Source organism: Streptomyces wedmorensis, assembly GCF_000716445.1.
Taxonomy (GTDB): Bacteria; Actinomycetota; Actinomycetes; order Streptomycetales; family Streptomycetaceae; genus Streptomyces; species Streptomyces wedmorensis.
On record NZ_JNWK01000031.1, the window covers coordinates 56,866 to 111,726 of the forward strand.

General features: G+C 71.8%; 57 protein-coding genes (1 of these 57 only partly in view). 26 read left to right on the forward strand and 31 right to left on the reverse strand.

Annotated elements, in window-relative coordinates; genetic code table 11:
* Positions 1-151: 151 nt before the first annotated feature.
* Positions 152-877 carry a TetR/AcrR family transcriptional regulator gene (locus OO54_RS23595; RefSeq protein ID WP_033206238.1) on the forward strand — a complete coding sequence of 242 codons (726 nt, stop codon included), beginning with the start codon at positions 152-154 and terminating at the stop codon, positions 875-877.
* A 13-nt stretch (positions 878-890) separates the two neighbouring features.
* On the opposite strand, the gene mqnP is transcribed toward OO54_RS23595, so the two are convergent.
* Entirely contained in the window at positions 891-1,793 is a 903-nt protein-coding gene (mqnP, locus tag OO54_RS23600) for a menaquinone biosynthesis prenyltransferase MqnP (RefSeq protein ID WP_033206241.1), read from the reverse strand.
* Complete coding sequence (locus tag OO54_RS23605) at positions 1,790-3,247, reverse strand: menaquinone biosynthesis decarboxylase (RefSeq protein WP_033206243.1); 1,458 nt, start codon at positions 3,245-3,247, stop codon at positions 1,790-1,792. Before OO54_RS23605 ends, mqnP begins: the two co-directional genes overlap by 4 nt.
* Positions 3,248-3,336: 89 nt before the next feature.
* Here OO54_RS23605 and OO54_RS23610 point away from each other — a divergent pair, with 89 nt between their 5' ends.
* Together OO54_RS23610 and OO54_RS23615 are read left to right on the forward strand one after the other, a co-directional pair.
* On the forward strand, positions 3,337-3,759 hold the full coding sequence (locus OO54_RS23610; protein WP_017241001.1) for a PLD nuclease N-terminal domain-containing protein: 423 nt from the start codon (positions 3,337-3,339) through the stop codon (positions 3,757-3,759).
* The gene (locus OO54_RS23615; protein ID WP_033206245.1) at positions 3,759-4,649 is read left to right on the forward strand and encodes a LysR family transcriptional regulator; all 891 of its coding nucleotides are present in this window, start codon (positions 3,759-3,761) and stop codon (positions 4,647-4,649) included. The genes OO54_RS23610 and OO54_RS23615 overlap by 1 nt, the downstream gene beginning before the upstream one ends.
* On the opposite strand, the gene OO54_RS23620 is transcribed toward OO54_RS23615, so the two are convergent.
* On the reverse strand, positions 4,546-5,481 hold the full coding sequence (locus OO54_RS23620; RefSeq protein ID WP_033206247.1) for a DMT family transporter: 936 nt from the start codon (positions 5,479-5,481) through the stop codon (positions 4,546-4,548). The genes OO54_RS23615 and OO54_RS23620 overlap by 104 nt on opposite strands.
* A gap of 220 nt (positions 5,482-5,701) precedes the next feature.
* On the opposite strand from OO54_RS23620, the gene OO54_RS23625 reads away from it, so the two are divergent.
* Positions 5,702-6,322: a flavodoxin family protein gene (locus OO54_RS23625; RefSeq protein WP_033206249.1), complete on the forward strand. Its 621-nt coding sequence runs from the start codon at positions 5,702-5,704 to the stop codon at positions 6,320-6,322.
* On the opposite strand, the gene OO54_RS23630 is transcribed toward OO54_RS23625, so the two are convergent.
* Together OO54_RS23630 and OO54_RS23635 are read right to left on the reverse strand one after the other, a co-directional pair.
* Positions 6,292-6,651: a hypothetical protein gene (locus OO54_RS23630; RefSeq protein WP_033206250.1), complete on the reverse strand. Its 360-nt coding sequence runs from the start codon at positions 6,649-6,651 to the stop codon at positions 6,292-6,294. The two genes, OO54_RS23625 and OO54_RS23630, sit on opposite strands and share 31 nt — an antisense overlap.
* On the reverse strand, positions 6,648-6,932 hold the full coding sequence (locus tag OO54_RS23635; protein ID WP_063738322.1) for a hypothetical protein: 285 nt from the start codon (positions 6,930-6,932) through the stop codon (positions 6,648-6,650). The genes OO54_RS23630 and OO54_RS23635 overlap by 4 nt, the downstream gene beginning before the upstream one ends.
* Before the next feature lie 213 nt (positions 6,933-7,145).
* On the opposite strand from OO54_RS23635, the gene OO54_RS23640 reads away from it, so the two are divergent.
* The 3 genes from OO54_RS23640 to OO54_RS23650 are packed head-to-tail and all read left to right on the forward strand — an operon-like array spanning position 7,146 to position 8,815.
* Positions 7,146-7,430 carry a GntR family transcriptional regulator gene (locus OO54_RS23640; protein WP_017240995.1) on the forward strand — a complete coding sequence of 95 codons (285 nt, stop codon included), beginning with the start codon at positions 7,146-7,148 and terminating at the stop codon, positions 7,428-7,430.
* A gap of 31 nt (positions 7,431-7,461) precedes the next feature.
* The gene (locus OO54_RS23645) at positions 7,462-7,914 is read left to right on the forward strand and encodes a nucleoside deaminase (protein ID WP_033206252.1); all 453 of its coding nucleotides are present in this window, start codon (positions 7,462-7,464) and stop codon (positions 7,912-7,914) included.
* Positions 7,907-8,815, forward strand: a complete 909-nt coding sequence (locus tag OO54_RS23650) for an isopenicillin N synthase family dioxygenase (RefSeq protein ID WP_033206253.1) — start codon at positions 7,907-7,909, stop codon at positions 8,813-8,815. Before OO54_RS23645 ends, OO54_RS23650 begins: the two co-directional genes overlap by 8 nt.
* Before the next feature lie 19 nt (positions 8,816-8,834).
* Here the strand turns inward: OO54_RS23650 and OO54_RS23655 are convergent, their stop codons facing one another.
* Entirely contained in the window at positions 8,835-9,032 is a 198-nt protein-coding gene (locus OO54_RS23655; protein WP_033206254.1) for a hypothetical protein, read from the reverse strand.
* 111 nt (positions 9,033-9,143) lie between these two features.
* The gene (locus tag OO54_RS23660; RefSeq protein WP_033206255.1) at positions 9,144-9,479 is read right to left on the reverse strand and encodes a hypothetical protein; all 336 of its coding nucleotides are present in this window, start codon (positions 9,477-9,479) and stop codon (positions 9,144-9,146) included.
* 159 nt (positions 9,480-9,638) lie between these two features.
* Between OO54_RS23660 and OO54_RS23665 the strand changes: the two genes are divergently transcribed.
* Entirely contained in the window at positions 9,639-10,622 is a 984-nt protein-coding gene (locus tag OO54_RS23665) for a helix-turn-helix transcriptional regulator (RefSeq protein WP_033206256.1), read from the forward strand.
* Positions 10,623-10,679: 57 nt separating this feature from the next.
* On the opposite strand, the gene OO54_RS23670 is transcribed toward OO54_RS23665, so the two are convergent.
* Complete coding sequence (locus tag OO54_RS23670) at positions 10,680-11,921, reverse strand: NlpC/P60 family protein (RefSeq protein ID WP_157856507.1); 1,242 nt, start codon at positions 11,919-11,921, stop codon at positions 10,680-10,682.
* Between the two features lie 50 nt (positions 11,922-11,971).
* Positions 11,972-12,820, reverse strand: a complete 849-nt coding sequence (locus OO54_RS45925; protein WP_051787141.1) for a hypothetical protein — start codon at positions 12,818-12,820, stop codon at positions 11,972-11,974.
* A 409-nt stretch (positions 12,821-13,229) separates the two neighbouring features.
* Between OO54_RS45925 and OO54_RS23680 the strand changes: the two genes are divergently transcribed.
* Both OO54_RS23680 and OO54_RS23685 read left to right on the forward strand, forming a co-directional pair.
* On the forward strand, positions 13,230-15,293 hold the full coding sequence (locus tag OO54_RS23680; protein ID WP_033206257.1) for a hypothetical protein: 2,064 nt from the start codon (positions 13,230-13,232) through the stop codon (positions 15,291-15,293).
* Between the two features lie 4 nt (positions 15,294-15,297).
* Complete coding sequence (locus tag OO54_RS23685; protein WP_033206259.1) at positions 15,298-16,833, forward strand: type 1 periplasmic-binding domain-containing protein; 1,536 nt, start codon at positions 15,298-15,300, stop codon at positions 16,831-16,833.
* Positions 16,834-16,956: 123 nt separating this feature from the next.
* On the opposite strand, the gene OO54_RS23690 is transcribed toward OO54_RS23685, so the two are convergent.
* From OO54_RS23690 to hemL, 8 genes are all read right to left on the reverse strand, one after another.
* Positions 16,957-17,496 carry an SRPBCC domain-containing protein gene (locus OO54_RS23690; RefSeq protein ID WP_033206261.1) on the reverse strand — a complete coding sequence of 180 codons (540 nt, stop codon included), beginning with the start codon at positions 17,494-17,496 and terminating at the stop codon, positions 16,957-16,959.
* Between the two features lie 44 nt (positions 17,497-17,540).
* Entirely contained in the window at positions 17,541-18,626 is a 1,086-nt protein-coding gene (ccsB, locus tag OO54_RS23695; protein WP_033206263.1) for a c-type cytochrome biogenesis protein CcsB, read from the reverse strand.
* A complete protein-coding gene (gene resB, locus OO54_RS23700; protein ID WP_033206264.1) occupies positions 18,623-20,323 on the reverse strand; it encodes a cytochrome c biogenesis protein ResB in 1,701 nt (566 codons plus the stop codon). Before resB ends, ccsB begins: the two co-directional genes overlap by 4 nt.
* 5 nt (positions 20,324-20,328) lie before the next feature.
* Positions 20,329-21,066 (reverse strand): cytochrome c biogenesis CcdA family protein, encoded by a 738-nt coding sequence (locus tag OO54_RS23705; RefSeq protein ID WP_017240983.1) that lies wholly within the window; start codon positions 21,064-21,066, stop codon positions 20,329-20,331.
* Between the two features lie 4 nt (positions 21,067-21,070).
* Positions 21,071-21,685 (reverse strand): TlpA family protein disulfide reductase, encoded by a 615-nt coding sequence (locus OO54_RS23710; RefSeq protein ID WP_033206266.1) that lies wholly within the window; start codon positions 21,683-21,685, stop codon positions 21,071-21,073.
* A gap of 77 nt (positions 21,686-21,762) precedes the next feature.
* Positions 21,763-23,037: a polysaccharide deacetylase family protein gene (locus OO54_RS23715; protein ID WP_033206268.1), complete on the reverse strand. Its 1,275-nt coding sequence runs from the start codon at positions 23,035-23,037 to the stop codon at positions 21,763-21,765.
* Positions 23,038-23,305: 268 nt separating this feature from the next.
* On the reverse strand, positions 23,306-24,010 hold the full coding sequence (locus tag OO54_RS23720; RefSeq protein WP_033206270.1) for a histidine phosphatase family protein: 705 nt from the start codon (positions 24,008-24,010) through the stop codon (positions 23,306-23,308).
* Positions 24,007-25,314 carry a glutamate-1-semialdehyde 2,1-aminomutase gene (gene hemL, locus OO54_RS23725; RefSeq protein WP_200146597.1) on the reverse strand — a complete coding sequence of 436 codons (1,308 nt, stop codon included), beginning with the start codon at positions 25,312-25,314 and terminating at the stop codon, positions 24,007-24,009. The genes OO54_RS23720 and hemL overlap by 4 nt, the downstream gene beginning before the upstream one ends.
* Before the next feature lie 271 nt (positions 25,315-25,585).
* Between hemL and OO54_RS23730 the strand changes: the two genes are divergently transcribed.
* Both OO54_RS23730 and OO54_RS23735 read left to right on the forward strand, forming a co-directional pair.
* Positions 25,586-26,188: a hypothetical protein gene (locus OO54_RS23730; protein WP_078905310.1), complete on the forward strand. Its 603-nt coding sequence runs from the start codon at positions 25,586-25,588 to the stop codon at positions 26,186-26,188.
* A 209-nt stretch (positions 26,189-26,397) separates the two neighbouring features.
* Positions 26,398-26,814 carry a MerR family transcriptional regulator gene (locus tag OO54_RS23735; RefSeq protein WP_033206272.1) on the forward strand — a complete coding sequence of 139 codons (417 nt, stop codon included), beginning with the start codon at positions 26,398-26,400 and terminating at the stop codon, positions 26,812-26,814.
* On the opposite strand, the gene OO54_RS43775 is transcribed toward OO54_RS23735, so the two are convergent.
* Positions 26,706-27,608 carry a TroA family protein gene (locus tag OO54_RS43775; RefSeq protein ID WP_245236733.1) on the reverse strand — a complete coding sequence of 301 codons (903 nt, stop codon included), beginning with the start codon at positions 27,606-27,608 and terminating at the stop codon, positions 26,706-26,708. The two genes, OO54_RS23735 and OO54_RS43775, sit on opposite strands and share 109 nt — an antisense overlap.
* A 276-nt stretch (positions 27,609-27,884) precedes the next feature.
* Between OO54_RS43775 and OO54_RS23745 the strand changes: the two genes are divergently transcribed.
* A complete protein-coding gene (locus OO54_RS23745) occupies positions 27,885-28,124 on the forward strand; it encodes a hypothetical protein (protein ID WP_033206275.1) in 240 nt (79 codons plus the stop codon).
* 121 nt (positions 28,125-28,245) lie between these two features.
* Entirely contained in the window at positions 28,246-28,797 is a 552-nt protein-coding gene (locus tag OO54_RS23750; RefSeq protein WP_033206277.1) for a GNAT family N-acetyltransferase, read from the forward strand.
* Between the two features lie 87 nt (positions 28,798-28,884).
* On the opposite strand, the gene OO54_RS23755 is transcribed toward OO54_RS23750, so the two are convergent.
* Positions 28,885-29,334 (reverse strand): GNAT family N-acetyltransferase, encoded by a 450-nt coding sequence (locus tag OO54_RS23755; RefSeq protein ID WP_033206279.1) that lies wholly within the window; start codon positions 29,332-29,334, stop codon positions 28,885-28,887.
* A gap of 168 nt (positions 29,335-29,502) precedes the next feature.
* Between OO54_RS23755 and OO54_RS23760 the strand changes: the two genes are divergently transcribed.
* Positions 29,503-30,354 carry an NmrA family NAD(P)-binding protein gene (locus tag OO54_RS23760; protein ID WP_033206281.1) on the forward strand — a complete coding sequence of 284 codons (852 nt, stop codon included), beginning with the start codon at positions 29,503-29,505 and terminating at the stop codon, positions 30,352-30,354.
* 239 nt (positions 30,355-30,593) lie between these two features.
* A complete protein-coding gene (locus OO54_RS23765; RefSeq protein WP_033206284.1) occupies positions 30,594-31,331 on the forward strand; it encodes a Mut7-C RNAse domain-containing protein in 738 nt (245 codons plus the stop codon).
* Between the two features lie 51 nt (positions 31,332-31,382).
* Here OO54_RS23765 and OO54_RS23775 read toward each other — a convergent pair whose 3' ends face one another.
* On the reverse strand, positions 31,383-31,868 hold the full coding sequence (locus tag OO54_RS23775) for a MarR family winged helix-turn-helix transcriptional regulator (protein ID WP_033206287.1): 486 nt from the start codon (positions 31,866-31,868) through the stop codon (positions 31,383-31,385).
* Positions 31,869-31,899: 31 nt separating this feature from the next.
* On the reverse strand, positions 31,900-32,460 hold the full coding sequence (locus OO54_RS23780; RefSeq protein WP_033206288.1) for a TetR/AcrR family transcriptional regulator: 561 nt from the start codon (positions 32,458-32,460) through the stop codon (positions 31,900-31,902).
* A 116-nt stretch (positions 32,461-32,576) separates the two neighbouring features.
* Between OO54_RS23780 and OO54_RS23785 the strand changes: the two genes are divergently transcribed.
* Positions 32,577-33,992 (forward strand): FAD-dependent monooxygenase, encoded by a 1,416-nt coding sequence (locus OO54_RS23785; protein WP_033206289.1) that lies wholly within the window; start codon positions 32,577-32,579, stop codon positions 33,990-33,992.
* A 30-nt stretch (positions 33,993-34,022) separates the two neighbouring features.
* Here OO54_RS23785 and OO54_RS23790 read toward each other — a convergent pair whose 3' ends face one another.
* Positions 34,023-34,505, reverse strand: a complete 483-nt coding sequence (locus tag OO54_RS23790) for a hypothetical protein (protein ID WP_033206290.1) — start codon at positions 34,503-34,505, stop codon at positions 34,023-34,025.
* Between the two features lie 165 nt (positions 34,506-34,670).
* Here OO54_RS23790 and OO54_RS23795 point away from each other — a divergent pair, with 165 nt between their 5' ends.
* Positions 34,671-35,435: an SDR family NAD(P)-dependent oxidoreductase gene (locus tag OO54_RS23795; RefSeq protein WP_033206293.1), complete on the forward strand. Its 765-nt coding sequence runs from the start codon at positions 34,671-34,673 to the stop codon at positions 35,433-35,435.
* 62 nt (positions 35,436-35,497) lie between these two features.
* Here OO54_RS23795 and OO54_RS23800 read toward each other — a convergent pair whose 3' ends face one another.
* Positions 35,498-36,691, reverse strand: a complete 1,194-nt coding sequence (locus OO54_RS23800; protein WP_033206295.1) for an RtcB family protein — start codon at positions 36,689-36,691, stop codon at positions 35,498-35,500.
* A 174-nt stretch (positions 36,692-36,865) separates the two neighbouring features.
* Here OO54_RS23800 and OO54_RS23805 point away from each other — a divergent pair, with 174 nt between their 5' ends.
* The 3 genes from OO54_RS23805 (at position 36,866) to OO54_RS23815 (ending at position 40,049) form a co-directional block, all read left to right on the forward strand.
* Positions 36,866-37,798 carry a hypothetical protein gene (locus tag OO54_RS23805; protein WP_033206298.1) on the forward strand — a complete coding sequence of 311 codons (933 nt, stop codon included), beginning with the start codon at positions 36,866-36,868 and terminating at the stop codon, positions 37,796-37,798.
* Between the two features lie 136 nt (positions 37,799-37,934).
* Positions 37,935-38,651 (forward strand): hypothetical protein, encoded by a 717-nt coding sequence (locus OO54_RS23810; protein WP_033206301.1) that lies wholly within the window; start codon positions 37,935-37,937, stop codon positions 38,649-38,651.
* Between the two features lie 120 nt (positions 38,652-38,771).
* Positions 38,772-40,049, forward strand: a complete 1,278-nt coding sequence (locus OO54_RS23815; protein WP_200146596.1) for a DUF2637 domain-containing protein — start codon at positions 38,772-38,774, stop codon at positions 40,047-40,049.
* 91 nt (positions 40,050-40,140) lie between these two features.
* Here OO54_RS23815 and lysS read toward each other — a convergent pair whose 3' ends face one another.
* Positions 40,141-41,865 carry a lysine--tRNA ligase gene (gene lysS, locus OO54_RS23820; RefSeq protein ID WP_033206304.1) on the reverse strand — a complete coding sequence of 575 codons (1,725 nt, stop codon included), beginning with the start codon at positions 41,863-41,865 and terminating at the stop codon, positions 40,141-40,143.
* Positions 41,866-42,063: 198 nt separating this feature from the next.
* Between lysS and argS the strand changes: the two genes are divergently transcribed.
* Positions 42,064-43,839, forward strand: a complete 1,776-nt coding sequence (argS, locus tag OO54_RS23825; protein WP_033206305.1) for an arginine--tRNA ligase — start codon at positions 42,064-42,066, stop codon at positions 43,837-43,839.
* A gap of 53 nt (positions 43,840-43,892) precedes the next feature.
* On the opposite strand, the gene OO54_RS23830 is transcribed toward argS, so the two are convergent.
* Positions 43,893-44,162 carry a DUF1876 domain-containing protein gene (locus OO54_RS23830; protein WP_026058520.1) on the reverse strand — a complete coding sequence of 90 codons (270 nt, stop codon included), beginning with the start codon at positions 44,160-44,162 and terminating at the stop codon, positions 43,893-43,895.
* Positions 44,163-44,273: 111 nt separating this feature from the next.
* On the opposite strand from OO54_RS23830, the gene OO54_RS23835 reads away from it, so the two are divergent.
* Entirely contained in the window at positions 44,274-45,131 is an 858-nt protein-coding gene (locus OO54_RS23835) for a DUF4253 domain-containing protein (RefSeq protein ID WP_033206307.1), read from the forward strand.
* Between the two features lie 3 nt (positions 45,132-45,134).
* Here OO54_RS23835 and hemB read toward each other — a convergent pair whose 3' ends face one another.
* The 6 genes from hemB to OO54_RS23865 all read right to left on the reverse strand — a co-directional run bounded on the left by hemB (position 45,135) and on the right by OO54_RS23865 (position 51,969).
* Positions 45,135-46,136, reverse strand: coding sequence for a porphobilinogen synthase (gene hemB / locus OO54_RS23840; protein ID WP_078905312.1), 1,002 nt, complete (start codon positions 46,134-46,136; stop codon positions 45,135-45,137).
* Between the two features lie 467 nt (positions 46,137-46,603).
* Positions 46,604-48,274 carry a bifunctional uroporphyrinogen-III C-methyltransferase/uroporphyrinogen-III synthase gene (locus tag OO54_RS23845; protein WP_033206309.1) on the reverse strand — a complete coding sequence of 557 codons (1,671 nt, stop codon included), beginning with the start codon at positions 48,272-48,274 and terminating at the stop codon, positions 46,604-46,606.
* Positions 48,271-49,257, reverse strand: coding sequence for a hydroxymethylbilane synthase (hemC, locus tag OO54_RS23850; RefSeq protein WP_033206312.1), 987 nt, complete (start codon positions 49,255-49,257; stop codon positions 48,271-48,273). Before hemC ends, OO54_RS23845 begins: the two co-directional genes overlap by 4 nt.
* Positions 49,254-50,624: a glutamyl-tRNA reductase gene (locus OO54_RS23855; protein WP_033206315.1), complete on the reverse strand. Its 1,371-nt coding sequence runs from the start codon at positions 50,622-50,624 to the stop codon at positions 49,254-49,256. The genes hemC and OO54_RS23855 overlap by 4 nt, the downstream gene beginning before the upstream one ends.
* Entirely contained in the window at positions 50,621-51,415 is a 795-nt protein-coding gene (locus tag OO54_RS23860; RefSeq protein WP_033206318.1) for a redox-sensing transcriptional repressor Rex, read from the reverse strand. The genes OO54_RS23855 and OO54_RS23860 overlap by 4 nt, the downstream gene beginning before the upstream one ends.
* A 272-nt stretch (positions 51,416-51,687) precedes the next feature.
* Positions 51,688-51,969 (reverse strand): glutaredoxin family protein, encoded by a 282-nt coding sequence (locus OO54_RS23865; protein WP_017240955.1) that lies wholly within the window; start codon positions 51,967-51,969, stop codon positions 51,688-51,690.
* 131 nt (positions 51,970-52,100) lie between these two features.
* Here OO54_RS23865 and OO54_RS23870 point away from each other — a divergent pair, with 131 nt between their 5' ends.
* The 3 genes from OO54_RS23870 to OO54_RS23880 form a co-directional block, all read left to right on the forward strand.
* Positions 52,101-53,063, forward strand: a complete 963-nt coding sequence (locus OO54_RS23870; protein ID WP_017240954.1) for an HAD family hydrolase — start codon at positions 52,101-52,103, stop codon at positions 53,061-53,063.
* A gap of 440 nt (positions 53,064-53,503) precedes the next feature.
* Positions 53,504-54,289, forward strand: a complete 786-nt coding sequence (locus OO54_RS23875) for an ECF subfamily RNA polymerase sigma factor, BldN family (RefSeq protein ID WP_033206321.1) — start codon at positions 53,504-53,506, stop codon at positions 54,287-54,289.
* Positions 54,290-54,587: 298 nt separating this feature from the next.
* Positions 54,588-54,861, forward strand: partial view of a DUF5667 domain-containing protein gene (locus tag OO54_RS23880; protein WP_033206323.1) — the beginning only. The gene runs 959 nt beyond the window's last position; only the first 274 of its 1,233 coding nucleotides appear in the window; its start codon is at positions 54,588-54,590; its stop codon lies beyond the right edge, outside the window.

Sequence of the window (54,861 nt, forward strand, 5' to 3'; positions counted from 1 at the left end):
CGCCGGAACACGGCACGCGGCGGGTTCTCCCTGCCGATTCACCGTACGTTTACGACGTATATGTACACTTTATCCCTAGATGTTCAGCGGTCAAGGCGAAGCGTCCACCGGCCGGAGGACGGGGCCGGGAGCGCACGGCGGAGGCGGGCACATGCCGATCGAGAAGGACTCCCCGCAGGGGCGCCGGGCACCGGCCCGCCGCGCGGGCGACCACGGCCGCTACGGCCGCCTGAGCAGGGAGCGGGTGCTGGCCACTGCCCTGCGACTGGTCGACCGCGAGGGGCTGTCCGCACTGAGCATGCGCCGCACCGGCGCCGAGCTCGGGGTGGAGGCCATGGCGCTGTACCGGTACGCGGCGGGAAAGGACGCCCTGCTCGACGGCCTGGTCGAAGCCCTCTACGCCGAACTGGAGGAACGGCTGGCCGCCTCCCCCGAGTCACCCGGATGGCGGGACGAGCTCCACCGGATCGCCGCCGAGACCTACGCGGTCGCCCTGGCCCACCCCAATGTGGCCCCGCTCCTGGCCACCCGCATGCTGGCGGTCCCGCTGGCCCGCCGCCCGCTCGCCGTCCTCCGGGACCACGAACGCGTCCTGACCGTCCTCGGCCGGGCGGGCCTCGACGAGGAGACCACCGTCATGGCATTCCGGGCCGTCACGGGCTGGCTCCTGGGCTACGTCCTCGGCGACCTGCGGGCCATGGTCGACAACCCCGACGAGCCCGATCCGGCCTTCCGCCTCGGCCTCCACCGCATGCCGGCCCGCGAACTCCCCCGCCTCCGCGACGCCGCCCCGACCCTCGCCCGCCACGGCGGCCCCGCCGGCCTGGCCGCGGGCCTCGACGCCCTGCTGGACGGATTCACCCGCGGGGCCGCGTGACCACCGGCGTGGGTCAGAGGGAAAGCCCGCGCACGAGCAGGTCGAGCAGCGCGCACACGAACAGGCTGATCCCGATGAACCCGTTCGTCGTGAAGAACGCCCTGTTCAGACGCGACAGGTCGTGCGGCTTCACGATCGAGTGCTCGTAGCAGAAGGCGGCCACGACGATCACCAGGCCGACCCAGAAGAACAGCCCCGCGTCCGTCGCGAGGGCGTACCAGACGAGCAGGCCCGTGGTGACGACCGCGGAGGCACGGGCGCCCCACAGCGCGGCCGGGACGCCGAAGCGCGCCGGTACGGACATGACGCCGTGCGCCCGGTCCGCCTGGACGTCCTGGCAGGCGAAGATCAGGTCGAACCCGCCGATCCACACGCCGACGGCGAGGCCCAGGATGACCGCGTCCCACGACCACTCGCCGGTCACCGCGAGCCAGGCCCCGATCGGCCCTATCGCCTGTGCGAGCCCGAGGATGGCGTGCGGGAAGTTCGTGAACCGCTTGCCGTACGGGTACACGACCATCGGGATCACCGCGAGCGGCGCCAGCGCCAGACACAGCGGGTTGAGCAGCGCCGCCGCCCCCAGGAACACCACCACGGCGATCCCGGCCCCGACCCATGCCGACCTCACCGACACCGCGCCGGTCACCAGCTCCCGGTTCGCCGTCCGCGGGTTCCGCGCGTCGATCTCCCGGTCGATGATCCGGTTGCACGCCATCGCGAACGTCCGCAGCCCCACCATGCACACCGTCACCAGGAACAGCGTCCACCAGTGGATTCTCCGGTCCAGCTGGAACATCGCCGTCAGCGACGCGATGTACGCGAACGGCAGCGCGAACACCGAGTGCTCGATCATCACGAGCCGCAGGAAGGCCTTGGTGCGCCCCGGCTGGGCGCCCGACACGGCGGCGGTGGTCACAGCCCGTACTCCTTCCAGCGGCGGTCCACCAGGGCCGCCGTCGCCGGGTCGGACTCGACCATGTCGGGCCAGCCGCCGTCGCGGGTGTAGCCCTCCTCGGGGAGCTTCTTGGTGGCGTCGATGCCGGCCTTGCCGCCCCAGAACTGCTGGTAGGAGGCGTGGTCGAGGTGGTCGACGGGGCCTTCGACGACCGTGAGGTCCCGGGCGTAGTCGGTGTTGCCGAGGGCCCGCCAGGAGACCTCGTGCAGGTCGTGGACGTCGCAGTCCTTGTCGACCACGATGATCAGCTTGGTCAGCGACATCATGTGGGCGCCCCAGATGGCGTGCATGACCTTCTGGGCGTGCTTCGGGTACTTCTTGTCGATCGAGACGATCGCGCAGTTGTGGAAGCCGCCCGACTCCGGCAGGTGGTAGTCGACGATGTCCGGCACGATGATCTTGAGGAGCGGGAGGAAGAACCGCTCCGTGGCCCGGCCCAGCGGCCCGTCCTCGGTCGGCGGCCGGCCGACGACGATCGACTGGAGCAGCGGACGCTTCCGCATCGTGATGCAGTCGATCTTCAGTGCGGGGAACGGCTCCTGCGGCGTGTAGAAGCCGGTGTGGTCGCCGAAGGGACCCTCCGGCAGCGTCTCGCCCGGCTCCAGCCAGCCCTCGACGACGACCTCGGCGTGGGCCGGGACCTGGAGCGGGACCGTCTTGCAGTCGACCATCTCGATCCGCTTGCCCTGCACGAACCCGGCGAAGAGGTACTCGTCGATGTCGCCCGGGAGCGGCGCCGTCGAGGCGTACGTGACGGCCGGCGGGCAGCCGAAGGCGATCGCGACCGGCAGCCGCTCGCCCCGCGCCGCCGCGACGGCGTAGTGGTTGCGGCTGTCCTTGTGGATCTGCCAGTGCATGCCGATGGTGCGCTTGTCGTGCCGCTGGAGCCGGTAGAGCCCCAGGTTCCGCACGCCGGTCTCGGGGTGCTTGGTGTGGGTGAGCCCCAGGTTGAAGAAGGACCCGCCGTCCTTGGGCCACGTGAAGAGCGCGGGGAGGAGGTCGAGATCGACGTCGTCCCCGGTGAGGACGACCTCCTGCACGGGGGCGGCGTCCGACTTCACCTTCTTCGGCGGCACGTGGACCATCGAGCCGAGCTTCCCGAAGGCCTCGCGGACGCCGACGAAGCCTTGCGGGAGCTCGGGCTTGAGCAGCCCGCCGATCTTCTCGCTGATCTCGCCGTACGACTTCAGGCCGAGGGCCTTGAGCAGCCGCCGGTCCGTCCCGAAGACGTTCATGGCGAGCGGCATGGCGGAGCCCTTGACGTTCTCGAAGAGGAGCGCCGGGCCTCCCGCCTTGTTCACCCGGTCCACGATCTCCCCGACCTCCAGGTACGGGTCGACTTCGGCCTTGATGCGCTTGAGGTCGCCTTCGCGCTCCAGGGCCCTGAGCAGCGAGCGGAGATCGTCGTAAGCCATAGGGGCCAGTATCCGCCACGAGCTACGCTTGGCTCGTCACCGGGGGCGCCGCAACACGCCCCGCCGCTGCTTCCAGGGGGCTGTCCCACATGCTCAGGGCACTGATGTACATCCTGCCGCTGGCGCTGACGATCTACGCCTTCATCGACTGCCTGAACACCCCCGAGGACGAGGCCAAGCACCTGCCCAAGGTCGTCTGGGTCATCATCATCCTGCTCTTCTGGATCGTCGGCCCCATCGTCTGGTTCGCCGCCGGCAAGATGCGCCGCGCCCCCGCCGGCGGCCGTACGCCCTCCGAGTGGCACCGCAACCACCGCCACGAGTGGGTCGCCCCCGACGACAACCCCGAGTTCCTCAAGTCCCTCCGCGAGGAGAACAAGAAGGACGAGTCCCTCCTCAAGGACTGGGAGGCGGACCTCCGCCGCCGCGAGGAGGAACTGAAGAAGCGCGAACGCGACGAGGACACGGACAGCGGCCGGAAGAGCGAGCGCGGCGAGGACACCGAGGCCTGATGGAGCTCCGGCTCCTGGCGACCTTCGAGAAGGTCGCCGACGTCCTCTCCTTCACCCGCGCCGCCGCCGAGCTCGGCTACGCGCAGTCCAGCGTCACCGGCCAGATCCGCTCCCTGGAGTCCTCCCTCGGCGTGGAGCTCTTCGAGCGGCTCGGCAGCCGCATCCGCCTCACCGAGGCCGGCGAGCGGCTCCTCCCGTACGCCCGCCGCATGGCGGACCTCGCGGAGGAGGCCAGGGCCGCCGTCGCGGTCACCGAGGAGCCCTCCGGCCCGATCGCCGTCGGCACGATGGAGTCCCTCACCTCGTACCGGCTGCCGCCGCTCCTGGAGTACTTCCACCACCGCTACCCCGAGGTCCGGCTGACGCTCCGCCCCACCCTCGGCGACGAGACCCGCCAGGCCCTCCGCCAGGGCACCTACGACGTCGGCTTCCTCATGGAGCCCGACACGGAGCACGAGGGCCTGGAGACCGAGGTCCTCGCCCCCGAGCCCCTCGTCCTCGTCGCCGCCCCCGGCCACCCCCTGGCCGACCGTACGACCCTGACCAGCGCGGACCTCGCCGAAGCCCGGCTGGTCGGCACCGAACCCGGCTGCCCCTACCGCGACCTGTTCGAGCGGGAGCTCCGCGACTGGGCACCGCCCTTCATGGAGTTCGGCACCATCGAGGCGACCAAACGCGGAGTCGCCACCGGCCTCGGCATCGCCCTCCTCCCCCGGGTGACCGTCGCCGGGGAACTCGCCTCCGGCGCCCTCGTCCCGCTCGCCTGGGAGGCCTCCTTCACCCTCTTCACGCAGCTCGCGTGGCGACGGGGGAAGCGGCTTCCCCCTCACGTCCGCCTGTTCGTCGAGCAGGCGCGCCGCCTCGTGTCCGAGCAGAACCCGCCAGCGTGACCTTCAGGCTCGCCAGCACGATCAGCGGAACCCCGAGCGCCTGCACGAGCCCGATGTGGTGCCCGTACACCGCCCAGTCCACGCCCATCGCGACCGCCGGATAGGTGAAGGCGAGCACCGCGATCTTCGCGGTGGGCAGCTTCGCGTACGCCGCGTACATCAGCACGTACATCAGACCCGTGTGGATCAGCCCGAGACCCACCAGCCAGACCCACCCCGACCCGAGCCCCGCCACCGCGCCGAAGTCCGTGAACGGCAGCAGCAGCGGCAGCCCCACGAGCACCTGCACCAGCGCGATCAGGTGCGGCCGCACCCCGGTGATCCGCTTCGTCACGAACGTCGACAGCGCGTACAGCACGGCCGCCGCGAGCGCGAACCCGATGCCCTTGAGCGACGCCGTGTCCCCCGGCCTCACCCCGGACACCAGCACCAGCCCCACGAAGGCGACGACCAGCCACCCCAGCTTCCCGCCCGGGATCCGCTCCCTCGCGAACACCGCGCCCAGCAGCACCAGGAAGAACGGCTGCGTGTGGTAGACGACCGTCGCGAGCGAGATCGAGCTGGCCTCGTACGCCTCGAACAGGAACACCCAGTTGAAGACGATGAACGCCCCGCCGAGCGCCGCCATCCCCAGCTTCCGCGCCGTGAACCCGTGCCCGGTGAAGAACCCCCGCACCAGGCTGTACGCGCCCAGCGCCAGCGCCCCGAAGAGGCACCGGAAGAACACCACCTCGAAGGGCGACGCCCCCGACTCGACGACGAAGACGCCGAGCGTGCCCGACAGCACCATGGCGAGGGTGAGTTCGACGGTTCCCCTGGTCTCGTTTCTCATGCCACCGACGCTACGAGCGGGCCCCGCACCCGGTCCACGAGCCACTGGGGCGTCCTTCCGATGGGCCCGATCGCCAGAGCCGATGGGAGCCACCGGGTCCCCGATCGGCGCGGCCGACGGGGGCCGTCACACCTCCGATCGGCGCGGCCGAAGGGCCCCGGAATACCCCCGGGAAGGCGGGAGTTGGCACCGGATACCCGACGACACCGGAGCAACAGACATGACCCTGGACACCCCGCACGGCCCGGACCGCTCCTTCCTCTTCGTCCTCGGCAGCTCCCGCGCCGACGGCAACACGGAGATCCTCGCCCGCGCCGCCGCCGCGCAACTCCCCGCCGACGTCTCCCAGCGCTGGGTGGACCTGAACGAGCTGGTTCTCCCCGACTTCCAGGACGGCCGCCACGAGTCCCCCGACCGCCGCCCCGACGAGACCGAGGAACTCCTCCGTCAGGCCACTCTCGCCGCGACGGACATCGTCATCGCCTCCCCCCTCTACTGGTACTCCCTCTCCGCCCAGACCAAGCGCTACCTCGACTACTGGTCCGGCTGGCTGAACGTCCCCGACTCGGACTTCAAGGACCGCATGGCAGGCCGCACCCTCTGGGGCGTGACGGCGCTCGCCCACGCCGAACACGAGGTCGCGGACGGGCTCGTCACCGCCCTCCACCACTCGGCCGCCTACCTCCGCATGCGCTTCGGCGGCGTCCTCACGGGAACGGGCTCCCGCCCCGGCCGGGTCCGCGCCGACACCCAGGCCATGGCCCGCGCGAAGACCTTCTTCCAGGGCGAGACCCCCCTGGCCCTCTTCCCCTACGAGGAGGAGGCCGACGCGGCGGCGTGACCCGGCTGATGGCAGCGGCACCCGCAGACCAGGTGCCGGACGCCCGGTACGCCGCTGTCGCGGGGCGCGTGGTCGCGGCAGCGGTCGTGGCGGCCGACGATGCAGCGGGGAGAGCGGAACTCCGGGTCGGGGGTGGGGGCCAGGGCGCGGGTCAGCAGGGAGACGGTGACCGCGTCGGCGATCTCCGGCGTCACCCACCATCCGTCGCCCGCCCTGTCGCGGTGCGGCCCGTCGTGGCCCACGGCGAGTACGCAGACCGATCCGCCCCACACCGGGCGCACGACCTCGCCGACGGCGTACACGGAGCGGCGCGCCCCGCAGCGGCTCATCGGGCGCTCCCGGCGGCGGCGCGGAGGGCGTGGATGTCGCGCTGGTCGACGTCCAGGCCGACCGTGGCGAGCCAGAGCGTCCTGCGGCGCCGCCGCTGTTCCGCCGCCAGGTAGGGGCGGGCCAGCGGCGACCGGGAGCCGTCCAGGGGCGTCGCCTGTTCCCGGGCGTACGGGGACCGCCGGGTGGGAGCGCGGTGGCGGGGCGCGGGGGCCGGGGGTGCCGGGCGGGGGTGGACGGCCGGTCGGGGGCGGTGCCTACCGGTTGGCGGCAGCGTCAACATGAGAAGCCAGAGAAGGAGCGGGATCCAGGCCCGTCCCAGCACGCGCGCGATAGGGTTCCGCACGTCATCAACTCCGTTGGTAGTTGGTGGCCATGCCCCGGGGCCGGTACCAGCGGTCGCCGGGGTCTTTGCGTCACACGACCCTACAGGCATGTATAGCTCTGCATAGCTCACTAGGCATCCGTACAGGTCTTCGATGCTTACGTTGGTCGTGTGACCGACCACAGCCAGATCCCCGAGTTCGATCCGCAGGGCCCGCAGCTGGTGTACGTCGCGGTGGCCGACCACGTCGCCGCTCGCATCGCGGCCGGAGAGCTGCTTCCCGGCGCACGCCTGCCCGCCGAGCGGGACCTCGCGAAGGAGTACGGGGTCGCGTACCTGACGGTGCGCCGCGCGGCGCAGGTCCTGCGGGAGCGCGGGTTGATCGTGACCGTCCACGGCAAGGGCACGTTCGTGGCCGACCCCCTCCCGACGGGCGAGAGTCAGCAGCAGGTGTGACGCTCCGGGTCCTGCGGGGAAGGCTCCCCGCATGGATCAGGAACTGGCTCGGCGATGGCTCGTCACCGCGCTCGACGAGGCCCGCGCCGGGCTCGCGGAGGGCGGGATCCCGATCGGGGCCGCGCTCTACGGGGCGGACGGCGGGCTGCTCGGGCGGGGGCACAACCGCCGGGTGCAGGACGGGGACCCCTCCATGCACGCGGAGACGGCCGCGTTCCGTGCGGCGGGCCGGCAGCGCTCGTACCGGGGGACGACGATGGTGACGACGCTCTCGCCGTGCTGGTACTGCTCGGGACTGGTGCGGCAGTTCGGGATCTCGCGGGTGGTGGTCGGGGAGGCGGAGACCTTCCACGGCGGGCACGGCTGGCTGGCGGAGCACGGGGTGGAGGTCGTGGTGCTGGACGATCCCGAATGTGCGGCGATGATGCGGGAGTTCATCGACGGGAACCCCGCTCTCTGGAACGAGGACATCGGCGATGAGTGAAGCGAGCCTGCCCACGATCGACCTCGGACGCGACCCGGCCGGGCAGCTGCCCGCCGTGGACCGCGCGCTGCGCGAGGCGGGGTTCCTGCTGGTCGCCGGGCACGGGGTGGACCCGCGTCTCCGGGCGGAGATCAGGGCCGTCGCGCGTCGGTTCTTCCATCTGCCGCCCGCGGTGAAGGAGCGGTACGCGGTGCGGGTCGGCGGGCGGGGGTGGCTGGGGCCGGACGCGGAGGCGAACGGGTACGCGGAGGGGACGGCGACTCCGCCGGACCTGAAGGAGTCGCTGTCGTTCGCGGCGGAGGAGCCGACGGGGGACGCGGCCGTGGACGCCGAGTGGTTCCTGCCGAACAGGTGGCCGGACGAGGTGCCGGAGCTGAGGCCCTTGGTGGAGGCGTACCTGACGGAGATGAAGAAACTTTCGGACCGGGTGCTCGACCTGCTCGGCGTGGCGCTCGGCGAGGAGCGGGACTTCTTCACGCGTCACACGGGGCACCCGACGTTCGGTTTCAACGTCAACTGGTACCCGGGGCGGGAGCGGACGGGCGAGCCTGAGCCGGGTCAGTTCCGGATCGGGCCGCACACGGACTTCGGGACGGTGACCGTGCTGGACCGGGAGGCGGGGAAGGGCGGGCTCCAGGTGTTCACGGACGCCGGAGGGTGGCAGGACGCTCCGTTCGACCCGGCCGCGTTCACGGTCAACATCGGTGACCTGATGGCGGGTTGGACCGGTGGACGGTGGCGGTCGGGGCGCCATCGGGTGCTGCCGCCGCCGGCCGACGCGCCTGCCGAGGAGCTGATGTCGCTGGTGTACTTCTACGAGTGCACGCCGGGGACGACGATCCACGGGATCGAGTCGCACGGGTACCTGCGGGCCCAGCTCGACGCCATCGCCACGGACTGACCGCGCCCTCGCGGGCGGCTCACTGCCAGCCGAAGTCGTCCTCGCCGGTGCCGGTGTTCGTGCCGAGGTCCGCGTCGGCCACGACGGTGACCGCGCCCCGGAGCCCGGCGGGCTCGGCGAGCTCGGCGGCGCTCGCGGAGGTCGTCGTGGCGAGCAGGAGGGCGGTGGTGACGGTGGCGAGAGCCGCGGCGGCCTTGAGGGTGCGGAGGCTGGTCATGTCGGTGGGCCTTTCGGGTACGGGACGGCGAAGTCCGTTGCAGGAGTGAGGAGTTCGGTACCGGTGGGGCGCCCCGCGGTGGCGTCCTTCCGGCGATCTCCACTCTGGCCGTCAGCGGAGGCCGGTTGAAGGGCTGCCGCCTGGCCCCAAGAGGCCGTGTCCCAATGGGGCCAGGAGAGGGGCCTCCGCGGTGCGCAGGCGCCATCCGGCGAAGGCCGGGTGGCACTCGAGCAGGCGCAGGCAGAGCGCCGCCGTCCCGGACTCGGCCTCCGCCAGCGAGCCGGCCAGCAGGAAGACGCCGAGCACGGGCAGGGGCAGGGCGTCCGGGTGGGCGCTGACGTGCTCGACGCGTTCCTCGGGGAGGGCGAGGGCGAGCGCCCGGACCGCGGCGTCCTCGGGCAGCAACTGGGCGCCGGGAGGCTGGAGTCGGGCGTGAATCAGGTACATAAAGTCCAGCCTGTCCGGTGTGGGGCCGGAAACCCAGCGACCCGCCCTGGACCCTTCGAGCCGTGGCCGGAAGAGGCCTCATCCGCCGACTCCCCCTCCCGATCCGCACGGACGTGCGAGTATGCGAAGGCAAGATCATCGAGAGGGGGGGCCTCTACGTTGTTCACGCTGCTGGGACTCGACCAGGATTCGGAATCGGTCTACCGGGGCATGCTCGCGCACCCCGCGGACGGCGTCGCCGCGATCGGCGCGCGGTTGCGGCTGCCGGAGGAGAGGGTGCGCGGCGCCCTCGACCGGCTGAGCGAACTGGGCCTCGCACGGCCCTCGTACGACAGCCCGGGGACGATCCGGGCGGTGAGCCCGGACGTCGGCATGGAGCTGCTGCTCGCCCGCCAGCAGGCCGAGCTGCTGGCCCAGCAGCAGCGGGTGGAGGCCAGCCGGGCCGCCGCCGCCCAGCTGATCTCGGAGTACGCGGACCTGCGCCCCGGCTCGCCGGAGCCCGGAGTGGAGCACCTGACGGGTCTCGACGCGATCCGCGACCGGCTGTCCCTGCTCCACCGGGAGGTCCAGGAGGAGGTGATGATCTTCGCCCCGGACGGCGAGCAGACCCCGGACAACCTGGAGGCGTCCCGCCCCCTCGACCAGGCCCTGCTCGAACGGGGTGTCCGGATGCGCACCGTGTACCTGGACAGCGTGCGCAACAGCCCGCACACCATGGAGTACGCGGAGTGGCTGGCGGGGCTGGGGCGGCAGGCCCGTACGGTGCCGACCCTGCCGGTGCGGATGATCATCACCGACCGGTCGACGGCCGTCATGCCGGTCAGCGACGACTCCGCCGCGGGCGCCGTGGTCCTCACCGGTCAGGGGACGCTCGCCGCGCTCTGCGCCCTCTTCGAGTCCGTCTGGGAGAAGGCCAGGCCGCTGGGCTCGGAGGCCAGGCGGGACGAGCGGGGCCTGACGGACACCGAGGAGACGACGCTGAAGCTGCTCGCCCTCGGCTACACGGACGAGGCCATCGCGAAGCGGCTGGGCGTCTCCCACCGCACCGCCCGCCGGCACGCGACGACGCTGATGGAGCGGCTGGGGGCGCGGAGCCGTTTCGAGGCGGGTGTGCGCGCGGTGCAGCGGGGCTGGCTGACCTGATCGGGGGGCCGACGGGAGCGGGGCGGGAGTCGCCTCCCGCCCCGCTCCCGTCGTGGGTCAGCGCGCCTCGCCCCAGTAGAGCTTCGTGAGGCTGCCGTCGTCGAAGCGGAGGTGGAACTCACCCGTCGAGGGGCGCCAGATGCCCACGTTGTCGGGGGCGCCGCCGTCCCAGTTGGCCGAGACCGGAAGGTCGCCCTGCTCGCCCCAGTACACCTTCTTCAGGCTGCCGTCGTCCATGCGCAGGTGGAACTCGCCGGTGGACGGGCGGTAGATGCCGACGTTGTCCGCGCCGCTGCCGTCCCAGTTGCCGGCGACCGGGATGTCGCCCTGCGTGCCCCAGGCGATCTTGTGCAGGCTGCCGTCGTCGAAGCGGAGGTGGAACTCGCCGGTGGACGGACGCCAGATGCCGACGTTGTCCGCCGCGCCGCCGTCCCAGTTGGCCGACACGGGCATGTCGCCCTGCTCGCCCCAGTACACCTTGGTCAGGCTGCCGTCGTCCATGCGCAGGTGGAACTCGCCGGTGGACGGACGCCAGATGCCGACGTTGTCCGTCCCGCTGCCGTCCCAGTTGGCCGACACGGGGACGTCGCCCTCCTCGCCCCAGTACACCTTGTGCAGGCTGCCGTCGTCGAAGCGGAGGTGGAACTCGCCCGTGGAGGGGCGCCAGATGCCGACGTTGTCCGCCGCGCCGCCGTCCCAGTTGGCCGCGACCGGGACGTCGCCGGCGCTGTCGACGGCCTTCTCGTAACGGAGGGCCTTGTAGTCGCCGTTGGGGTGGCCGTCGATGGTGGAGGCGTTGATGGACATGCCGGTGATGTGCTTCACCGGGGTCGAACCGAAGCTGTAGTACGAGAACTTGGTGTGCGCGGCGTCGTCCCACTTCTCGAAGAGGATGACGTGGTCGTAGTAGCTGTTGAGGACGTCACCGGCCTTCAGCTGGCTGCGGGAGATCTCGTAGGTGTCGGCGCTGTTCGCGATGCCGACGGTGTTGAGGCTGGAGGACAGGTGCCAGGCCATCGACACGTACCCGGAGCAGTCCGTGCGGTAGTACTTGCCGCCCGAGTCGGGGTACGAGCCGCCCTGGTTGTACGTGATGCCCTTGCCGAGCCAGTACTTGGCGCGCTGGATGATCTCGTCGCGGGAGATGGTGCCGCCGATCGCGGAGGACGATTCCGCGGTGACGGCCAGGGCGGCGGCGGGCGCGACGGCCTGGGCGGGGGTCACGACGGCGGCGGTGGCGGCGAGACCGGCGACGGCGAGGGACGCGGCGGCGCGGACGACGGAACGCTTCATGGGCACGGATGTCTCCTGTGGGATGAGGAAGGAAAAGGGGGCCGATCCGCTCGGGATCACTTCGCGAGCAGTGCGCCGAGGGTCCGCAGGACCGCGGTGTCCCCCCGGAAGTCGTAGGACGGGGCGGCGGACGCGGAGGCCGGCTCGTCGTAGTGGAGGAGCGCGAGGACGTTGCCCCGCTGGACGGCGTAGACGTGGTTCGCCTGGTCGCCGGGGGACGAGATGCCCTGGACGCCGGTCCAACGGCGCTGCCAGGAGGTGCCGTCGGCGGTGTTCGCGGTCTGCCGGACGGCGGCGTCCTGGGGCAGGGCGGCCTTCCGCTGGAGCTCCCGGCTGGTCGCCTGGCAGTCCTTCATGGCCCCGACGGCGGTGCGGTACGCGGCGGCGGCCGTCGCCTCGTCGGGGAAGGTGAGCGTGTCCTGGACGGCGACGGTGTCGCGCGTCGAGCCGCGGAAGCCCTGCTGGTGCCAGGCGGTGGCCTTCGCGACGCTCACGCACTCGTTGAGCTGGAAGTCCCCGCTGAGCGGGAGGGACGTGACCTCGCCCATGGGTTTCCACTCCTGGCGGCCGCCGTCCGGGAGTTCGGCGGGCTTGAGCGGCGCGGGCGCGGTGGTGCCGGGCGCGGGCTTCGCCGTCGCCCCGCCGGTGGGCGCGGCGGCCGGGGCGGGTGCGGTGGTGCGGGCCGGGGCGGGGGCGCCGGTGCGGGCCGGGGCGGGGGCCGTACGGGACGGGGCCGGGGTCTCCGTCTGCGACGCGGCGGTGGGGGCGGTGGTCGGTGCCGGAGCCTGGGCGTCGGTGTCGGTCGCGGAGGCGGTGGCCTGCTGGCCCACGCCGTAGACGGCGAGGGCCGCGAGGAGGCCCGCGCCGGCGAGGACGGCGTGGCGAGAACGCCGATTCCTTGACATAGGCATGACATAACTCCGGTCGGACGGGTGCGGGGTTCGGGCAGAGCAGGGAGATCAGGCGGATCCGCGTGGATCGCGTGGAACGCGTGGATCAGGACGGCCGGCCGGCCCGGGCGGACCAGACGGATCAGATGGATCAGACGGATCAGACGGACAAGGCGGATAAGGCAGATCAGGCGGCCACCCTGAGCGGCCCCGGCGGCGATCACCATCCTGCCGAGCCCCCGCACCCCCCGGAAGGCGTCCCCCCTGGCCCCAACGGGCCATGCCCCCTTCCGTCCCCGACCGCCCGGCCCTCCCGCGCAAACCAGTGACCGAATGGTTGAGCGACCACAACAACCGGTAAATACTCTCCACTTGACGATGTGACGGGGCACATCTTCTGGGGATGCAGGGGGAGTGACGGGGCGTGGACAGGGAGCTGTACGGCCGCGAGGCGGTCCTGCACGAGGGCGGACTCGCCGCACGGCTCGTCGGGCTCACCCGGCAGGGGGCCGCGCGCGTCGCGTACGAGCACGGGGACGACCCGCCGGTGACGGTCTTCACCGGCGGGCGCGGGATGGGGAAGACGGCCCTGCTCAAGGAGGTCCGCAACCGGTACAAGGGGTTCACGCCGCTGGCACTGCTCGACTGCGCCCGCGTCGAGCCGCCGGCCGATCACGGACCCGGCTGGACGCCGGTGACGGGCGCGCTCGCCGAGCTCGCGGTGCAGCTGGCGCCGCGGGGCACCGTCGTGCGGGCCGTGCAGTTCCCCCGGCTCTCCCTCGGTCTCGTGGCCGTCGCCTCGCTCGCGTGGTCCCAGGAGGACGACGAGCGGGCGCGGCGCGACCTCCAGCGGCTGGGGCCGCTGCTCGCGACGGTCGACGCGACCCGGGGCGCCGCGACGAACTGGGTGGGCAAGGTCCTCGCCAAGCTCGCCGCCACCTTCGCCGAAGCCACGGCCCCGCTGGCCGGACTGCTAGCCGAAGCCACCGTGGAGACCGTCCTGGAAGAGGTGTTCAGCCGCTTCCAGCGCACCTCCGAGAGCTGGTACGGCGGCTATCGCAACGCGGGCGGGCGCGGCAAAGCGGGGCTCCAGCAGCTGGCGATCGACTTCGAGCAGGGCGGCGAACGGCGGCGCGAGGCCGAGGCGTTCCTCGTCGGCGCGCTCACCGAGGACCTGTTCCGCGCCTACACCGGCATCCGGCAGCGCGGCACCCGGATCGGCCGCCCGCTGCTGCTCCTCGACAACGCCCACGAGCCGGTCGGCAGACAGCTGGTCGAACCGATCCTGCGGGCCCGCGCCGACGGCCGCCGCGACCGGATCGTCGTACTCGCCACGTCACGGGACCGCGACCACCAGGGAATGCGGCACGCCACCCGCACCCGGCTCCCGGAGACGGCCCACCGGGCGCCCTGTCCGCGCGGGACGAACATCGGATCCGGCCTCCTCGCCGTCGAGCTGACCCCGCTGTCCGCCGCCCAGACCCGGTCCGTCTTCGACCTGCACGACCCGGCCGGCCGGACGCCGGCCGAACTGTCCCGCGCGGTCCACCGGCTGACCGGCGGCCGCCCGCTGGGCGTGGCGCTCCTCGGCCGGGCCGCCGGCGAGGCCCCGGCGGCGCTGCGCGCGACGCTCACCCCCGGCGCGCTGCTCGACCTCACGGTGGAGCTCCGCGAGGACAGCCCCCCGGTGCCGGTCGCCCCCGCCCTCCTCGGCGAACTCCTGCCCGTGCCCCGGCCGGGGCCGTACGCGGTGCTCGCCGCCACCCATGACGAGGAGTCGGCGCGGATGCTCGCCCACGCCCGCCTCCAGGGCGAGTCCCTGGACGGGGACGTGGCCCTGCGCGTCCGCGACCGGCTGCGCGCCGAGAACTGGCCCGAAGGACCGGGGCACTTCGTCGCCGACCCCCTGCTGCGCGCCCTGCTCCTGCACCGGCTGCGCTTCGAGGACGACGACCACCCGCGCTACGCGGCCTGGCGCGCCGTCCACGAGACCCTGCACCGGCACTACGGGCCCGACCCCGGCCCGTACCGGCTCCACCACGACCTGGCGCTCGGCCGCACCGAGCTCGCCGTCGTCCACCTGCGGCTGTCCTTCACCGGTCCCGACATCCTCGGCTGGCTGGGGCAGCTGCGGTTCGTCGCCGCCGCCCCGTATCCGCGCGAGCGGCACGCGACGGGGCCCGACCCGCGCCGGGCGGTCGCCCTCGGGCAGGGCCCGGCGACCGCGCTGCCGGACGGGCTCGACGCCGACAGCACCGAACTCCACCTGTCCGTACGGCGCCTGCTGCACGCCGTATGGCTGCTCACCGATCCGCTGGCGCTGCCCGACGACGAGGTGGCCGACCGGCTGGGGCACGAGCTGCGCCGGCTGTCCGGCCGTCATCTGACGGGCAGCGGTCCGCTGTGGGACGCGGCCACCCACTGGCCGCGCGACATCCGCTCCTGGCGGGGGCTCTCGCTTCCGCCGGGCAGCGAGGACGGAGTCTGACGCCATGCTCGAATGGCTGCGCCGCCACCTCTACTGGACACCCCGCCAGAAGCTCTTCACCTGGATCGTCGTCTCCGCCGTCGTCCTCGGCCTGGGCGGTTTCGCGATCTCGCAGTGGAACGACCCGGAGGACCGTTCCTGCGCGACCGGCGTCGAGCGCCCCGCCGGCAGCGACGAATGCGTCGGCGTCAACGGCGACGGGCACGACTTCCGCGTCCCCGACCTCACCGAGATCGCCGACGCCATCGGCCGCGAGAACGCCACGCTCAAGGACGGCGAGTACGCCACCGTCGCCGTCCTGCTGCCGCTGACCTCCGCCGACGCCGGCATGCGGACCAAGGTGCTGCACGAGATCCAGGGCGCGTACGCCTACCAGTACCGCGCCAACCACGCGTCCAACAGCGAGACCCCGAAGATCCGGCTCGTCCTCGCCAACACCGGCAAGGGCAACGCCCACTGGCGCTCCACCGTCGACCGGCTCGCCGCCATGACCGGCGCCCCCCACCGGCTGCGGGCCGTCTCCGGCGTCGCCACCTCCTCCACCGAGATGCGGGAGGCGGTGACCGCCCTCACCGGCGGCGGGATCGCCGTCGTCGGCACCACCATCACCGCCGACGACATCGCCAACGGCCCCGGCGCCCCGAACCGCTACCCCGGCCTGGCCCGCGTCTCCCCCACCAACAGCGACGAGGCCAAGGCCCTCGCCCACTTCGGCCGGGTCGACGCCGCCAAGGCCCTCCTCGTCCAGGACACCCGCAGCGGCGACCACTACACCGACACCCTGAAGGCCGCCTTCACCGCCTCCCTCAAGGGCGCGCCCTACGAGCCGCAGCTCTTCACCTCGCCCGCCGACCCCACCGAGGAAGGCACCACCGCCAACACCTTCCGCCAGATCACCCACCTGATCTGCGACACCCGCGCCGAGACCGTCTTCTTCGCCGGCCGCCACACCCAGCTGCGCCAGTTCATCAACGCCCTCGGCTCCCGCGGCTGCACCGACCGCGCCTTCACGATCCTCACCGGCGACGAGGGCTCCTACCTGGGCACCGACAAGCTGCTCGACCGCAACGCGCTCAAGGCCAGGCTCACCGTGCGGTACGCGGCGCTCGCCCACCCGGACGCCTGGCAGCCCGCACCGGGCCGGCCGGTCCCCGCGACGGGCGGCTCCACCGTCGCGTACTCGACCTTCGTCACGGACGTCGCCCGCGCCTCGAAGAAGCCCGTCGCGCTCGCCGACGGCCAGGCGATCGTCGCCTACGACGCCATGGCCACCGCCGTCCACGCCATCCGCCAGGCCACCCCCCAGGGCTCCCGGTACCCCGAGCTCGCCGACGTCGTCACCCAGTGGCCCCAGGTCAAGGGCTCCCTCCGCGTCCAGGGCGCCGGCGGCTGGATCTGCCTCGACAACTACGGCAACCCCTACAACAAGGCCGTCCCCATCGTCGAGCTCGCCCTCGACGGCACCCAGCGCTTCGTCCAGATCGCCTGGCCCGAAGGCAAACCCCCCACCACCGCCTGCCTCCCCCCGAAGAAGCAGTGACCCCGTCGTGGGCAATCGTTCCGCCGGGGCGATGGGGGTGCCCCCCTGCTCGAGCGAAGCCGAGAGCCTGGGGGAGGGCGGGCACGACGGAACGGCCCCCGAGCCGGGCCCGGGCGACCGCCCCTACGGCACCCACTTGGGCCAGGGCTCGTCATCCCGCTCGTACAGCCCCCGCAGGTGCCGCCACCGCTCGTCCGACCAGTCCCGCCAGTCCGTCGGCCGCCCGTCCAGCGCCGCGACGAGCCGCTCGAAATGCTCGTGCCACCCGGCGAGACAGTCCAGCCGGTACTCCCGCGACCCCTGGAACTCGTTGGTGAAACGCAGCACGGCCGACCCGTCACGACCGGCCCCGGACCCCGGCTCCAGATGGAACCGCATCCGTCCGTGCGTCGTCGGATCCACCGTGTACTCGGCCACGTAGTCGGGGTCCCACGCGGTCACCCGCCCCGAGACCTCGGTGTCGCTGTTGAGCCAGCGGAGCCTGACCCGCCCCCCGAGCCGGGGTTCCAGCGGGTCCGCCTCGCAGAGCCAGCCCGGCAGGCCCTCGGGCGAGGCGACGGCCGCCCAGACGACCGGCACCGGGTGCGGGAGATCCACCACGAACCGCAGCAGGTGGGTGTCTCCGTCGTGGGTCTCGCTCCTGCCCCGGGGTATCTCGCTCATACCTCAAGCGTGGCCCCGGGGCCGGTCACCCGCTAGCGCAGGGCTCAGACGCCCGCGTAGGAGTGCTTGCTGCTGACGAAGATGTTGACGCCGTAGTAGTTGAAGAGGAAGCAGGCGAAGGCGATGAGCGCGATGTACGCGGCCTTCCGCCCCTTCCAGCCGGCCGTCGCGCGCGCGTGCAGGTACGCGGCGTAACCGACCCAGGTGATGAAGGACCAGACCTCCTTGGCGTCCCAGCCCCAGTAGCGGCCCCACGCGTCGCCGGCCCAGATCGCGCCCGCGATGATCGTGAAGGTCCAGAGCGGGAAGACCGCCGCGTTGACCCGGTACGAGAACTTGTCGAGCGAGGCCGCCGACGGCAGCCGCTCCATGACCGAGCGGGCGAAGGCGCCCGGGTTGCCGCCGGTCGCGAGCTTGTTCTCGTACGAGTCGCGGAAGAGGTACAGCAGGGTGCCGACCGCACCGATGTAGAAGACCGCGCCGCAGAAGATGGCGGTGGAGACGTGGATCCACAGCCAGTACGAGTCGAGCGCCGGCACCAGCTGGTCACTGGGCGTCTTCAGCCAGGTGGTGGCCATGCCCAGGTCCAGCAGGACGGTGGTCACCAGGGGCAGACCCATCCAGCGGACGTTCTTCTTGGCGAGGAGGAAGCCGAGGTACGCGCCGACCGCCACCGTGGAGAAGGTGGTGGAGAACTCGTACATGTTGCCCCAGGGGGCACGCTGCACGGACAGCGCGCGGGCGACCACGCCCGAGGCCTCGACCAGGAAGGCGAGGACGGTCAGGGAGACGGCGATCCGGCCGTACAGGTCGCCCTTGACCGTACCGCCGGCCGCGCCGGGGCCGTCCGGCACGTCCCGCGTGCCGGCCGCGGAGCGGGTGACGACCTGCGGCTTGTCGAGTACGGCGGTGCCACCGGCCTTCGTGACCTGGACGGTCACGGCCGGGGCCGCGGCGCCGGCGGCCTGCTGCGTGAGGGCGGCGGCGGTACGGCCGACCTTGCTGCGGCTGCCGAACACCCACTCGGCGATGTGGGCGAAGAAGGCCAGGGTGTAGACGGCCATCGAGGAGTAGATGAGCAGGTCGCTCATCCGCGCCAGGCTCTCGTTGGTCGTGGCGGCGAGGATCACTTGTCGGCCTCTCCAGAAGGGGCAGGGTCTTCTGCGGGTTCGTCCGCGGGTTCCGGTACGGCGGTGGGCGGTGCCTGGGCGGTCAGCGCGACCGCGAGGTCGCCCAGCTCCTCCGGCAGCTTGGCGGACTCGCTCCGGCCGAGGCCGGCCATCTCGACGACGGTGACGCCGTCCGCGCCGCGTACGGCCCGGACCCAGATCCGGCGCCGCTGGATGAAGAGCGAACCGGTCAGTCCGGCGATCGCGGCGATCGCGCCCGCGAGGGCGAGGCCGTTACCCGGCTGCTGCGAGATCTGGAAGCTCGCCCACTCCTTGATCTCCTTCTCGAAGGTGATCGAGCCGGCGCCGTCGGGGAGCGTCATGGTCTCGCCGGGCAGCATGCGCTGCGCGACCCCGGTCCCCTTGTCGATCTTGAACTGCTTCATCTTGGTCGTGTTGAGCTGGTACACGTTCTGCGGCAGACCGGAGTTCACGCGCAGGTCGCCGTGGTAGCCGGTGAGCGCCATGACGGGGAAGTCGAGCGCCGGGAACTGCGAGAACATCGTGCCGCTGCCGGCGCCCGCGAAGGTCGGCACGAACAGCGCGGTGAAGCCGAGCTGCTCCTTCTTGCCGTTCTTGTCGCGGTAGCCGTCCATGACCTTGATGGCGCCGGTCGACGTGATGTTGTTGTCGATGGGCAGCATCGGCACGGCGCCGTGGAAGACGGTCTTGCCGCGGCCGTCCTTGACGGTGACGACGGGCGCGTAGCCGTGGGCGATCAGATAGACCTTGGAGTCGCCGACCTTCAGCGGCTCGTTGACCCGGATGACGGCCTTCTTGTCCGCCCCGCCCTCGGAGTAGGTCACGTCCGCCTCGAAGGTGCGGGGGGTGCCGCGCTGCGGTCCGCCCTTCTCGTACGTGCCGTTGAAGGAGTTCAGGGTGAAGCTGAACGGCTGCAGCTCGTCGGTGCCGAACTGGGAGCCGGACTTGAAGTCGTCGTACTGGGTGAGCGTGTTGGAGAAGCCGTCGCCCTCGACGATCAGCTTGCCGCCCTCGGACTTGAAGAGCTGGCCCCAGGCGAAGGCGACGAGCATCACGATCAGGGCGACGTGGAAGGCCAGGTTCCCGGCCTCGCGCAGGTAGCCCTTCTCGGCGGCGACGGCGTCTCCGGCGGTGTGGGCGCGGAAGCGGCGCTCCTTCAGGACGGCGAGCGCGGCCTCGCGCACCTGCTCGGGCTCGGCCTCGGTGCGCCAGGTGGTGTACGCGGGCAGCCGGGTGAGGCGCCGGGGGGCGCCCGGCGGGCGGCTGCGGAGCTGGCCGACGAACTGCCAGGTGCGGGGCACGATGCAGCCGATGAGGGAGACGAACAGCAGGATGTAGATCGCGGAGAACCACACCGAGCTGTAGACGTCGAAGAACTGGAGCTTCTCGTACAGCGGCGTCAGGGTGGGGTGGGCCGCCTTGAAGGCCGCCACCTTGAGCTCGTCCGCGCTGGTCTGCGGGACGAGGGAGCCGGGGACGGCGCCCAGGGAGAGCATGAAGAGGAGGATCAGCGCGACCCGCATGGAGGTCAGCTGCCGCCAGAACCAGCGGACCCAGCCGACGACCCCGAGGGTGGGGCCGCCGAGGGCGGTCTCCTCCTGGGGGGCGGTCGACAGCTGGGCGCCGGCGGCTTCGTCGCCGGTCCGCTCGGTCTCCGTCGTATCGGTCTTGCTCATGGAACTCAGATCCCCACCGTGAAACCGCTGGACCAGCCCTGCATCGTGGCGACCATGCTGTCCCACGCGCCCGTGAGGAGCAGGACGCCGGTCACGATCATCATGCCGCCGCCGATCCGCATGACCCACGCGTAGTGCTTCTTGACCCATCCGAACGCGCCGAGGGCCTTGCGGAACGCGATGGCGGCGAGCACGAACGGTACGCCGAGGCCGACGCAGTACGCGAAGGCGAGGACCGCGCCGCGGCCCGCGCTGGCCTGTTCGAGGGCGAGGGCGTTCACGGAGGCGAGGGTCGGGCCGATGCACGGGGTCCAGCCGATGCCGAACAGCGCGCCGAGCAGCGGGGCGCCGATCAGGCCGGCGACGGGCTTCTTGTGGAAGCGGAACTCGCGCTGGGTGAACCAGGGCATCAGGCCCATGAAGAACACGCCCATGAGGATCATGAGCACGCCGAGGACCGTGGTGAGCGTGTCGCGGTACCCCTGGAGGGTCGCGCCGAAGTAGCCGAAGAGCGCGCCGCCGGAGACGAAGACGACGGTGAAGCCGAGGACGAAGAGGACGGCGCCGGCGGTCATCCGGCCGCGGCGGCTCTCCGCGAGGTCGGTGCCGGTGACCCCGGTGACGTACGAGAGGTAGCCCGGGACGAGCGGGAGCACGCACGGCGAGAAGAAGGAGACCAGGCCGCCGAGGACCGCGATGGGGAGGGCGAGCAGCAGGGCTCCGCTGGTGACCGTCTCGTTCACCGGCTCACTTCTCCTTGAGGAGGGGCTCGATCATCGACCGGAGCTTCTTCTCGTCGAGTGCCATGAGCGAGCGGGCGGCGATCCTGCCCTCCTTGTCGAGGACGACGGTGGAGGGGATGGCCTGCGGGTTGAGGGTGCCCTTGGGGAAGCCGAAGAGGATGAGCTTGCCCTGCGGGTCGTAGAGGCTGGGGTAGGGGACCCCGTAGTCCTCTTCGAAGGCGAGGGCGGGCTGCTTGTTGGGGTCGCGGGTGTTGAGGCCGACGAACTCGACGCCCTGGCCCTCGAGGTCCGCGGCGACCTTCGCGAAGTGGGGTGCCTCGGCGCGGCAGGGGCCGCACCAGGAGCCCCAGACGTTGAGGACGACGACCTTGCCCTTGAGGCCGGCGACATCGAGCTGCTTGCCGTCGAGGGTCTCGCCGGCGAGCTTTCCGGTCGCCGCGCGCTCGCCCTTGGCGACGGTGGAGATGCCGCCCGTGTTGGTCACGAAGTTGGTGTTGCCACCGCCGCCGGACTTGCCGTTGCTGTCGCCGCCGCAGGCCGAGAGCGTGAGGGCGGCGGACAGCATTCCGACGGCGACCAGGGTGCGCCGGGTGCGTCGAGGGGCACGGCTAAGGCTCATGTGAAAAGTTTCGCATGGGCGTTTGGGGGATCTTGGGCGCCCCCCTACGTGCCCGTAAAGACCCTTGTCAAGGCTGCCTAAGGCGTCTGGGACGTCTGATCGGGCTTGAGGAACGCGTTCCAGCCGCCCGCGGGCTTCTGCCCCACTTCCAGGCCGCGCAGTTTGTCGAGGATCAGCGGGTCCTGGACGTCGAGCCAGTCGACGAACTGCTTGAAGGAGACGAGCCGGACGTCCTTCTTTCCGGCCATTCCCTTGAGCGCGTCCTCGACGGCGTCCATGTAGATGCCGCCGTTCCACTGCTCGAAGTGGTTGCCGATGTAGAAGGGCGCGCGGTTCGACTCGTACGCGCGCGTGAAGCCGCCCAGGAGTGCGTCGGTGGCCTGCTTGCGCCAGCCCGGGTAGCGGGAGGGCATGCCCTTCGTCGTGTTCTTCGACTGGTTGGCGAGCATGTTGTAGTCCATGGAGAGGACTTCGAAGGAGTGCCCGGGGAAGGGCACGGCCTGGAGCGGCAGGTCCCAGATGCCCTGGCGCTTGACGGGCCACATCTGCCGGCCGCCGGGCGAGCTGGCGTCGTAGCGCCAGCCGAGCCGCTTGGCGGTGGGGAGCAGGTTGTCCTGGCCGAGGAGGCAGGGGGTGCGGCCGCCGACGAGCTCCTTCGAGTAGTCGAAGGGCAGCGGGTCGAGGTCGGTCCAGCCGCTGTTCGTCTTCCATTCGGTGACGAACTTCATGGCCTGGTCGATCTCGCTCTGCCACTGGGCCGGGGTCCAGTTCCCGACGGAGCCGGAGCCGCCGCAGAAGTGCCCGTTGAAGTGGGTGCCGATCTCGTGGCCTTCGAGCCAGGCCTGCCGGACGTACTTCAGGGTGTCCTTGATGTGGGCGTCGGTGAGGTAGCCGATGTCGGAGGCGCCGACGCGGTTGTTCGGCGGGCGGTAGAGGTCCTTCTTCGATTCGGGCAGGAGGTAGATCCCGGAGAGGAAGAACGTCATCGCCGCGTCGTGGTTCTTGGCGAGTTCGAGGAAGCGGGGGAAGAGGCCGTTGCCGACCTCGCCGGCGCCGTCCCAGGAGAAGATCACGAACTGGGGCGGGGTCTGACCGGGTTCGAGCGGGACGGGGGCGTCGGGCTGGTGCGGCTGCTTGCCGGTGTCGGCGGTGGAACCGTCGCCGATGAGCCGGATGTCCTTGGTCGGGGTGGGCGTGGCCGGCCGGGTGGTGGCGTCACCCCCCTTGCCGGGTCCGGAACGTCCCGGCTTGTCCGTTCCGTTGGTGCTGCATCCGGCGATGCCGATCGCCGCCGCGGCGCCAACGCCCGCCCCGAGCAGCCCCCTTCGACTGATCCCACTGATCCCGCGCATGACTACCCCATTCGCGCTGACGTATGACCTGAACGTCATCCAAACCGACAATGAGTGAGATGCAGGGAGGAACACGGAGGTTCCGGTAAATAGCACAAAAATTTCAGGGCGGCCGGATGACATGAACATCACCGACCGCCCTGAACTGTGGACCTTCACCCGCGCGCTGTCCAGTGGAGCCGCGCCCGCACGCGAAAGGCGCCCCGGAGAACCGGGGCGCCTCCTTCCGGGACCTGGGGCTGTCCGGCGGATCAGGGCCGGACAGGCCCTACGCCCCGAACGCCTTCGACTTCCCCTTGACCGGCTTCGCGCCCGCGAGCAGGTGCGCCGGGACCAGGTCCCGGGCCGGCTCGCTGTAACCGACCGAGACGATCTTGTCGCCCTGGTACGTGAACGAGGTCAGCGAGGCCAGCGTGCACTGCCGCCGCCGCGGGTCGTGCCAGAGCCGCCGCTTCTCCACGAAGCTGCGGACGATCCAGATCGGCAGCTGGTGGCTGACGCAGACCGCCTCGTGCCCCCGGGCCGCGTCCTTCGCCGCGTCCAGCGCGCCCATCATCCGGACGACCTGCTCGACGTACGGCTCGCCCCAGGACGGCTGGAACGGGTTGGTGAGGTGCTTCCAGTTCCCCGGCTTGCGCAGGGCCCCGTCACCGACGCCGAAGGTCTTGCCCTCGAAGACGTTCGCCGCCTCGATCAGCCGCTCGTCGCAGGCCAGGTCCAGGCCGTGCGCCTTGGCCACCGGCGTCGCCGTCTCCTGCGCCCGCTCCAGCGGGGAGGCGACGACGTACGTGACGTCCCGGTCGGCCAGGTGCTCCGCGACCCGGTCCGCCATCTGACGGCCCAGCTCGGAGAGGTGGTAGCCGGCCCGGCGCCCGTAGAGGACACCGTCCGGGTTGTGCACCTCGCCGTGCCGCATCAGGTGGACGACGGTGATGTCCCGGTCGCTCTTCGGGGAGCTCGTCGCGTCGCTCATGCCGTCGCCTCCGCGGCGGCGCGGGCGGCGGCCGGCAGCGCGGCGGCGATCCGCTCGATCGCCCGCTCGTCGTGCGCGGTCGACACGAACCACGACTCGAACGCGGACGGCGGCAGGTACACGCCGTCGGCCAGCATCGAGTGGAAGAACGCGTTGAAGCGGAACGCCTCCTGCTTCTTCGCGTCGTCGTAGTTCCGCACCTCGTCGGCGGTGAAGAACACCGAGAACATGTTGGACGCGGTCTGCAGCCGGTGCGCCACGCCCTCCTTCGCCAGCGCGCCCGTGACCAGGCCCTGGATCTCCGCCGACACCGCGTCCACCTTCGCGTACGCGGCCTCGTCGAGCAGCCGCAGCTGCGCGAGCCCGGCGGCGGTCGCGACCGGGTTGCCCGAGAGGGTGCCCGCCTGGTAGACCGGCCCGGCCGGGGCCAGGTGCCCCATGACGTCGGCGCGGCCACCGAACGCGGCGGCCGGGAAGCCACCGCCCATGACCTTGCCGAAGGTCATCAGGTCGGGCTTCACCCCGTCGACGCCGTACCAGCCGGCCCGGCTCGTACGGAAACCGGTCATCACCTCGTCGGAGATGTACAGCGCGCCGTTCTCCCGGCACAGGTCCGCCAGGCCCTGGTTGAAGCCCTCCACCGGCGGCACGACGCCCATGTTGCCGGGCGAGGCCTCCGTGATGACACAGGCGATCTCCCCCGGGTGCGCGGCGAAGGCCGCCCGCACCGCGTCCAGGTCGTTGTAGGGCAGCACGATGGTGTCGCCGGCCTGCGCGCCGGTCACACCGGGCGTGTCCGGGAGACCGAAGGTGGCGAGACCGGAACCGGCGGCGGCCAGCAGAGCGTCCACGTGGCCGTGGTAGCAGCCCGCGAACTTCACGACCTTGGCGCGCCCGGTGAACCCGCGGGCCAGCCGGATCGCGGACATCGTCGCCTCCGTGCCCGAGGAGACCAGCCGCACCTGCTCGACCGGCTCGATCCGTGCGACGATCTCCTCGCCGAGCGCGACCTCGCCCTCGCCGGGCGTGCCGAACGAGGTGCCGCGGGCCACGGCCGCCTGCACCGCGGCGGTGACCTCCGGGTGCGCGTGGCCGAGAATCATCGGCCCCCACGAGCAGACCAGGTCGACGTACTCACGACCGTCCGCGTCGGTGAGGTACGGACCGGAACCGGACACCATGAACCGGGGCGTTCCGCCCACGGCCCGGAAGGCACGCACCGGTGAGTTCACGCCGCCGGGCGTCACGAGGGAAGCGCGGTCGAAAAGCGTCTGTGAGACTGGGGCTTCGTATGAATACGGCACTGTGATCCTGACCTGCGAGAACGACTTCGGGCACGACATCGGGAACGGAGGGACGGCGGTGAGCATCCTGTCTGTTACGCCGGGGCGCCCCCCCCTCCGCGTCTGCGAAACTGGGGCGTCATAGGGATGGCTCACGGAATCCATGGTGTCAGAGGCCACGACGTTCTTGCGGACAGGTGTTTCACCGTACGAACGCGGGGGAGGTCACTGACACGATGATCGGGTTGCGCGGCGGGGTCGTGTTGCCGAGAAAAAGCAGTCGGGTGGAGATATGCATCGCGGTGGCGGACCGGGCGAGGGGACGGACGATCTGGGTCCGGAGTCTGCCCGGCGGGGGAGACACCGGCGGCGGCGGACCGACGACCGGACCGCACCGGAGGGCCGGCCGAACCCGGACCCCGCGGCGGATTCACCCCCCACGACCGGAGGCCGGAGCTTGGGGGTGACGTACAAGTACTTCGGCGCGCCCGACGGCGCCACCGCGGCCCGCGTCCCGATCTCCATGCGGCCGGAGGAACTCGGCGGGGACGAGCTCGGCATGGGCGGCATGTTCACCAAGATCAAGCCGGAGACCATAGCGGCCATGGTCCTCACCGGCATCCAGGGCATGCCCCTGCACAAGGTGCCCCCGCTGGAACTGGTCGTCCTCCACCCCGACTACGCCGTCGTCAAGCTGCCGATGACCGTCGTCGACCCGCTGCGCGGGATCGGCGAGGAGTCCGTCGGCGCCGCCGCCTTCATCTGGTCCACCGTCCCCGACCGCGGCGGCCCCCGCGACGCCTTCGACGTCTACCAGCTCCTCCACGAGTGGCAGGACTTCTCCGTCCGCCTCCACGAAGCGGGGCACCAGCCGTACTGCCTGGTCTGGCCGTAGGGGCCCGTCGACTGCGCCTCCCGAGCCGTTCGCCGTCCCACGGACGACCCACGAGCAGGCGTTTCGCCGCACTTCCGGCTCTCATAAGTGCTGAAGTTAGGACGAATGGTATGTAATGCGCGGAAGTCGCGCCCTTCGGGGAGCCCGTACGCCCCGTGGGAGCCCCGGACGAGGAAGGACCACGCGTGAGCGGAGCACGAGGAGCGCGGATGGCCGGCGAACCCATGCAGATCGGCGAGGTCGCGGCACGGACCGAGCTGCCCCTGCGGACCATCCGCCAGTACGAGGACAACGGCCTGGTCGTACCGTCCGCGGCCTCACCGGGCGGCTTCCCCCTCTACACGGACGCGGACGTGTCCCGGCTGATGGTCGTCCGCCGCATGAAGCCCCTCGGCTTCACCCTCGACGAGACCCGCGAACTCCTCACCGCGGTCGACCGGCTCGCCGCCGACCGCCCGGGCACGGACACCGAACTCGACCCGGACGAGCGGGCCGCGCTCACGGCCCGCGTCCGCCGCTACGAACAGGCCGCCGCGGAGCGGGTCGCCGAACTGCGGGCCCAGCTCGCCCGCGCCGAGGAGTTCGCCGACTCCCTCCGCACCCGCCTCACCGCCACCCCGGCCTGACCGGCGGGCGGGCGGCGCTCACCCGGCATGGGCGTGCGCTGCCGGCGGGCGGGACCCACCGGCACCTCGTACGGCGGCGTCGCGTGCTCCCGGCTGTCGAACAGCACCAGACCGGGGCCGAGCTCCACGACCCGGCCCCAGTCCGCGGTGAGCCAGTTGGCCCCGGGCCCGGGGCCGGGATCGAGCAGCCTGACCCCGAGCTCCGCCAGCCGCGCCAGCTCCGGCCACGCCTGCGGCCGGGCCAGATGCACCTGGTCGCGCCCCGCCCCGGAGAGCGCCAGGACCGTGAGCTCCCTCCTGCCCACCGCCTCCCGCAGGACGATCTCGGCGGCCCCCAGGTCGGCCCCGAAGCCGATCGGCGGCGCGGCGCCCAGGGTCGCCGCCAGCGCGCCGAAGCGGTCCAGGATCGCCGCGAGCGACAGCTCGTTGCCGACGGAGAGCGCGACGAGGGGCACCCCGAGCCGCTCGGCGACCGCCTCGTCCAGCGCGTACGGGCTCTTCCCGTCGTAGGTCACGTCCACGATCACGTCCGGCCGCAGCTCCCGCAGCCGCTCCTCGTCCAGGGCCCGGCCCGGACCGACGTACGGGACCCCGGCGGCGGCGAGCCCGCCCCCCTTCGCCGGATCGAGCACCCCGCCGTCGTGTCCCGAGCCGTAGACGGCGACCGGTGTCACCCCCAGGTCGCGGAGCGCCGCTCCCGCCCGCACGTACGCGACCACCCGCCGCGGCACGCGGTCCGCGCCCCGTTCCGCACCTCTGTCGTCCGTGAATCCCCATGCCTGTGCTCCGGACATGCGGCAGCTCCCTCCCCGGCCGGAATCTCCCTCTTCTGTCACCTTGAAGCGGTTCCCCGGCCCGCACAAGAGGGCCTGCGCGCGGGCGCCGCGCGCCGGGCGGCCACCGGCGCCCGCCCGGGACTTCGGTCCCGGGCCCCCTGCCGAAAGTCCCCCAGGGTGGTGTTAACTGAACGGGTCGGGAGGAAGTAGCAGGAATCGCCAGCGCCGACGTGCACGCGCGCCACCTGCCGGGACGCGCCGGGTACGGACGGCCCTCACGCCCTGGAGTGAGCCATGTCCTTGCCCGGCCAGTTGTCCGACCCCCGCGTCCTCACTCTCTTCGGCCTGCTCGCCGTCTCCACGGTGGTCTGGCTGACCCTCGGCCTGCGCGCCCGCCGCCGCGACCGGGCGGCCACCCCGCTGGAGCGCGTCTGGCACCCCCAGGAGTCCGTGGCCCTGACCCCCGCCGAAGAGCACGCCTTCGGCCAGGTCGTCTCCCGCCTCGCCCCCGGCTCCCCCGGCCGCCTGCGCTGACCACGACCTCTCGCCGAGGCCGGCTGCGACGCCTCTCCGAAGCCGGCCGCCTGCGCTGCCCGCGACGCCTGACCGAAGCCGGCCGGGCCGGCCTGTCAGTGCCCCCGCCTACCGTGGGGACATGGACACTCCCGCGCGCACGACCCAGGAGACCGCCCCCTCACCCGTACGCCTTGAGCCCTGGTCCGAGGAGGACGCGGGCCTGCTGCGCGCCCTGAACGCACCGGAGCTGACGGAACATCTCGGCGGGCCCGAGACCGAGGAGCAGCTCGTCCGGCGCCACCGCCGGTACGTGGACCTGAGCGCCGACGACACGGGCGCGGGGCGGATGTTCCGGATCGTGCTGCTGCCCGAGGAGACCGTGGTGGGCAGCATCGGCTACTGGGCGCGGACCTGGGATGACAGACCGGTGTACGAGACCGGGTGGGCGGTGCTGCCGGGCTTCCAGGGGCGCGGCGTGGCGACGTCCGCCACGCGCGCGGTCGCGGAGCGGGCCCGGGAGGCGGGGCGCCACCGCCACCTGCACGCGTTCCCGTCGGCGGACAACGCCGCGTCGAACGCGGTGTGCCGCAAGGCGGGGTTCGAGCTGCTCGGTGAGCGCGGCTTCGAGTATCCGCCGGGACGCCCGATGCGCTGCCACGACTGGCGGCTCGACCTGGGGGAGCAGCGCTAGGAGGCGTGCTCGGATGGCGTGCTCAGGAGACGTGCGCAGGGAGCGTGCTCCGATGGCGTGCTCAGGAGACGTGCGCAGGAAGCGTGCTCAGGAGGCGTCTTCCGGTCCGGCCAGCAGCCGGGTGAAGTGGAAGGCCACGATGTCGAAGCGCTCGCGCAGGTAGAAGCGGTGGGCTCCGGTGCGGTGGGTTCCGGAGTCCAGGTTGAGCTCGTGGCAGCCGGCCGCGCGGGCGTGGGTCTCCAGGTGGGCGACGAGCGCGTGGCCGACACCGGTCGAGCGTTCGACGGCGGCGGTCACCAGGTCGTCGACGTAGAGCTTGCGCAGGGAACTGGTGTTGTGGATGATCCGCCAGCCCGCCGCGCCGACACAGCGGCCGCCGTCCGTGTAGGCGGCGGTGAACCGCAGGCCCTGAGGGTGTCCGGCCTCGTACACCTCGCGGAAGAGCTCCGGGGTGAGGTGGGGGCGGAGCTCGCGGAGGACCGGCAGGAGGTCGCTCTCCAGCCGGGGGTCGCCGGGCTCAAGGTCGATGATCTTCATGCCGGGACGGTACCCCAGGTTTTCTCGGGGTTGACGGACGAGGCTCCCTCACGGATATTCATCTGCGTAACGCAGATTATTCGCTACGCAGGAATGTCGGATGCTGCGCGGGTCCGCCGCGCCCTGCGGCGGCACCGCAATCCACGCCCGCCCGAAAGGACCCCTCCCATGACCGTTCTCGTCACCGGAAGCCGCGGCCGCGTCGCCACCACTCTGCTCGGCCTCCTCGACTCCGCGGGCATCAAGACCAGGGCCGCCTCCAAACACCCCGCGGACCTCTCCCCACCCGGCGGCGTCGAGACCGTGCGCTGCGACCTCGCCGATCCCGCCACCTTCGACGCCGCCCTCGCCGGGGTCGACTCCGTCTTCCTCTACGCCGACGCCACCCACGCCGAGGCCTTCGCCGGCCGGGCCCGCGCCGCCGGCGTCGAGCACATCGCCCTCCTGTCCTCCAGCTCCGTCCTCGCCCCGGACGCCGCCGACAACCCCATCGCCGCCTCCCACCTCGCGGCCGAGCGCGCCCTCTCCGCCGCCGCGGCCGCCGGGGCGTTCGAGGCCACCCACCTCCAGCCGGGCGCCTTCGCCACCAACGCCCTGCAGTGGACCGGGGCACTCCGGAGCGGGCAGGGGCCGGCCCTGCCCCACCCCCGGACACACGTCGATCCGATCCACGAACGCGATGTCGCCGAAGCCGCCTTCGCGGTGCTCACCGATCCCCGGCTGCGCGGCTCCTCGTACCTGCTGACCGGACCCGAGTCACTGACCTTCACCGAGCAGCTGGCGATCATCGCCGAGGTGACGGGCCTCCCCGCGCCCCACACCGTCGTCACCCCCGAGGAGTGGAAGGAGTCCGTCGCCGGCTACGTACCCGGCGCCTTCGCGGACGCCCTCCTCTCCTACTGGGCCGCGCACGACGGCCGGCCCGTACCCCTGACCCGTACCGTCGAGGAGCTCACCGGCCACCCGGCCCGCCCCTTCGCGACCTGGGTCGCCGACCACGCCGACTCCTTCCGCCCCTGACCCGGCTTGAGGCGCCGACCACGCCAGGCGCCTTGGCCCCCGACCCCGCTTGAGGCGCCGACCACGCCAGGCACCCTCGCCCCTGACCCGACCCGGGCCACCGACCACGCCAGCCCCTTCCGCGGGCGAGCGGGCGGGCCGGCGACGGGCGGGCGGGGCCGGCGACGGGCGGGCGGGCCGACTGGCGGGCGGCCGGAATTCCCTGGCCGCCCGGCTCGCCCCGGTGACATCCTGTCCCCGTGAACGGACCGGAGATCCAGATCAGTTTCGCCCCCGGCCTGCGGCTCTTCGTCGCCTCGGAGCGGCGCTCGGGCCGCACCCCGGTGACCACCGACGGCAGCTCCTCGCTCGGCCATGTCGTGGAGTCCCTCGGGGTGCCGCTCACCGAGGCCGGACGGCTCCTGGTCGACGGCCGCCCCGTCGACGTGTCACACGTCCCGGCCGACGGCGAGACGGTCGAGGTGGAGGACATCGCCCGGCCGCAGCCGGTGCCCGGCGCACCGCTCCGGTTCCTGCTCGACGTGCACCTCGGCACGCTGGCCCGGCGACTGCGCCTGCTCGGCGTGGACGCGGCGTACGAGAGCGAGGACATCGGCGACCCCGCGCTCGCCACCCTCTCCGCGCGCGAGCGGCGCGTCATGCTCTCGCGGGACCGCGGCCTGCTGCGCCGCCGCGAGCTGTGGGCGGGCGCCTACGTCTACAGCGACCGGCCGGACGACCAGCTCCGCGACGTGCTGGAGCGGTTCGCGCCGCCGCTCGCGCCCTGGACCCGCTGCACCGCGTGCAACGGGGAGTTGACCGACACCGACAAGGACGCCGTCCGCGAGCGCCTCGAACAGGGCACCGAGAAGACGTACGACGTGTTCGCCCAGTGCGGGGCCTGCGGCCGGGTCTACTGGCGCGGCGCCCACCACGCCCGCCTGGAGGCGATCGTCTCCGACGCGGTACGGGAGTTCGGCGGCGCGAAGACCGCCTGACGGCACGAGCACGAGCACGAGCCCCGGCACCGGCACCGGCACCGGCACCGGTCAGCCGAGGTCGCCGCCGCGCAGCCGCTCGATCTGTGCGGCACTCACCTCGACGGTCCGCCGCATGTGGGCGATGAGCAGGGCGACTTCGGCGTCGCTGTAGGCGTCGAACATCGTGCCCCAGGTCCCGTTCAGCTTCCGCCACAGGTCGCCGAGCTCCGCCATCCGCGCGGGCACGAGCGCCACGAGGACCCGCCGCCGGTCCTCGGTGTCGCGCTCCCGGGTCACGTACCCGGACCGTTCGAGACGGTCGACGAGCCGGGTCGCCGAGCCGGTGGTGAGCCCGGTCAGCTCGGCGACCCGCCCGGTGGTCACCGGGCCCTCCTCCAGGCTGAGCAGGTTCAGGCACTGCACATCGGTCGGGTGGAGCCGCAGGTGGTCGGCGACGGCCTGGTTGAACAGGGCGTACGCCGCCATGTAGCGGCGGGCCTCCCCGTACAGCTCGGTCATCAGGGCCTCGCGCCGGACGGAACTCTTCTGCGTCATGCAGAGATTGTACGGCCCAGGAACCGTCGCGTCAGGGGGCTTCCGCCGTCAGATAGCGCTGCACGGTCGGACCCAGCCAGGCCACGATCTCGTCGGTGGACATCTCGACGGCCGGCGGCAGTCGCAGCACGTAGCGCGCGAGCGCCATCCCGAGGATCTGGGACGCGACCAGCGCGGCCCGGCGCGGGGCCTGGTCCGGGTCGGGGCAGACCCCTCGGGTGACGGGACCCAGCTGCCGGGCGAAGACCGCCTGCATGCGCTCGGCCCCGGCCTCGTTGGTGACCCCCACCCGCAGCATCCCGGTCAGGACGTCGTCCCGCTCCCAGCGCTCCAGGAAGTGGGTGACGAGGACGGCCCCGATGTGCCGCGCCGGCAGGAGCCCCAGCTCGGGAAGGTCGAGCTCGATCTCCGAGGCGGCCGCGAACAGCCCCTCCTTGTTGCCGTAGTAGCGCATGACCATCGACGGATCGATCCCGGCGTCACGGGCGATGGCCCGGATGGTGGCGCGCTCGTACCCGTCGGAGGCGAAGCGCTCGCGCGCGGCCTCGAGGATGGCGGCCCGGGTGGCGTCGGAACGGCGGACGGTCGTCATATCAACGACTGTAGGCCAACAGGTGTTGACACGCCATCGAAGCCACCCCTACCGTAGCCAACGAGCGTTGGCAAACAACCGTTGGCCAACGGACGTGGGCACCCCTGGAGGCAGCCATGAGCACCACCACGGACACGGACGTACTCGTCATCGGCGCCGGCCCCACCGGCCTGCTCCTCGCCGGTGACCTGGCCGCCGCCGGCATCGGCGTCACCCTCGTCGAGCGCCGCCCGCACGGCCTCGGCAACCTCACCCGGGCCTTCGGCGTCCACGCCCGCACCCTGGAGCAGCTCGACGCCCGCGGCCTCGCCGACGACCTCCTCGCGACCGGCACGACCCTCGCCCACGCCCGCCTCTTCGGCAGCCTCGACCTCGACCTGACCCGCCTCGCCACCCGCTTCAACCACCTGCTCGTCACCCCGCAGTACGAGGTCGAGCGCCTCCTGGAGCGCCGCGCGACGGCCGCCGGCGTCACCTTCCGGTACGAGACCGAACTCCGCGGACTGCACCAGGACGCCGACACGGTCACCGCCGACCTCACCGGCCCCGACGGCCCCCTCACCCTCCGCGCCCGTCACCTCGTCGGCACCGACGGCGTCCGCAGCGCCGTCCGCTCCGCCCTCGGCCTGCCCTTCCCCGGCCGCTCCGTGATCCGCTCCATCGTCCTCGCCGACGTACGCCTCGCGGAGGAGCCCGCCGAGTCCTTCACCGTCAGCGGCTCGGGAAACACCTTCGCCTTCCTCGCCCCCTTCGGCGACGGCTGGTACCGGGTCATGGGCTGGGACCGCACCCGCCAGGTCCCCGACGGCGAGCCCGTCGACCTCGACGAGGTCCGCGACATCGCCCGGCGCGCCCTCGGGACCGACCTCGGCATGCACGACGCCCGCTGGATCTCCCGCTTCCACAGCGACGAGCGCCAGGCCCCCGCCTACCGCGTCGGCCGGGTCTTCCTCGCGGGGGACGCCGCCCACGTCCACTCCCCCGCCGGCGGCCAGGGCATGAACACCGGCCTCCAGGACGCCGCCAACCTCTCCTGGAAGCTCGTCGCCGTCCTCCGCGGCGAGGCACCCGACGCCGAGGCCCTCCTCGACAGCTACCAGTCCGAGCGCCACCCCGTCGGCGCCGCCGTACTCCGCAGCAGCGGCGCCATCGTGCGCCTCGCGATGGCCCACACCCCGCTCACCCGCGCCGCCCGCGCCCTCGCCACCCGCCTCCTGAACGCGATACGGCCCGCCACCTCCCGGGCCATGGGCATGATCAGCGGAATCGGCATCGCGTACCCGCCCGCGCCCGGCACCGGCCGCCCCTCCGGCCGCCGCGCGCCCGACGTCCCCCTGCGCGAAGGGCGCCTCTACGAACTCCTCCGCCACGGCGACTTCGTCCTGATCACCCCGGAAGGCGCACCCGCCACCCTGCCCCCGACCGCCCCCGTCACCCTCGAACACCTCACCCGAGCGACCTGGGCCGACCCGGCGAAGCGCGCCACCGTCCTCGTCCGCCCCGACGGCTACGTCTACTCGGCCGGCCGCTGAGCGACCGCGGACACGCACCCCCGGAGGACGTCAGAACACGTACGGATCACCGGTCGCGAGCACCAGGACCCGGTGCCGGTCGTTCCGCGGATTCCGGTCGGCCACCCCGTCCCGCCAGGCCGTGGTGATGTCCACCGTCAGCTCGTCCGGCAGGCCGGCCGTCCGCAGGTCCAGCGCCAGCTCCCCGGCACCCCCCACGGCCCGCAGCTCACCGGTCCGGCAGGACACCACCCGGTCACTGCTCCACAGACAGGCCGGCGGCAGCTCCCGGCCACCCGCCATCGGCTCGGAGAAGGCGAGCCGGACCGTCGCCTGGGCCAGATCGGACGGCCCGTGGTTCTCACTGACCAGCCAGACGCCCAGCCTCCCGTCCCACAGGGAGGCATGACCGTGATGGGACAGATCCGCCTCGGGCCCGGTCTTCGCCCCCACGGCGCCGGCACTCCCACCCGCACCCGTCACCACCGCGGCCGCGAGAGCGACCCCGAGCACACTCTTCCGCAATCCACGCATAGGCCCAAAATACCCACCTACCATCACATCTTATGACAACCCATCAGCCCGCGTGTCCCGCACACCCGACCCCCACCCCCACGCCCCGCGAGGCCACCGGACACCGCCCCCACCTATCCTGACCGGGCGATCGACGTAATCGACCACCTGCGCGAGGAGCACGTCATGACCGGCCCCGGTACCCCCATCGCCGTCATCACCGGAGCAAGCAGCGGCATCGGCGCCGCCACCGCCCGCCGACTGGCCGCCGCCGGCTACCGCGTGGTCCTCACCGCCCGCCGCAAGGACCGCATCGAAGCCCTCGCCGCCGAGATCAACGAGGCCGGCCACCAGGCCACCGCCTACGCCCTCGACGTCACCGACCGCGCCGCCGTCGACGAGTTCGCCACCGCCTTCCGCACCCTCGCCGTCCTCGTCAACAACGCCGGCGGCGCCCTCGGCGCCGACCCCGTCGCCACCGGCGACCCCGCCGACTGGCGTCAGATGTACGAGGTCAACGTCATCGGCACCCTGAACCTCACCCAGGCCCTGCTCCCCGCCCTCATCGCCGGCGGCGACGGCACGGTCGTCGTCCTCTCCTCCACCGCCGGCCACTCCACCTACGAGGGCGGCGCCGGCTACGTCGCCGCCAAGAACGGCGCCCGCGTCCTCGCCGAGACCCTCCGCCTCGAGATCGTCGGCACCCCCGTCCGCGTCATCGAGATCGCCCCCGGCATGGTCAAGACCGACGAGTTCGCCACCACCCGCTTCCGCGGCGACACCGACAAGGCCGCCAAGGTCTACGCCGGCGTCGCCGAACCCCTCACCGCCGACGACGTCGCCGACACCATCACCTGGGCCTGCACCCGCCCCCCGCACGTCAACATCGACCTCCTCATCGTCCGCCCCCGCGCCCAGGCCTCCAACACCAAGATCCACCGCGAGCTCTGAGCCGGGAACGAGAACGGGACGGGGTGCCGCCTCACGCGGCACCCCGTCCCGTCTTCCTGCGGTCAGCCCTTCACACAGATGACCTGCTTCAGCTTCGCGACGACCTCCACCAGGTCCCGCTGCTGGTCGATGACCTTCTCGATCGGCTTGTAGGCGCCCGGGATCTCGTCGACGACACCGGAGTCCTTACGGCACTCCACGCCCCGCGTCTGCTCCTCCAGGTCTCGCACCGTGAAGCGCCGCTTCGCCGCGCTCCGGCTCATCTTCCGGCCCGCGCCGTGCGAGGCCGAGTTGAAGGACGCCGCGTTCCCCAGGCCCTTCACGATGTATGAGCCCGTGCCCATCGAGCCCGGGATGATCCCGAACTCCCCGGAACCGGCCCGGATCGCGCCCTTGCGCGTGACCAGCATGTCCATGCCCTCGTACCGCTCCTCCGCCACGTAGTTGTGGTGGCAGGAGATCACCGGATCGAAGGTCACCCGCGCCTTGCGGAACTCCCGGCGGACGACCTCCTGGAAGAGCGCCATCATGATCGCGCGGTTGTGCTTCGCGTACTCCTGCGCCCAGAAGAGGTCATGCCGGTAGGCCGCCATCTGCGGAGTGTCCGCGACGAACACCGCCAGGTCGCGGTCGACGAGACCCTGGTTGTGCGGAAGCTTCTGCGCCTCGCCGATGTGGAACTCCGCCAGCTCCTTGCCGATGTTCCGCGACCCCGAATGCAGCATCAGCCAGACGGCGCCCGAGGTGTCCAGGCAGAACTCCACGAAGTGGTTGCCCGACCCGAGCGTTCCCATCTGCTGCCCCGCCCGCTCCCGGCGGAACTTCACCGCGTCCGCCACCCCGTCGAACCGCGACCAGAAGTCGTCCCAGCCCGCCGTCGGGAACTGGTACAGCCGCTTCGGGTCCACCGCCTCGCGGTGCAGGCCGCGGCCGACCGGGATGGCCTGCTCGATCTTCGAGCGGAGGCGGGAGAGGTCACCCGGGAGGTCGTTCGCGGTGAGGGAGGTCTTGACGGCGGACATGCCGCAGCCGATGTCGACGCCGACCGCGGCCGGGCAGACCGCGCCCTGCATCGCGATGACCGAGCCGACCGTCGCGCCCTTGCCGTAGTGGACGTCCGGCATGACGGCGAGGCCCTTGATCCACGGAAGGGTGGCCACGTTGCGGAGCTGCTGCATGGCGCCGCCCTCGACCGTGGCGGGGTCGGCCCACATGCGGATCGGTACGTTCGCGCCCGGTACCTCTACGTACGACATACTTCCTCGATTCCCCCGAAAAGTCAGATAACGCAAAAACCGGAGCCAAAGCCCGTACAGGTGACAGCGGACCGGCATCAACGGCTGCGTGTGCGATAGACATTGTGTCCATCGGCCGGGTTCGCGCGGCAAACCGTTTTCGGGAAAGACTTCGGGAGAAGGGAGCCTGGGACCGTGCAGCGAAAGAGGTACGCCCCCGGCCACGCCGGGCCCACGGCTCGGACCGCCGTCGTCCTCACCAGCGTCCTGGGCCTCGGCCTGGGGCTCGGCCTCACCGGCTGCTCCGCCGGTGCCCCCGCCGACGACGTCACCGTCGACGCGAAGGCGGGCCCCGCCGCCCCCGTCGTGCCTCCCGGCCGCTACCGCACCCTCTTCGAGCCCTGCGGCTCCGTCCCGCAGGCCACCCTCAAGGACCTGCTGCCGGGCGCCGCCTCGCTGCCGGACGCCGAGCGGGACAAGGCGTACCGCGGTACGGCCTCCGTCACGTACGACACGGACCGGCGCGTCGGCTGCACCTGGCGGGCCGACAGTCCCGACACCTCGCACCGGCTCACGCTCGACGTCGAGCGGGTCGTCTCGTACGACGCCACCATCAGCGACGCGGACCGCGCGCAGTCGGTGTTCACCGCCAAGCAGCTCGAGGCGGGCATCCCGCTGCCCACCACCGCTCCGCCGTCGCCCACGGCGACGACGCCGCCCGCCACGACGCCCCCGGCGTCGACGACGGGCACGATGGCGGTCACGGCGGGGGTTCCGCTCACACCTCCGGGCCGGCTTCCGACGACCAAGGCCCCGACGACCGGCGCCACTCCGCCCGGTTCGGCCGACCCCACGTCCGCTCCCACTCCCACCGCGACGCCCACCGGGCTCGAACCGCGCCTCCTCGACGACCTCGGCGAGATCGCGTACCTGGACGACGCCCTCAGCAGGGTCGGCGCGAACGGCCATCAGAGGTCCGTCAGCGTGGTGTTCCGCACATCCAACGTGATCGTGACGGTCTCCTACCGGGAGCAGACGACGGGGTCCGCCGAGGCCCCCGACAGCAAGGAACTGCAGGAAAAGGCCCGGAATCTGGCCCGGCTGCTGGCCGAGCGCCTGGAGGAGTAGCCGTTCCGCTCCGATCCGTGAGCGGATGGGGACCACGTAACGTGTCGGCGTATCCGTGACCGTTCCCGTGGCCACGGCCATGGCCGATCACCACCGGACCGCCGGCCGGACCGTACGACAAGCGACTGAAGGAACCATGCAGCGATCAGCTACGCGCCTCTCCCGCATACTCGCCTGCGCCGCCGTCCCGGTGATGCTCGTCGCCGCCGGCTGCTCCTCCGACTCCGGTGATTCCGGGAAGCCGCAGGGCGGGGCCAAGACGTCGGCGGCCCCGGTGCCGACGCCGACGAAGACGGTGGAGGCCGCGAGGTTCGCGAAGCTGCCCGACGTCTGCAAGTCGGTCTCCGCCAAGACGACGGCCGTGCTGGTTCCGAAGGCGAAGACGAAGAACGGCACGCCGGCCGCTTCCAGCGACCTGGCCAGCCGTGGCGGCTGCTCGTGGAACGGCCTGGAGGACAAGGGCGTCCACGGCTCGCACTACCGCTGGCTCGACGTGTCCTTCTACCGGTACGACTCGGACGTCTCGCTCGGCAGCGGCCAGGACCGCGCCCAGGAGAACCTGGCGAAGGAGCTCGCCAAGGTCCAGGAGACGCCGGGGGCCAAGAAGCTCCGCACCACGACGGCCGCGGGCGTCGGCGACGAGGCGCAGGCCGTCTCGTACCAGCTGCGCAAGACGGACGAGGACTTCGTCTACACCTCGGTCGTGGCGCGGACGGGCAACGTGCTGGTCCTCCTGTCGTTCAACGGCGCCGGATACGCGGGGGCCATCGGACCGACGGACAAGCAGATCATGGACGGCGCCGTGAAGGCGGCCAAGGAGGCCGTGGCGGCGGTCGCGGCGGCGAACAAGTAGGCACGGACCCGTACAGATCGGCATATTCAAGCGGAGCCCGTCCCTCCCCCGGGGGCCGGGTTTCGCGCGCATGTGCCACTCTGTGCGCGCCGGATGTCGTTTGACGGGAGGGGATCGCGGGTGGCCGCGATGCAGCTGACACGCACACACCGAATACTCATCGGCCTCGTCATCGCCGGTGCGCTGATCATCGCGGGGATCGGTTTCGCGGGCTCGTACGCCGCCGTGCGTGAGCTTGCCCTGCAAAAGGGCTTCGGCACCTTCTCGTACTTCTTCCCCATCGGCATCGACGCGGGCATCTGTGTACTGCTCGCGCTGGACCTGCTGCTGACGTGGCTGCGGATCCCGTTCCCGCTGCTGCGTCAGACGGCCTGGGTGCTGACGGCCGCGACGATCGCGTTCAACGGCGCGGCGGCGTGGCCCGACCCGCTGGGCGTCGGCATGCACGCGGTGATTCCGGTGCTGTTCGTGGTGGCGGTCGAGGCGGCTCGGCACGCGGTGGGCCGGATCGCGGACATCACGGCCGACAAGCACATGGAGGGTGTGCGCATCACCCGCTGGCTGCTGTCGCCGGTTCCGACGTTCCGGCTGTGGCGCCGCATGAAGCTGTGGGAGCTCCGCTCGTACGAGCAGGTGATCAAGCTGGAGCAGGAGCGGCTGATCTACCAGGCTCGGCTGCAGGCCCGTTACGGCCGTGGCTGGCGGCGCAAGGCGCCGGTCGAGGCTTTGATGCCGCTGCGTCTGGCCCGTTACGGCGTTCCGCTGGCGGAGACCGCTGCGGCGGGTCTCGCGGCGGCGGGCATCGAGCCGGCGGTGCTGCCGGCGCAGTCTCCGCAGCTTCAGCAGCCCCAGCAGCCCCAGCTTCCGCAGCAGCCGCAGCAGCCGCAGTTGCTTCAGCAGCCGGAGGGGCTCCAGCCGGTGGCGGCGGTGCCGCAGCAGCTCCCGCACCCCGGGCTCGCGCCCGCCGAGGCGCAGCCGGTGCCCGTGAACCACGACAGTCCGTGGTTCGACACGCAGCAGGTCACCCCGGAGACGTACGGGGGCACGTACAACCCGCAGATCGTCGAGGGTCTGGAGCCCATGCCCGTGCCGGTGCCGCAGGGGCCGGAGGACGTGCCGCCGCCGGGGCCGGAGCAGTTCGTCGAGTACCCGGAGTACGTCGAGGAGCAGCCGCAGGAGCCGCGGGACGACGAGTTCGAGGACGTCGTCTACAAGGTCCTGGAGACGTACGTGATCGAGTACGGGCAGGCGCCGAGCGAGGCCGAGCTCGCGCAGCTGGTGGCCGAGCAGTACGGCATGCAGGAGTTCCCGGCGTCCGACATCGATCTGCTGCGGCAGGCGGTCCCGAAGGCGGAGCAGCGGGTGCAGCAGGCGAGGGCCGACGTCGACATCCCGTAGGCGGTGTCCGTAGGACCGTGAGGCACATGTGGAAGAGGGCCGCTCCCGGAGTCCGGGGCGGCCCTCTTCACGTGCTCACACGCTCGTCCGGTTACGCGGCGAGCAGCTTCCGCACCCGGTCCGCCCCGACGGCGAGGAGCAGCGTGGGCAGGCGCGGGCCGGTCTCGCGGCTCACGAGGAGCTTGTAGAGCAGGGCGAAGAAGGCGCGCTGGGCGAGCTTCAGCTCGGGCGTCGGCTTGGCCTCGGCGTCGAGTCCGGCCATGACCTTCGGGACGCCGTAGACGAGCGTGGTGAGCCCGTCGAGCGACCAGTGGGTGTCCAGGCCTTCCAGGAGCAGCCGGAGCGACTCGCGGCCCTCGTCGTCCAGGGAGCCGAGGAGCTCGGTGTCGGGCTCCTCGCGGACGATGGTGCGCTGGTCGGCCGGGACCTGGTTGGTGATCCAGTTCTCGGCGCGGTCGAGGCGCGGGCGGACCTCGTCGAGCGTGGTGACCGGGTTCTCCGGGTCGAGCTCGGTCAGGATGCGCAGGGTCTGCTCGTCGTGGCCGGCGGTGATGTCCATGACCGAGGCCAGCGTCCGGTACGGCAGCGGGCGGGGCGTGCGGGGCAGCTCGCCGGCGGCCGTGCGGGCGGCGCGGGAGTGCGCGGCGGCGTCGGCGGGCAGCACGCTGCCGTCGGCGACCTTGGCCTCCAGCTTGTCCCACTCGTCGTAGAGCCGCTGGATCTCCTGGTCGAAGGCGATCTTGAAGGACTGGTTGGGCTTGCGGCGGGCGTACAGCCAGCGCAGCAGCTGCGGCTCCATGATCTTCAGGGCGTCGGCCGCGGTGGGCACGCCGCCCTTGGAGGAGGACATCTTGGCCATGCCGCTGATGCCCACGAAGGCGTACATGGGGCCGATGGGCTGGACGCCGTCGAAGACGTCGCGGACGATCTGGCCGCCGACGACGAAGGACGAGCCGGGCGAGGAGTGGTCGACGCCGGAGGGCTCGAAGATGACGCCCTCGTAGGCCCAGCGCATCGGCCAGTCGACCTTCCAGACCAGCTTGCCGCGGTTGAACTCGCTGAGCTTCACGGTCTCGGCGAAGCCGCAGTTCGTGCAGGTGTAGGCCAGTTCGGTCGTCTCGTCGTCGTACGACGTGACGGTCGTCAGGTCCTTCTCGCACTGGCCGCAGTAGGGCTTGTACGGGAAGTAGCCGGAGGCGCCGCCGGAGCCGTCGTCCTCACTCGCCGCGCCGGAGCCCTCCTCGGCCTCCAGCTCGGCCTCGTCGAGGGGCTTCTGCGACTGCTTCTTCGGGGCCTTCTTCGTCCGGTACTGGTCGAGGATGGCGTCGATGTCGCCGCGGTGCTTCATGGCGTGCAGGATCTGCTCGCGGTAGGCGCCCGCCGTGTACTGCTCGGTCTGGCTGATGGGGTCGTATGCGACGCCCAGCTCGGCCAGGGACTCGACCATGGCGGCCTTGAAGTGCTCGGCCCAGTTCGGGTGGGGCGAGCCGGCGGGGGCCGGGACGGAGGTCAGCGGCTTGCCGATGTGCTCGGCCCAGGACGCGTCGATGCCCTCGATGCCGTTCGGCACCTTGCGGTAGCGGTCGTAGTCGTCCCAGGAGATGAGGTGCCTGACCTCGTGTCCGCGGCGGCGGATCTCGTCGGCGACCAGGTGCGGGGTCATGACCTCGCGGAGGTTGCCGAGGTGGATCGGGCCGGACGGGGAGAGGCCGGAGGCGACGACGACCGGTTTGCCAGGCGCACGTCGCTCCGACTCGGCGATGACCTCGTCCGCGAAACGGGAGACCCAGTCGGTCTCGGTGCTGCTCTGAGCCACGGTCGGTACGTCCTTCTTCCTGAGGGGTTCTGTCTGACAGCCCTACGTGAAGCCATTCTCCCAGACGGAAGAGCGGTCTCCGAGGTTGTCCACAGGAGTGCCTGTCGGGTCGTCCACAGGCGGGGAAATCACGTTGCGCTCCCATGGGACACTTGACAAGCGAATTAGACCTGACGGACTCAACAGGAACGGAAGCTCATGGCCTCGGTCCCTTCCCTCGCTTCGACCGTGCAGCAGCGCCTCGCGGACGGCCTCTCGGCAGCCCTGCCGGACGCCGGCTCCGCCGACCCGCTGCTGCGACGAAGCGACCGGGCCGACTTCCAGGCCAACGGCATCCTGGCGCTGGCCAAGCAGCTGAAGGGCAACCCGCGGGAGCTGGCGACGAAGGTCGTCGAGGCGATCCCGGCGAACGACGTGCTGAAGGAGATCGAGGTCTCCGGCCCCGGGTTCCTGAACATCACGGTCACCGACAGGGCGATCGTCGAGACCCTCGCGGCCCGGGCGGCCGACGCGCGTCTCGGTGTTCCGTTCAGCGAGTCGGCCGGCACGACGGTGATCGACTACGCCCAGCCGAACGTGGCGAAGGAGATGCACGTCGGTCACCTGCGGTCGGCCGTGATCGGTGCCGCGATGGTCGAGATCCTGGAGTTCACGGGCGAGACGGTGGTCCGCCGCCACCACATCGGCGACTGGGGCACCCAGTTCGGCATGCTCATCCAGTACCTGATCGAGCACCCGCACGAGCTGGACCACAAGGCCGAGGACGGGGCGGAGGTCTCCGGCGAGGAGGCCATGTCGAACCTGAACAGGCTCTACAAGGCCTCGCGTGCCCTGTTCGACTCCGACGAGGAGTTCAAGACGCGGGCGCGTGGCCGGGTCGTGGACCTCCAGGCGGGCGACGAGGAGACCCTGGCCCTCTGGCAGCGGTTCGTCGACGAGTCGAAGATCTACTTCTACTCGGTGTTCGACAAGCTCGACATGGACATCCGGGACGGCGACGTCGTCGGCGAGTCCGGCTACAACGACATGCTGACGGAGACGTGCCGCATCCTGGAGGAGTCGGGCGTCGCCGTCCGTTCCGAGGGTGCGCTGTGCGTGTTCTTCGACGACGTGAAGGGCCCGGACGGCAACCCGACGCCGCTGATCGTCCAGAAGTCCGACGGCGGCTTCGGTTACGCGGCGACGGACCTGTCCGCGATCCGCGACCGGGTGCAGAACCTGAAGGCGACGTCCCTGCTGTACGTGGTGGACGCCCGGCAGTCGCTGCACTTCAAGATGGTCTTCGAGACGGCCCGCCGGGCCGGTTGGCTGAACGACGAGGTCAAGGCCGTCCAGCTGGCCTTCGGCACGGTCCTCGGCAAGGACGGCAAGCCGTTCAAGACCCGTGAGGGCGAGACGGTCCGGCTGGTGGACCTGCTCGACGAGGCCGTCGACCGGGCGACGGCCGTCGTCCGCGAGAAGGCCGAGAAGGTGGGCCTGAGCGAGACGGAGATCGTCGAGAACGGCCAGTACGTCGGCATCGGCGCGGTGAAGTACGCCGACCTGTCGACGTCGGCCGCGCGGGACTACAAGTTCGACCTGGACCAGATGGTGTCGCTGAACGGCGACACGTCGGTGTACCTCCAGTACGCGTACGCGCGGATCAAGTCGATCTTCGGCAAGGCCGGCGACCGCACCCCCGCCGCCCACCCGGAGCTGGAGCTGGCGCCGGCGGAGCGTGCGCTCGGCCTGCACCTGGACCGGTTCGCGGAGACGGTGTCCGAGGCGGCGACCGAGTACGCGCCGCACAAGCTCACGGCGTACCTGTACCAGCTCGCCTCGCTCTACACGACGTTCTACGACCAGTGCCCGGTCATCAAGCCGGAGCCGGCGCAGGAAGTCGCGGAGAACCGCCTCTTCCTGTGCGACCTGACGGCCCGCACCCTCCACCAGGGCATGGCCCTGCTGGGCATCCGGACGCCCGAGCGGCTCTGACGCAGTGAGGTGAAGCCCCCGGCACGGATCACCGTGCCGGGGGCTTCGTCGTGTCAGCGGATGGTGTGCGAGGTCCGGCCGGACACCTCGTCGATCTCCTTGTGGGCCTTCTGCAGCAGTTGCGAAGCGAGGTCCATCAGGGCGCGCGCACCCGCGATCTCCTCGCCCACCCGCAGCTGGTCCGGATCTGAGGGGTGCCGGTTCGCGGTCCCGTGGGCCCGGAACTCGGTGCCGTCGGAGAGCCGGACCATGGCCGCGGCCCGCGTCCGGTCACCCTCCTCCTTGAACTCCATCTCCACATGCCATCCGACGAGCGTCTGCATCATGAGGATCACCTCCACCGAGGGCCTGTCGGCTACCCCTCCAGAGTGCGCCGCCCGCTGCCGCCCCACCACCCCCGGGCCGTTGTCAGTGGCGCCCCGTACGTTCTGATCATGGCGATGATCCCGAACCAGCTGCCCCGGCTCATGTCCGATCCGACCGGCCGTTCCCTCGGCCTCGACCTGCCGCCCGGCGCCCTCACGGGCCCCGCGGAAACCCCGTACCTCTGGTCGGGGCACGCCCCGGCGGGTCCCGCCGCGTGGGCGGCCCTGCGCCCGGCGGCCCGTACGGCGGGGCTCCTCCCGGTCCTGCTGGGCGTGGAGCGGAACCTGGACGAATGGCAGCTTCAGCCGGAGCGGATGAGCGACCCCGCGGACCACGACGCGGACGAGGTGCTCGCCGGCTTCTGGGGCCACGCGGCCTCGGAGACGCCCGAGGAGGAGCAGGACCCTCGGATGACCACGGTCGTGGACGACCCGTTCGGCGAGCAGCCGGAGCGCGGGGAGATCGTCGCCCCCTTCACCGCCGGCTGGCCGGGCCTGGCCGCGGCTCAGCCGCTCGACACGGACCCCGACCGGGCGGCGGCCACCGTCGCCGAGATGCTCACGGAGCCCGGCTTCTGGCTGGACGAAGCCCGTCCGGCCCTGGTCCCGGCCCGCCGGAGCGCCGACATACCCGCGGTCATCGGCTGGGGCGGCCCGCTGAACCACGAGAACGACGTGGCCCGCCTGTGCACGGTGCTGCGGTCCTGGGAAGACCGCTTCGGCGCCCGTGTCATCGCCCTGACCTTCGACCAGCTGGTGGTCTCCGTGGCGGCACCGCCCAAGACCCTGGAAGAGGCCGAGGCGGTGGCGGCGGAACACTTCGCGTTCTGCCCGGACAACATCGCCCAGGGCAGCCACGGCACCCTGCGCGAGTACGCCGAGAAGGCCCTCCTCGACGCCCCGGTCTGGAGCTTCTGGTGGGACTAGGAGCTAGCGGTCGGCGGACAGGTTCCGGGCGACCTCGGTCGCCCAGTACGTGAGGATCATCTGCGCCCCGGCCCGCCGGATGCCGGTGAGGGTCTCCAGGATCGCCTTGTCCCGATCGATCCAGCCCTTCTCGGCGGCGGCCTCGACCATCGAGTACTCCCCGCTGATCTGGTACGCGGCGACGGGCACGTCGACCGACTCGGCGACCTTCGCGAGCACATCGAGGTAGGGCCCGGCGGGCTTCACCATCACCATGTCGGCCCCCTCCTCCAGGTCCAGCGCGAGCTCGCGGAGGGACTCGCGGACATTGGCGGGGTCCTGCTGGTAGGTCTTGCGGTCGCCCTTGAGGGAGGAGCCGACGGCCTCACGGAAGGGGCCGTAGAAGGCGGAGGAGTACTTCGCGGTGTACGCGAGGATCGACACGTCCTCCTTGCCGATGGTGTCCAGGGCGTCCCGGATCACGCCGACCTGGCCGTCCATCATCCCGGAGGGCCCCACGACGTGGACGCCGGCGTCGGCCTGGACCTGCGCCATCTCGGCGTAACGTTCCAGCGTGGCGTCGTTGTCGACCCGCCCGTCGGCGTCCAGGACACCGCAGTGCCCGTGATCGGTGTACTCGTCGAGGCACACGTCCGACATGATGACCAGCTCGTCCCCGACCTCGGCCTTCACGTCCCGGATCGCGACCTGCAGGATCCCGTCCGGGTCCGTCCCCACCGTGCCCGCGGCGTCCTTCTTCGCGTCCTCCGGCACACCGAAGAGCATGATCCCGGAGACCCCGGCCTCCACCGCCTCCACCGCGGCCTTCCGCAGCGTGTCCCGCGTGTGCTGCACGACCCCCGGCATCGCCTGGATCGGCACCGGCTGCGTGATCCCCTCCCGCACGAACGCCGGAAGAATCAGATCAGCGGGCCGCAGCCGCGTCTCGGCCACCATCCGTCGCATGGCAGGCGTCGTCCGCAGCCGCCGCGGCCGCGCTCCGGGAAACGATCCGTACGAGTTCATGCCCCCGAGGCTACGCCCGCCCACCCCCTCCCCTTACCAACACCTTGTGGGCATACCTCCCCCTCCCCACCCGCCCTCCGCCCCACAGGCCACACCGCCCCTCGCCCACCCCGCGTGCGCCTCCGCCCTCCGCCCACCTCCGTGTGGGGGCCTGCGCGGGCCCTGGGCTCTCGCCCGCCGCACCCCCCGTGTGGGCCTTCGCCCACCGCCGTGTGGGCAATCGTCCCGCTGGGGCGGGACGGGTGGGCACACGGGACGGCGCCCTCGGCTGCCCACCCGTTCCGCCCCAGCGGAACGAATGCCCACAACGGGCGGGACGAAGGCCCACAACGCGGGAGCGCGGGCCCACGACAGGGCGGGCCCGGGCGCAGCCCACAACGCCCAGGCACAGCCCACATCGCACGGCCCCCGCGAAACGCAAAGGGTGCGGGCCCGAAAGGACCCGCACCCCGCACGTACACAAAGGACTACGTCGTCCGCCGACGCCTCGCCCCCGGCCGCCTCTCACTAGGCCGCGTCACCGGATCCCCCGCCTCCCGCGCCGCCTCGCGCCGACGCAGACCGAAGTCCGCGAGCGCCTCGGCGAGCTTGTGGACGGAGGGCTCGGGCGACAGCACGTCGACCCGCAGTCCGTGTTCCTCGGCCGTCTTCGCGGTCGCCGGCCCGATGCAGGCGATGACGGTGACGTTGTGCGGCTTGCCGGCGATGCCGACGAGGTTCCGCACGGTCGACGACGAGGTGAAGAGCACCGCGTCGAACCCGCCGCCCTTGATCGCCTCCCGCGTGTCCGCCGGCGGCGGCGACGCGCGTACGGTCCGGTAGGCGGTGACGTCGTCGACCTCCCACCCGAGTTCGATGAGCCCCGCGACCAGCGTCTCGGTCGCGATGTCGGCCCGCGGCAGGAAGACGCGGTCGATCGGGTCGAAGACGGGGTCGTAGGGCGGCCAGTCCTCCAGCAGCCCCGCTGCGGACTGCTCACCACTCGGCACGAGGTCCGGCTTCACACCGAAGTCCACGAGCGCGGCGGCGGTCTGTTCGCCGACGGCCGCGACCTTGATGCCGGCGAAGGCGCGGGCGTCGAGCCCGTACTCCTCGAACTTCTCGCGTACGGCCTTGACCGCGTTCACCGAGGTGAAGGCGATCCACTCGTACCGTCCGGTGACGAGCCCCTTGACCGCGCGCTCCATCTGCTGCGGGGTCCGCGGCGGCTCGACGGCGATGGTCGGCACCTCGTGCGGCACCGCGCCGTAGGAGCGCAGCTGGTCGGAGAGCGAGGCGGCCTGCTCCTTGGTGCGCGGCACGAGCACCCGCCACCCGAAGAGCGGCTTCGACTCGAACCACGACAGCTGGTCCCGCTGCGCCGCGGCGCTGCGCTCGCCGACCACGGCTATGACCGGCCGGTGGCCTTCGGGCGAGGGGAGGACCTTGCCCTGCTTGAAGACCTGGGCGATGGTGCCGAGCGTCGCGTTCCAGGTGCGCTGCCGGGTGGTGGTGCCGGCGATGGTGACGGTGAGCGGGGTGTCCGGCTTACGGCCTGCGGACACCAGCTCACCGGCGGCCGCCGCCACCGAGTCGAGCGAGGTGGAGACGACGACGGTGCCGTCGGAGGCGCCGACCTCGGCCCAGCAGCGTTCGTCGGCGGTGCGGGCGTCGACGAAGCGGACGTCCGTTCCCTGCGCGTCGCGCAGCGGCACACCCGCGTACGCGGGCACGCCGACGGCGGTGGCGACGCCGGGGACGACCTCGAAGGGGATGCCCTCGGCGGCGCAGGCGAGCATCTCGGCTCCCGCGTTCCCGTCGAGGCCGGGGTCGCCGGTCACCGCTCGGACGACCCGCCTGCCGCCCCTCGCGGCCTCCATGACAAGATTGGCCGCATCCCTCAACACGGGGACACCGGCGGCTGTTGACGCCTCGTCAACAACCGTCAGCTCAGGCGTGCTCACCCCCGCACGCGCATGGCCGCGAACGACCTCGAGCACCTCCGGCTCGGCGATCAGGACGTCCGCTCCCGCCAGGGCCTCGACGGCCCTGAGGGTCAGTAGTCCGGGGTCGCCCGGGCCTGCGCCGAGGAACGTCACGTGTCCGTGGCCGGCGAAGGCCGGGGACAGGGGGCTGGTGGTCGGGCTGGTGGGGTTCAAAGTGCTCGCTCCCCCATAAGACCGGCCGCGCCCTTGGCGAGCATCTCGTCCGCGAGTTCGCGTCCGAGCGCCATGGCCTCGTCGTGCGAGGTGGGTACGGGTCCGGTGGTGGACAGCTGCACCAGCGTCGAGCCGTCGGTGGTGCCGACGACGCCGCGCAGGCGCATTTCGGTGACAACCTGCCCGTGACCGGGGTCGTCGGCCTGGAGGTCGGCCAGCGCACCCACGGGTGCGGAGCAGCCTGCCTCGAGGGCGGCGAGCAGGGATCGCTCGGCGGTCACGGCGGCCCGGGTGTGCGGGTCGTCGAGCGCGGCGAGCGTGGCGACGAGGTCGGCGTCGGACGCCGGACATTCGATCGCCAGTGCCCCCTGGCCGGGGGCGGGCAGGACGGAGTCGACCGACAGGTGGTCGAGCGACAGGGAGCCGGTGAGCTCCGACGTCCCGCCGATGCGGTTGAGACCGGCCGCGGCGAGAACCACCGCGTCCAGCTCACCGCTGTGTACATAGCCGACCCGGGTGTCGATGTTGCCCCGGATCGGGACGCAGGTCAGCTCCAGGCCGTGGTTGCGCGCGTAGGCGTGGAGCTGTGCCATGCGCCGCGGCGAACCGGTGCCGACCCGGGCACCCTTGGGCAGGGTGTCGAGCGTGACGCCCTCCCGTGCGATCAGCACGTCGCGAGGGTCCTCGCGCCGCGGGATGGCGGCCAGGACGAGCTCGGGGTGCTGTGCGGTCGGCAGGTCCTTCAGGGAGTGGACGGCGAAGTCCACGTCGCCCGCGAGCAGCGCGTCGCGCAGGGCGGCGACGAAGACGCCGGTGCCGCCGATCTGCGCGAGGTGCTCCCGGGAGGTGTCCCCGTACGTCGTGATCTCCACGAGCTCCACGGGCCGGCCGGTCAGCTGCCGGACGGCATCGGCCACGTGCCCGGACTGGGCCATGGCGAGCTTGCTGCGCCTGGTCCCGAGCCTCAGTGCCCTCTCGGTCATACTCGCCCTCGGTTCTTGACGTCGGCGTCATTCAGGTCGGCCCGGCTGACAGAAGCCACCGTCTCCGGGTCGAGGTCGAAGAGTGTCCGCAGCGCGTCCGCGTACCCGGCGCCGCCGGGCTCGCTGGCCAGCTGCTTGACCCGCACGGTCGGCGCGTGCAGGAGCTTGTCGACCACCCGGCGCACGGTCTGGGTGATCTCGGCGCGCTGCTTGTCGTCGAGGCCGGGGAGCCGGCCTTCGAGACGGGCGACCTCGTTGGCCACCACGTCGGCGGCCATGGTGCGCAGGGCGACGACGGTGGGGGTGATGTGGGCGGCGCGCTGGGCGGCGCCGAAGGCGGCCACCTCGTCGGAGACGATGCCCCGCACCTGGTCGACGTCGGCGGCCATGGGCGCGTCGGCGGAGGCCTCGGCGAGCGACTCGATGTCGACGAGGCGGACACCGGGGGTGCGGTGCGCGGCGGCGTCGATGTCGCGGGGCATGGCGAGGTCGAGCAGGGCGAGCGGGGTGCGGCGGTGCCGTACGGCGGCCTCGATGTTCTCGCCGGTGAGGACGAGTCCGGTGGCGCCGGTGCAGGAGATGACGATGTCGGCACGTGTCAGTTCGTCGCCGACGGCAACCATCTCGACCGCGCGTGCGGCCACTCCCGAACCTCCGGGCTCGCCGAGGATCTGGGCGAGCCGCTCGGCGCGGGCCAGGGTGCGGTTGGCGACGACGATCTCGGAGACGCCGGAGCGCGCGAGGGTCGCGGCGGCCAGCGAGGACATGGAGCCGGCTCCGATGACGAGGGCCTTCTTGCCCTTGGCCCAGGCCTCGACGTCCGTACCGCCCGTGCCGTCGCCACCGGCGAGCTGCTCGAGTCCGAAGGTGACGAGCGACTGCCCGGCCCGGTCGATCCCGGTCTCGCTGTGGGCGCGCTTGCCGACCCTCAGGGCCTGCTGGAACAGGTCGTTGAGGAGGCGGCCGGCGGTGTGCAGGTCCTGCCCGAGGGCGAGGGCGTCCTTGATCTGGCCGAGGATCTGGCCTTCGCCGACGACCATGGAGTCGAGCCCGCAGGCCACCGAGAAGAGGTGGTGGACGGCCCGGTCCTCGTAGTGCACATAGAGATAAGGAGTGAGCTCGTCCAGGCCGACGCCGCTGTGCTGCGCGAGCAGCGTGGACAGCTCGGCGACACCGGCGTGGAACTTGTCCACGTCGGCGTAGAGCTCGATGCGGTTGCAGGTGGCGAGGACGGTGCCCTCGGCGGCCGGTTCGGCGGCGAGGGTGTCCTGGAGGAGCTTGGCCTGGGTGTCCGCCGACAGCGAGGCGCGCTCCAGGATGGAGACGGGGGCGCTGCGGTGGCTCAGGCCGACGACGAGGAGGCTCATGCCGGCATCACCGCGGGGACGTCCCCGTCGGGTCCCTTGCGGCCGCTGCCCGTGCTGCGCGGGGCGGGCGGCATGGCGGCGGCGGGGGTCTCGGCGCCGGTCTCGGGTGCGTTCTCGCCGCCCGCTTCCTCGCCGGCCTTGCGCTGCTCGTGGAAGGCGAGGATCTGCAGCTCGATGGAGAGGTCGACCTTGCGCACGTCCACGCCGTCGGGCACGGAGAGCACGGTCGGGGCGAAGTTCAGGATGGAGGTGACTCCGGCGGCGACGAGCCGGTCGCAGACCTGCTGGGCGACGCCGGCCGGGGTCGCGATGACGCCGATGGAGACGCCGTCATCGTGGATGATCTTCTCCAGGTCGTCGCTGTGCTGGACGGGGATCCCGGCGACCGGCTTGCCGGCCATCGCGGGGTCGGCGTCGATCAGCGCGGCGACCCGGAAGCCGCGGGAGGCGAAGCCGCCGTAGCCGGCGAGCGCGGCGCCGAGGTTGCCGATGCCGACGATGACGACCGGCCAGTCCTGGGTGAGGCCCAGTTCGCGGGAGATCTGGTAGACGAGGTACTCGACGTCGTAGCCGACCCCGCGGGTGCCGTACGAGCCGAGGTAGCTGAAGTCCTTGCGCAGCTTCGCGGAGTTGACGCCCGCCGCGGCCGCGAGCTCCTCGGAGGAGACCGTGGGTACGGAGCGCTCCGAGAGCGCGGTGAGTGCGCGCAGATACAGCGGAAGCCGGGCGACGGTGGCCTCGGGAATTCCTCGGCTACGGGTCGCCGGTCGGTGAGTTCGGCCAGTTGCCACGGTGCTCCTGCGGGATGAGCGGGGCTGCAGGCGGCCATACGTCCCAAGACCGCCCCGTCGAATGCAGGCTATGTCTTTGTGAACGCGTGCACAAAGATGGTGTCCGTTTTGTCCGGCCAAAGTGACCGGGGTCACGCGGCTGGTTCCTGTCGTCACGGAACCGCGGGGTGCGTCAGCGCGTTGAGAACCCGAAGGGGGCAAAACCGCACACACCTCTCACGACGTCACCCCCGAAACCCAACAAAACGTCCACGATGGTAACCGCCTTTCGGTCACGCACCCAGTTCGCGCCGGAGCCGCTCCGCGTCAACGCGCCAGAACGTGTGCTGCTCGCCGTCGACCAGGACCACCGGAATCTGCTCCCAGTACGCCCGGTGGAGCTCCTCGTCCCGGGAGATGTCCTTCTCCTCCCAGCGTGCACCCGTCTCCGCGCACACGGCCTCGACGACCGCGCGGGCGTCGTCGCAGAGATGACACCCCGGCTTCCCGATCAGCGTCACGGTGCGCGACCCGGGGTCGGCCTTCTTCTTCGTCCGTCCGAACATGCCGTCCATTCTGTCCCCTCGGCCGCGCGGAACCCCGCCACGGCCGAGCGGTACCCGATTAACAGGGGAGCCCCACACTGTTCACGCCCTGGCATCGTCACAAGTCGGGAAGTACCGAACAGACTGGCTATGCTCACGACATGGCCGCTCTGGGATGGCTCACCCCCCGTAGGCGCTCCGCCACCGCGCGCAGCGTCCTCGCAGGCGAGGCCGCTGCCGAGGCAGCGCGCAAGTCCTCACTCCAGCTGGAGCGGGAGCGGGAGGAGGCGGCCGCCGCGACCGGCGCCGCCGAGGCCGAAGCCCCGGCGGAGCCCGAGTTCCCGGTCGTCGGGGACGTACGGGCGGCCGCCTTCTTCGATCTCGACAACACCGTGATGCAGGGCGCCGCGATCTTCCACTTCGGCCGCGGCCTCTACAAGCGGAAGTTCTTCCAGCGCCGCGAACTCGCGCGCTTCGCCTGGCAGCAGGCCTGGTTCCGGCTCGCCGGCGTCGAGGACCCCGAGCACATGCAGGACGCCCGCGACAGCGCGCTGTCCATCGTCCAGGGCCACCGCGTCTCCGAACTGATGTCGATCGGCGAGGAGATCTACGACGAGTACATGGCGGACCGCATCTGGCCCGGCACCCGCGGTCTCGCCCAGGCCCACCTCGACGCGGGCCAGAAGGTCTGGCTGGTCACGGCCGCCCCGGTCGAGACGGCCACGATCATCGCCCGGCGGCTCGGCCTGACCGGCGCGCTGGGCACGGTCGCCGAGTCCGTCGACGGCGTCTACACCGGGAAGCTGGTCGGCGAACCCCTGCACGGGCCGGCCAAGGCCGAGGCGGTACGGGCCCTCGCCGCGGCCGAGGGCCTCGACCTGAGCCGCTGCGCCGCCTACAGCGACTCGCACAACGACATCCCGATGCTCTCGCTGGTCGGCCACCCGTACGCGATCAACCCGGACACCAAGCTCCGCAAGCACGCGAAGGACCGGGAGTGGCGGCTGCGCGACTACCGGACCGGCCGCAAGGCCGCCAAGGTCGGCATCCCCGCGGCCGCGGGCCTGGGCGCGCTCGCCGGCGGTACGGCCGCCGCGGTCGCCCTGCACCGCCGCCGCCACTGACGCCGACCCGGCGAAAGCCGCCCTCCCGGGCGCGCGACCCCTCTGCCGATACGTTTCGGCTGCGATCATCTGCGACAACCCCGGACCAGCGGCCCTCACCCGTCCGTGGTCGAACACCACCGCACAGGTCGACCCCCAGGCATTCCGGACTCCTTACCCAGCAGCGGCCACAATCAGTCACCCGTCCCGCACTTGAGCACAACGCAACGCCCGCGCAGTCACAGTCGGAAGCAAAGCGATCAACAACTAGTCACGAACTAGGCCCTTACTCGACTGCAAGCAGTAACCGAAACGACGGAACCGGTGATTTGAGCAACTGGGTGTAGTGCTGCCTGTACGAAGCGTTATTCTCCTCAGACGCACAAAGGACCCCTCACGTCGCCACGACGGGTGAACGGTCCCGCACTGCACGTGATGGAAGCTCTGCCTCTGGGAGTCCCGTGTACCCACACGTCGGGGTTGACACCTCGGGCCTGGCTACGCTGCGCGCAACGGTCCTCGACCACTTGCGCGGCTTCGTCCCCACCGCGTACGCCGGCCCTGTCCCCGCCTTCGCCTTCGCCGCACCGGCACCCGCCGGCCCTTGCTACGCCCTGGCCGACGGCGGGGCCGCCGTGGGCAGACGGGGTGCGCGCTCCACGGCCTCGACCACCCACCGCCGCCCCACCGCCGACAGCGACAGCGCCCGCATGATGGACCTGGTCGAGCGGGCCCAGGCCGGCGAGGCCGAAGCGTTCGGCCGGCTGTACGACCAGTACAGCGACACGGTCTACCGCTACATCTACTACCGCGTCGGCGGGAAGGCGACGGCGGAGGACCTCACCAGCGAGACGTTCCTGCGCGCCCTGCGCCGGATCTCCACCTTCACCTGGCAGGGCCGCGACTTCGGCGCCTGGCTCGTCACCATCGCCCGGAACCTGGTCGCCGACCACTTCAAGTCCAGCCGCTTCCGCCTCGAAGTCACCACCGGCGAGATGCTCGACGCCAACGAGGTCGAGCGCAGCCCCGAGGACTCCGTCCTCGAGTCGCTGTCCAACGCCGCCCTGCTCGACGCGGTCCGCCGCCTCAACCCCCAGCAGCAGGAGTGCGTGACCCTGCGCTTCCTCCAGGGCCTCTCGGTCGCCGAGACCGCCCGGGTCATGGGAAAGAACGAAGGCGCCATCAAGACGCTTCAGTACCGGGCCGTCCGCACGCTGGCCCGCCTCCTCCCGGACGACGCCCGCTGACCGCTCCGCACCCCCCACACGCGGCCCCCTGCCCCGGCCGGCGGCCCCACCCACGCACGTCCCCACAAGCCCCCACGACCCCCGCACGACTCACAGTCGGTAACACCTCTATGACGCACTGGTCCGATCATCTTTCGCGCGTAACCCAAGTGCCGCGCCGCTCGTTGTGCGGGATGCAGGCTCCCTGTGGACACGCCATGTCCGCAGCCACTCACTCTTTCGTGTGGATGCGCTCAAGGTGTGCAACCTTCCGGACACCCCGGGGAGTCGACCGTCATGACGAGAGGAGGTGCCGCCAGTGATCGCGAACGTATCGGCGCACCGGCGGGCGAACGCCTTCGCCCAGGCCCTGGAGGACCGGGCGTCCGAGGGCGCGGCGGCCGAGCAGCCCGAAGCCCCGGCCGAACCGGCCGAGCAAGGGCGGCTTTTGGCTTTGGCGAACGGTCTCGGCGAATTGCCGAAACCACAGCTGGATCCCGAGGTCAAGGTGGTGCAGCGAGCCCAGCTCGTCGCCGCCATGGAAGCGATGCTCATGGAGGGGAGCGCGGCCGCGGGCCCTACGGTGCCGGTGC

Coding starts and splice junctions, on each gene's coding strand:
- OO54_RS23595 (WP_033206238.1), top strand. CDS start 152: ATGCCGATCGAGAAGGACTCCCCGCAGGGGCGCCGGGCACCGGCCCGC.
- OO54_RS23605 (WP_033206243.1), bottom strand. CDS start 3,247: ATGGCTTACGACGATCTCCGCTCGCTGCTCAGGGCCCTGGAGCGCGAA.
- OO54_RS23610 (WP_017241001.1), top strand. CDS start 3,337: ATGCTCAGGGCACTGATGTACATCCTGCCGCTGGCGCTGACGATCTAC.
- OO54_RS23615 (WP_033206245.1), top strand. CDS start 3,759: ATGGAGCTCCGGCTCCTGGCGACCTTCGAGAAGGTCGCCGACGTCCTC.
- OO54_RS23620 (WP_033206247.1), bottom strand. CDS start 5,481: ATGAGAAACGAGACCAGGGGAACCGTCGAACTCACCCTCGCCATGGTG.
- OO54_RS23625 (WP_033206249.1), top strand. CDS start 5,702: ATGACCCTGGACACCCCGCACGGCCCGGACCGCTCCTTCCTCTTCGTC.
- OO54_RS23630 (WP_033206250.1), bottom strand. CDS start 6,651: ATGAGCCGCTGCGGGGCGCGCCGCTCCGTGTACGCCGTCGGCGAGGTC.
- OO54_RS23635 (WP_063738322.1), bottom strand. CDS start 6,932: ATGTTGACGCTGCCGCCAACCGGTAGGCACCGCCCCCGACCGGCCGTC.
- OO54_RS23645 (WP_033206252.1), top strand. CDS start 7,462: ATGGATCAGGAACTGGCTCGGCGATGGCTCGTCACCGCGCTCGACGAG.
- OO54_RS23650 (WP_033206253.1), top strand. CDS start 7,907: ATGAGTGAAGCGAGCCTGCCCACGATCGACCTCGGACGCGACCCGGCC.
- OO54_RS23655 (WP_033206254.1), bottom strand. CDS start 9,032: ATGACCAGCCTCCGCACCCTCAAGGCCGCCGCGGCTCTCGCCACCGTC.
- OO54_RS23660 (WP_033206255.1), bottom strand. CDS start 9,479: ATGTACCTGATTCACGCCCGACTCCAGCCTCCCGGCGCCCAGTTGCTG.
- OO54_RS45925 (WP_051787141.1), bottom strand. CDS start 12,820: ATGTCAAGGAATCGGCGTTCTCGCCACGCCGTCCTCGCCGGCGCGGGC.
- OO54_RS23685 (WP_033206259.1), top strand. CDS start 15,298: ATGCTCGAATGGCTGCGCCGCCACCTCTACTGGACACCCCGCCAGAAG.
- OO54_RS23690 (WP_033206261.1), bottom strand. CDS start 17,496: ATGAGCGAGATACCCCGGGGCAGGAGCGAGACCCACGACGGAGACACC.
- resB (WP_033206264.1), bottom strand. CDS start 20,323: ATGAGCAAGACCGATACGACGGAGACCGAGCGGACCGGCGACGAAGCC.
- OO54_RS23710 (WP_033206266.1), bottom strand. CDS start 21,685: ATGAGCCTTAGCCGTGCCCCTCGACGCACCCGGCGCACCCTGGTCGCC.
- OO54_RS23715 (WP_033206268.1), bottom strand. CDS start 23,037: ATGCGCGGGATCAGTGGGATCAGTCGAAGGGGGCTGCTCGGGGCGGGC.
- OO54_RS23720 (WP_033206270.1), bottom strand. CDS start 24,010: ATGAGCGACGCGACGAGCTCCCCGAAGAGCGACCGGGACATCACCGTC.
- OO54_RS23730 (WP_078905310.1), top strand. CDS start 25,586: ATGCATCGCGGTGGCGGACCGGGCGAGGGGACGGACGATCTGGGTCCG.
- OO54_RS23735 (WP_033206272.1), top strand. CDS start 26,398: ATGGCCGGCGAACCCATGCAGATCGGCGAGGTCGCGGCACGGACCGAG.
- OO54_RS43775 (WP_245236733.1), bottom strand. CDS start 27,608: ATGTCCGGAGCACAGGCATGGGGATTCACGGACGACAGAGGTGCGGAA.
- OO54_RS23745 (WP_033206275.1), top strand. CDS start 27,885: ATGTCCTTGCCCGGCCAGTTGTCCGACCCCCGCGTCCTCACTCTCTTC.
- OO54_RS23750 (WP_033206277.1), top strand. CDS start 28,246: ATGGACACTCCCGCGCGCACGACCCAGGAGACCGCCCCCTCACCCGTA.
- OO54_RS23755 (WP_033206279.1), bottom strand. CDS start 29,334: ATGAAGATCATCGACCTTGAGCCCGGCGACCCCCGGCTGGAGAGCGAC.
- OO54_RS23760 (WP_033206281.1), top strand. CDS start 29,503: ATGACCGTTCTCGTCACCGGAAGCCGCGGCCGCGTCGCCACCACTCTG.
- OO54_RS23775 (WP_033206287.1), bottom strand. CDS start 31,868: ATGACGCAGAAGAGTTCCGTCCGGCGCGAGGCCCTGATGACCGAGCTG.
- OO54_RS23780 (WP_033206288.1), bottom strand. CDS start 32,460: ATGACGACCGTCCGCCGTTCCGACGCCACCCGGGCCGCCATCCTCGAG.
- OO54_RS23785 (WP_033206289.1), top strand. CDS start 32,577: ATGAGCACCACCACGGACACGGACGTACTCGTCATCGGCGCCGGCCCC.
- OO54_RS23790 (WP_033206290.1), bottom strand. CDS start 34,505: ATGCGTGGATTGCGGAAGAGTGTGCTCGGGGTCGCTCTCGCGGCCGCG.
- OO54_RS23795 (WP_033206293.1), top strand. CDS start 34,671: ATGACCGGCCCCGGTACCCCCATCGCCGTCATCACCGGAGCAAGCAGC.
- OO54_RS23800 (WP_033206295.1), bottom strand. CDS start 36,691: ATGTCGTACGTAGAGGTACCGGGCGCGAACGTACCGATCCGCATGTGG.
- OO54_RS23810 (WP_033206301.1), top strand. CDS start 37,935: ATGCAGCGATCAGCTACGCGCCTCTCCCGCATACTCGCCTGCGCCGCC.
- argS (WP_033206305.1), top strand. CDS start 42,064: ATGGCCTCGGTCCCTTCCCTCGCTTCGACCGTGCAGCAGCGCCTCGCG.
- OO54_RS23830 (WP_026058520.1), bottom strand. CDS start 44,162: ATGCAGACGCTCGTCGGATGGCATGTGGAGATGGAGTTCAAGGAGGAG.
- OO54_RS23835 (WP_033206307.1), top strand. CDS start 44,274: ATGGCGATGATCCCGAACCAGCTGCCCCGGCTCATGTCCGATCCGACC.
- hemB (WP_078905312.1), bottom strand. CDS start 46,136: ATGAACTCGTACGGATCGTTTCCCGGAGCGCGGCCGCGGCGGCTGCGG.
- hemC (WP_033206312.1), bottom strand. CDS start 49,257: ATGACCGAGAGGGCACTGAGGCTCGGGACCAGGCGCAGCAAGCTCGCC.
- OO54_RS23855 (WP_033206315.1), bottom strand. CDS start 50,624: ATGAGCCTCCTCGTCGTCGGCCTGAGCCACCGCAGCGCCCCCGTCTCC.
- OO54_RS23865 (WP_017240955.1), bottom strand. CDS start 51,969: ATGGACGGCATGTTCGGACGGACGAAGAAGAAGGCCGACCCCGGGTCG.
- OO54_RS23870 (WP_017240954.1), top strand. CDS start 52,101: ATGGCCGCTCTGGGATGGCTCACCCCCCGTAGGCGCTCCGCCACCGCG.